The following is a 56,319-nucleotide window of genomic DNA, read 5'->3' as shown; positions in this document are numbered from 1 at the left end:
GAGGGTTGCCCAATCGTGAAATCATGGTCTCCCTATGCGCTGCTGGTCGTCGCGGCGATCGCGCTCGACCAGTGGATAAAACATTTGGTCGAGACCGGCCTTCCCTTTCAGGAAAAGCTCGATCTCCTGCCCTTCCTAGCGCTGTTTCGCACCTATAATACCGGCATCGCCTTCTCGATGTTCTCATCCTTCGGCGATACTGGGCTGGTGATCATCGCCGTTCTCGTCGTCGCCTTCGTGCTCTATCTGGCCACGCACACGCCAGCGGGCCATGTTATTGCCCGCACCGGCTTTGCCCTGATCATCGGTGGCGCGCTCGGCAATCTGATCGACCGCGCCGTCTACGGCCACGTCATCGACTACATCCTGTTCCACACTCCGGTCTGGTCCTTCGCCGTGTTCAATCTCGCCGATGCCTTCATTTCGGTCGGCGCCGCGCTGGTCGTGCTTGACGAAGTTTTGGGCTGGCGGCGCCAGCCCAAGCCCCAGGGTCCCGACGCCTGAGCGATTGACCCGGCGTGGCCGCCGCAGCAGAGTCCAAACGTCGATAGATCGAGGAGAGAAAAATGCCCGAAACCTTCAAAGCCATCCTCGTTTCGCGCGACGCCGAAAAGAAACAGTCGGTGGCGGTGACCGACCTCACCGAAGCCGATCTCATGGACGGTGACGTCACCGTCGCAGTCGAAGCGACGACGGTGAACTACAAGGATGGGCTCGCAATATCAGGCAAGGCGCCGGTCATTCGCCGCTGGCCCTTGGTGCCAGGCATCGATTTCGCCGGAACGGTCTTATCCTCTTCCCATCCCGACTGGCGCAAGGGAGACAAGGTCATCCTGAACGGCTGGGGCGTCGGCGAGACGCATTTTGGCGCCTATGCCGGGCGCGCCCGCGTCAACGGCGACTGGCTGGTGCCGCTCCCCGACGGCATCAGCGCGCATGACGCGATGGCGGTCGGCACCGCCGGCTATACCGCAATGCTGTGCGTCATGGCACTGGAGCGGCACGGCATCGTGCCCGATCGCGGGCCCGTGGTGGTGACGGGCGCGGCCGGCGGCGTCGGCTCGGTCGCGGTCTCCATCCTGTCCAGCCTGGGCTATCACGTCATTGCCTCGACAGGGCGCAATGCCGAAAGTCCGTATCTCATCGATCTTGGCGCCGCGGAGGTGATATCGCGCGACGAACTCAGCCAGCCGACCAAGCCGCTCGCCAAGGAGCGTTGGGCGGGCGGCATCGATTCCGTCGGCAGCCACACACTGGCCAATGTGCTCTCTATGACCTCCTATGGCGGTGCCGTCGCGGCCTGCGGCCTGGCCGGCGGCATGGACCTGCCGTCGAGCGTGGCACCTTTCATCCTGCGCGGCGTTTCGCTGCTCGGCATCGATTCGGTGATGGCGCCGAAACCGGTGCGGCTCGAGGCCTGGCGCCGCATCGGCGCCGACCTGGATCTGCGCAAGCTCGCCAGCCTGTCCACGACCATCGGCTTCGACGACATCATCGACGCCGCGCGCGACATCGTCGACGGCAAGATCCGCGGCCGCGTCGTCGTAGACATGCAGTGAGTTCGCCGGGGTAAAACAACCTATCCGCTAAAATTCGAACGATCCCCCGTAGGCTTCCATAATTTCTGTCCGGTAGGGTTTTCGCATGGTCGCGGAATCCGGCATCCAGGAAGCGGAGACTGGCGAAGACGTCGATGCGGTACCCGCGCCGGCGTCGGCGCGGCGGTTCGTCGCCGCACCGCCGCTGGCGCCTGAGCCGCAACAGGCCAGGAATCAGCCGCGATTGGCCGGCCGCGAAGGCTTGCCGCTGTTGACCTTCGTCGCCATCATCATGCTGGCGGGGCTGACGCACCTGACCGGCGCGCCGATCTTCATCAGCCTCGCTTTGCTGGCGACCGGCCTTGCCGGCTTCGGCCTGCACCTGCGCGCCAGAAGGAACGAATACCGCACCGCCGCGCTGCTTGATGAAACCACGGCTCGCAGCCGTGCCGAGATCGAGACGCTGGCCGATCGCATGTGGGAGATGCAGGAGAGCGAAGAGCGCTTTCGCGGCCTGATCGACGCGCTTGGCGATCTCGTCATTCATCGCGACCGCGACGGCTATATCGTCTATGCCAACAAGGTGTTCGCCGATCTCGTCGAGCTCGACCAGCGCGACCTCGCCGGCAAGACCCTGGCGGAACTTGGCATCGAAGTCGGTATCGTTCCCGACGCCGCCTTTTCCGACCATGAATGCCTGAGTTCCACCGACGTCGCCATCCGCACCCCTGGCGGTTCGCGCTGGTTCTCGTGGATCGAACTGTCGGTGCGCGACAAGGACAGCGGTTCTGTCTCGCATCGCGCCATCGCCCGCGACATCACCGCCCGCAAGCGTGCCGAATCCTCGCTGATCACCGCGCGCGAGCGGGCCGAATACGCAAGCCAGGCCAAATCGCGCTTCCTCGCCACTGTCAGCCATGAAATCCGCACGCCGATGAACGGCATCATGGGCATGGCCAGGCTGTTGGCCGATACCAGCCTGTCGCCGGAGCAGCAGACCTATGTCGGCGCCATTTCGACCTCGGCCAGCGCGCTGCTGGCCCTCATCGAGGACCTGCTCGACTATTCCAAGATCGAGGCGGGACGCTTCGATCCCGAACCGCAGCCAATGTCGGTGCGCGAGATCGCCGACAACGTTGTCGAGCTCCTCGCCGCGCGCGCCTTCTCCAAGGATATCGGCCTCGGCTGCCATGTCGAGCCCGACGTGCCGCAATTGATCACCGCAGATCCGGGCCGGGTCAGGCAGGTGCTGCTCAACCTGATCGGCAACGCCATCAAGTTCACCGACAGCGGCGGGGTGCTGGTGAGTATAGCGCGCGCCCGCACTGAAACCACCGACCGCATATGCTTCACCATCGCGGATACCGGGCCAGGCCTGCATGAAGACGACATGGAGCGCATTTTCGAGGAGTTCGAGCAGGCCGACGGTACCTCGACGCGCGCGCATGGCGGAGCCGGTCTCGGTCTTGCCATCTCCAAGCGCCTGGTGACCGCCATGGGCGGCACGATTTCCGTCTCCAGCCGGTTGGGTCAGGGTTCGGAATTCGTCTTCGATATCCCGGCCATCTCCGCGAGCGAGCCACCACCCGGCCGGGTGGACGCGCTTCAGGGCAGGCACGCGGTAATCCTGTCGAGAAATATCGTCGAGGCCGACGCCATCGCCCGCAGCATCCGCGCCAACGGCGGCGCGGTCGATATCGCCACCACCGTGGCGCAGGCGGCATCGTTCTCCGGCGATTGCGACGTGCTGCTGGTCGACGCGGCCATGGAAGAGGGCGACGGAAGACTGCTCAAGCGGCTGCGCCAAAGCGGTTTTTCCGATTGCGAAGCCATCACGCTGATCGCCCCGACCGATCGCGGCATGCTCGGCGAGTTCCGCGCCAGCGGCTACGCGACCTTCCTCGCCAGACCGGTGCGAGGCGGAACACTTTTGCGTGTGCTTCTGAGCAGTCATGCGCCGGCGCTTGCCCCGACACGGCCGGAAAAGCCCCACCCGCCGGCGCTTCGCGCCGCCAGTGATCGCCAGCGTGGCCTGTCGGTGCTGATCGCCGAGGACAATGACATCAACGCCATGCTCGCTCGCGCCACGCTGCTGAAGGCCGGTCATCGCGTCAAGGTTGTCGGCAACGGCAAGGCGGCGGTCGAGGCCGTTACCGGTGCCGGACACAAACACCGCTTCGACGTGGTGCTGATGGACCTGCACATGCCGGTGATGGATGGGATGGACGCCATCGCCGCCATCCGCCGCCATGAGGAGGAGACGGCCGTGCCGCCAGTGCCCATCATGGTGCTGTCGGCCGACAGCCAGGAAAAGACCCGCCATGCGGTGCTCGCCCACGGCGCCAGCGGCTTTGTCACCAAGCCGCTCGACCCCGATGCACTGGTCGACGCCATCGAGGGGCAGGTCGCCGCCTGAGACTTTTTTTCATCAATCTCCTGCCGAGCGGCGCCACCTTGCTTTTGCATAACGTAGCCGGTTGACCGTATTCGCCAGCCGACGAAGTATTGCCCGCGACGCCGTATCACGGTAGTGTCACAATCCTGTTGCACCTACACCGTATCCCCGTGCCAAGAGGGATGGCTCGAAGGAGAATCACTCGTGCATACAGTTATGCCGGAATGTGACACTCGGCCGAACGCCGGCGGCGCCTTGCTTGCCGGGCGCAATGTCGATTCCGTCACAAAGGGCGCAGCGCTCGGCCGTATCGGCAACCTCGAAGTGCGGCTGGCCCGCAACGAGGCCGAGATCGCGGCCGCGCAGGAAGTGCGCTACCGGGTATTCTACGACGAGCTTGGCGCCAGGAAGAACCTGTTTCAGGTGCAGGACCGCCGTGATGCCGACCGCTTCGATCCGCACTGCGATCACCTGCTCGTCTTCGATACCTCGCTTTCCGGCCCCGAACATCGCCGCATCGTCGGGACCTACCGGCTGCTGCGGCAAGAAATCGCTGCGGCCGCCGGCGGCTTCTATTCCGAAGGCGAGTTCGAGCTGACCAAGCTCATCGCCCGTCACCCCGGCCAGCGCTTTCTCGAGCTCGGCCGCTCCTGCGTCCTGCCGGAATACCGTTCGAAGCGCACCATCGAGGCATTGTGGCAAGGCATCTGGGCCTACATCAACCACTACGGCATTGGCGTGATGACCGGCTGTGCGTCTTTCCAGGGCACGGTGCCGGCGGCCCATGCCGAGGCGCTCACCTATCTGGCGCATCACTGCCGCACGAATTCGGCTTGGGACGTGCGCGCCGTCGCAGGCCGCTATTGTTCCATGGACCTGATGCCGATCGAGGCGGTCAATGCCAAGGCAGCGATCGCTGCGATGCCGCCCTTGGTCAAGGGCTATCTCAGGGTCGGCGCCCGCATCGGCGACGGCTGCGTCATCGATCGTGAATTCTCGACGGTCGATGTGTTCGTGGTGATGCCGGTCAAGGAGATCGGCGCCCGCTACGTCAATTATTACGGCGGGGAAGCGCAGCGTTTTGCTGCGTGAGCAGTAGTCAGTAGTCAGTAGTCAGTAGTGAAGACATCATAATTTACACCTACTGATTAACCCTAATCACTACTCACTACTCACTAGTCCCTAATCCCTTCTCTCACGAAATATCCTCCGGCCGCCTGCCGGGCCGGCTCTTGTAGGACGCAAACGACCAGCCGAATTTGAGCGCGCCGCCGCGCACGGCGAATGCCGCGGCGAAACCGGCCAAGCCTGACACGATCTGCGGCAGTCCGGCGACATCGCCCAATGTGAAGATCGACGCGCCAACCAGGGCGGCCGTAACATAGATTTCCGGCCTCAGCAGCACCGAAGGCTCCCCTGCCAGCACGTCGCGCAGGATGCCGCCGAATGTGGCGGTCAGCACGCCGGTGATGACGGAAACGACCGGCGAACCGGTGATGGCCAACCCTTTGGCCGCACCCATCACCGAAAAAGCGGCTAGCCCGACGGCGTCGAGCCAGAGCAGCCACTTCCAGCGGGATTCGACACGGTGTGCGCTGAAAAACACCAGCACCGCAACCGCCGCGCAGATCAGCACATAGCTGGAATTGGCGATCCAGAAAACCGGCAGGTTAAGGATGACGTCGCGAAGAGTGCCGCCGCCGATGCCGGTGACGCACGCCAGGAAAAGGAAGCCGATAACGTCGAGCTGCTTGCGCGACGCGGCAAGCGCACCTGTCGCCGCGAAGACCGCAACGCCGGCATAGTCGAGAAGCGCGATGGGGTTCAAGGGCGGGACCAGGGAGTAAGGCAGCAGGGGAGTAGGGGAGTATGTTTAGCACGAAGCCGTACTCTTGATACGCCCCTTAGTGCCTTAGTGCCTTAGTGCCTTATTCCCTATTCCCCTAACTACGCGTCCTTCTCCGCCTGCTCGTTGACGGGCCCCGGCTCGACCGGCGCTTCGCCGGCGGCGATTTTCGGGCCGCCCTTGGCAACGCCGACCATGGCCGGGCGCAGCACCCGCTCCCCGATCGAATAGCCCGGCTGCACGACCTGCACCACCGTGTTGGCCGGCACATCGGGATTGGGCACTTCGAACATGGCCTGGTGGAAATTGGGATCGAACTTCTCGCCTTCCGGCGCGAGCTTCTTGACGCCGTGCCGCTCCAGTGCGGACAGCATGGCACGCTCGGTGAGATCGACGCCGTCGATCAGCGCCTTGAAACCCGCATCGCCGGACGCCTTGGCCTCGGCGGGAATAGCGTCCAGCGCGCGGCGCAGATTGTCCGAAACCGACAGCATGTCGCGGGCGAAGTTCGCGACCGCATAGGTACGCGCGTCATGCACGTCGCGCGCGGTGCGGCGACGCAGGTTCTCCATCTCGGCCGCAACGCGAAGCGCCCTGTCCTTCAGCTCTTCATTCTCCTTCAGGAGCCGCACAACCGCTTCATAATCGCCATCGACGCCACCTTCCGTGCGCTCGGCATTGGCTTCGGTCGCCTCAATTTCGTCGGGCGCGCGTTCGTCTTTTGCCTGGTCGCTCATCGCCGTTTCCCATCATCTCGAATAGTGTGGATTTTGAGCCCGATATCGAGGTTTGGTGGGCAAAAATCAAGGGGTAAGCGAAGGCACGCGCCCAGCCGTTCAAACCGAATGGCGATCAGTGCGATGCTTCGATTTTAATTCAAACTTTACCATAGCTTCCACCTTTGCTTGCCCCGGCGGCGCGATCGGGGAACCATTTGCTGGCTGGAGGATTTTCGAACCGACACAGGATTTTTGAAATGACACCCCGCGACAAGGGCGAAAAGAAAGATCGGATCGCCGCCGAAATCCGGCGCCAGCTAGGCACGGCGGCGGTGAGACGCTTTCTGCATGCGCTGCCGGCCTTTCGCGCCGAGAAAGACATTCCCGACCGCTTCCGGGACCAGCTCGAACGTCTCGACGGCCTGGAAAACAGCATGGCTGGCGGCGCGCGCCATTGATGCATGTGACCGGATGCGATCCGGGTTGGCAGAGTTGCAGGGTTAGAACAGAACCTGAAGTCGCGGCCTGGATCGAGGATCCCGCGCCCCATCGCGACAATTACGCGCGGTAATTTCTCGTGATTAGCCTTGCGGGAGCCGGGCCCCTCCGCCTATGCTTCATGATGAACATGATTTCCCCTGAGACTGCCGCCAACAGTAAGCGCGCCTGGTTGAAGATCCTGGCGCGCTACAAGAAGCCGGACAGGCGGCGCAGCGCCGTCGAACTGGCGATCACCCTGATCCCTTTCGCAGCACTCTGGGCGCTGTCCTCGATCGCCTTTGCCTATGGCCATTGGTGGGGGCTGGTGCTGATCTTGCCGGCGGCGGGCTTCCTGGTGCGGATTTTCATGATCCAGCACGATTGCGGGCACGGATCTTTCTTCGCCAACCGCACCGCCGATGACTGGATAGGCCGCGTCCTGGGCGTGCTTACGCTGACGCCCTATGATTGCTGGCGGAGTGCTCATGCCACCCATCATGCCAGCGCGGGTAATCTCGACGAGCGCGGCGTTGGCGATATCAAGACGTTGACGGTCGCGGAGTACCGGCGGATGTCCTGGAGAGGTCGCCTCGCCTATCGTCTCTATCGCCATCCCTTGGTCATGTTCGGACTGGGGCCGATATGGCTCTTCATCTTCGAGCAAAGGCTGCCGGTCGGGATGATGCGCGGTGGCCTGAAGCCCTGGGTATCCTCGATGGCCACCAACCTCGCCATCGTTCTGGCAGCGTCGATCCTGATATGGTTCGTCGGTATTGGCGCTTTTCTGGTCGTCCACCTGCCGATCGTCATCCTTGCCGGATCCGCCGGCATCTGGCTGTTCTATGTCCAGCACCAGTTCGAGGAGACCGAATGGGCGAAGGACGATGAGTGGGAGTTCCAGCGTGCCGCCTTGCACGGATCCTCCTATTATGACCTGCCGCCGGTGCTGAACTGGTTCACCGGCAACATCGGTGTCCATCATGTCCATCACCTCTCCGCGAAGGTGCCAGGCTACCGCCTGCAGGAAGTGCTGCGCGATTATCCGGAACTGCGCGGCATAGGCCGCATCACCCTTCTTGAGAGCCTGCGCTGCGTCAAGCTGGCGCTGTGGGATGAAAACAGCGGCAAGCTGGTGTCGTTTCGCCAGGCACGGATGGAGGCGTAGCCATCTTCTGCCTGGCTCTGCTGTCCCCGATCCGCCGGCGGCACCTCCTGTCGTCGTGACGGGAGAGGACAGGCGGCCGCAAACCTGTCGCTGGAAGTGTCGTGACGTCAGCCGGCACGCAGCCGACGCCAGGAGTATTTTGGTCCCTTGGGCTTCGGCACGGCGGCAGGCTGGTAGTAGAGTCCCAATCCGCCGGTGCGGCCTTCGTCCAGCCGCTTCAAGAGCACGGGATTGGAGATTTCGAATTCATCGAAACCGAGCCGCAGCATATGCGGCAGTTGGTCGACCAGCACCTGGCCGGTGGCGCGCACGGCACCTTCGAAATGATGTCGGCTGCGCAGCAATTCGCCCTTTGAGAAGGAGCGGCCATCGCTGAACGACGGAAAAGCCAGCGCCACCAGCGACAGTTGGTCGAGCAGGCCAGCAATCCTTTCGAGCTGATCGCCGGGTTGCAGCACGACACCGATCCTTTCCTTGGCCGACCGGCGCACCTCCGGATCGAGATCGAGAAACGCCTGCAGCGGCAGGATGAAGCGGCCATTGCCGGACAGCGCTTCCGCGCCTTCGGCATGAGCCCACTCATCCTCCCGAAAACCCGTCGGGGTCCAGAGGCGGGTCTCCGGTATCGTCGGTTCAGTCATCGAAATTTCCTAAAATTCAAAGAGCTCAAGGGGGTGTGGAGATTCAAGCAGGCCCGAGTCGAAAACGGTAGCTTCCGAGAGCCGGAGCGGAGCGTACTTGTAGTACGTGAGCCCCCGAAGCCGCCGTTTGCAGGCCGGCCTCACCTGAATATCAGCATACCCTATAACGATGCGTCGGTCAGCGACTTCTCCAGTCCCGACAGGTGAATGCCGCACTCGGTCTTGGCATGGCCGGCCCAGCGGCCGCTGCGCGCGTCCTCGCCCGGCTGCACCGGCTGGGTGCACGGGAAGCAGCCGATCGACAGATAGCCATAGGCGACCAGCGGATTTTCCCGCAGTGCATGCGCGCGCATGTAGTCCGCCTGGTCCGACGTCGTCCAGTGCGCCAGCGGATTGATGCGGATACGTGGGCCGACCGCCTCGAACACCGGAAGTGCTGCGCGCGTCGAGGCCTGGAAGCGTTTGCGGCCGGTGAACCAGGCGCGGAAAGGCGCCACGCCCCGTGCCAGCGGCTCGACCTTGCGCACGTCGCAGCAGGCGTCGGTGTTGGTCTGGTGCAGATTGCCGGTCGGATCGATCCGCTCGAGTGCTGCCTCGTCGGGCTTGATCACCTGGATGTTGGTCAACCCGAAATCGGCGACCAGGGCGTCGCGATAGCCGAGCGTCTCCTCGAAATGCTTGCCAGTATCGAGAAAGATGACCGGCAGCGAGCGATCGACTTCGGAAATCATGTGCAGTAGCACGGCCGAATCGGCACCGAAGGAAGACACCGCGGCAATCTCATCGTGAAACAGGTCGCCTGCCGCGCGTTCGATGATGTCGAGCGGATTCAGGTGGCCGTAAAGCGCGTCAAACCCCGCCGCTTTGGCGGCGATGCCGTCATCGGCGTCGACGATAGGGTCAAGCGGCCTTGGCTTCGCCAGCATAGAGCGCCTCCTTGAACGGCGCGGGACCGACACGGCGGTAGGCGTCGATGAATTTCTCTTGTGAGTTGAGCCGAAGGCCGAGATAGGTCTCGACGATCTGCTCGATGGCGTCGGTGATCTCTTCCGACGAGAAGCCGCGGCCGATGATCTCGCCCACCGAAGTGTTCTCGTCGGCCGAACCGCCAAGCGTCACCTGGTACAGCTCGGTGCCTTTCTTTTCGACTCCGAGAATGCCGATGTGTCCGACATGGTGATGGCCGCAGGCATTGATGCAGCCGGAGATCTTCAGCTTCAACTCGCCGATCTCGCGCTGCCGCTCCAGCGAGGCGAAGCGACGGGAGATCTCCTGCGCGATCGGGATCGAACGCGCTGTGGCCAGCGCGCAATAGTCGAGGCCCGGGCACGAGATGATGTCCGATATCAGGTTCGAATTGGCGGTCGCCAGGCCGATATCGACCAGCGCGTCATAGACCGCCTTCAGGTCGGCGCGCGCCACATGCGGCAGGATCAGGTTCTGCTCGTGGCTGACGCGCAACTCGTTGTATCCATACTTCTCGGCGATATCGGCAATCGCTTCCATCTGGCTGTCGGTCGCATCGCCCGGCACTTCGCCGATACCCTTCAGCGAGATGGTCACCGCCGCATAGTCGGGGTGGCGATGCGTCACCACGTTCTGGTCGAGCCAATCCGAGAAGCCCTTGGAATCGAGGCGTGCCAGCTTTACAGCCTCGTCGCCGTCCGGCCGCGCGGTCAGCGCTGGTGGCGCGAAATAGGCGTCGATGGCGCGGATGTCTGCTTCCGGCAGCTTCAACTCGGCGTCCTTCAATTGCTGCCATTCCGCCTCGACCTGGCGCGTGATCTCCTCGACGCCGGTCTCGTGGACCAGGATTTTGATGCGCGCCTTGAACTTATTGTCGCGGCGGCCATGCAGGTTGTAAACGCGCAGGATCGCCGTGCAGTAGGACAAAAGGTCGGCTTCCGGCAGGAAATCGCGGATCTTCCTGGCGACCATCGGCGTGCGCCCCTGGCCGCCGCCGACATAGACGGCGAAGCCGAGCTCGCCGGCCGCGTTCTTCTTCAGGTGCAGGCCGATGTCGTGGGTCTGGATGGCGGCGCGGTCGCGCTCCGCGCCGGTTACCGCGATCTTGAACTTGCGCGGCAGGTAGGAAAACTCCGGATGAACAGATGACCACTGGCGCAGGATTTCCGCATAGGGACGCGGATCGGCGACCTCGTCGGCCGCCGCACCCGCGAAATGGTCCGCGGTGACGTTGCGGATACAATTGCCGCTGGTCTGGATGGCGTGCATCTCGACACTCGCCAGATCGGCCAGGATCGCAGGAATGTCGGACAGCGCCGGCCAGTGGAACTGGATGTTCTGGCGCGTGGTGAAATGGCCGTAGCCCTTGTCGTATTTGCGCGCGATGTGGCCGAGCATGCGCAACTGCTTGCCGTTCAGCGTGCCATAGGGCACCGCGATGCGCAGCATATAGGCGTGCAATTGCAGGTAGACGCCGTTCATCAGCCTGAGCGGCCGGAACTGGTCCTCGGTGATCTCGCCGGCGAGCCGGCGCTGGACCTGGTCGCTGAACTCGGCGACGCGGGCCTGGACAAAATCGTGATCGAACTCATCGTAGCGGTACATGCTTCGTCTTTCAGGGCGCGTCCGCCCGTGTTCACTTCCGGTCTGGGCTTACGCCGCCCGGGAGGCCTGCTTGCCAAGATCGTTGCGGATGGTCGGGCCCGCGGCGCGGATCTTCTCGCGCAACCGCACCGGCTCGACAACGCCGTTCACGATTTCGGCATCGATGAGGTTGACGTCGAGGACTTCGTTGTCGGCGTGGGCCTTGGCACCGATCGCTTCCAGGCGATCCTCGGCCGCCTTGTCATGGGCGAGGTCGGCATGGTCCGCCCTCTCGGCCCAGCCGCCGTCTGCGTACCAGACGGCGATGCCGTCGGCGAGCCGGTTGGCGGTCAGTATCTTCATTGCTGAACTCCCTCGGTGGCAGCTATGGGCGCACCTTCATGCCTGTGTGCCGCGAGCGGTTCGGACCGTTCGAAATTGGCGCCGGCGACCGCATCGCCGATGATGGTCATGACCGGACCTGAGAGATCGGCGCGCGCTTCCAACGACGGCAGGTCGGCAAGCGTGCCGTGGAAACGGCGGCGATTGCCGAGGCTGGCATTCTCGACCACGGCTACCGCCGTATCGGGCGAAAGCCCGGCCTCGATCAGCCGGCCGGCAACCTCTGCGGCCACCGAGCGGCCCATATAGACAGCAACGGTGGCACCCGAAATGGCAAGCTTGGCCCAATCGGGCAGCGAATTGCCTTTGAGATCATGACCGGTGGTGAACACCATCGAGGAGGAAACCCCGCGCAGCGTCAGCGGCAATTCGAAATCGGCGGCGGCGGCGAAAGCAGCGGTGACGCCCGGAACCACCTCATAGGCCACGCCCGCATCACGCAGCGCCGCCATCTCCTCGCCGGCCCGGCCGAACACCAGGGGATCGCCCGACTTCAGCCGCACCACACGCTTGCCTTCGCGGCCAAGCTCGACCAGCAGCGCGTTGATCTCGGCCTGGCTCTTGGTGTGACAGCCCTTGCGTTTGCCGACCGCCAGCCGCTCGGCGTCGCGTCGGCCCATGGCGACGACAGCCTCCGGCACCAGCGCGTCGTGGACGATGACATCGGCCTCCATCAGCAGGCGATGCGCACGCAGCGTCAAAAGGTCCTCGGCACCGGGGCCCGCGCCAACCAGGGCGATATGGCCTGAAGCGGATGCAGCCGAACGCAGAAGATCGGCGGCTGCGTCATGCGCCTGCGAAAGCTTGCCAGCTTCGACGGCGCGCGCCGGCGCACCGCCGAAGAACTCGCTCCAGAACCGGCGGCGCGAATTGCCCCTGGGCAGGCTTTCAGCGGCGGCCCGGAACGACGCGGCGAGAGCCGCCAGCCTGCCCAACGAAGGCGACAGCATGCGGTCGATGCGGGCACGCAGCATCTGCGCCAGCACCGGCCCAGCGCCTTCCGTGCCGATGGCGATCGCGACCGGTGCGCGATTGACCAGCGCCGGGGTGAAAAAATCGCAAAGCTCCGGCCGGTCCACCGCATTGACGGGGATGCCGAGCCGGCGCGCATCCTGGACAACGCGCCGGTCGAGCGCCTCATCGCCGCTGGCAGCGAACACCATCACCGAGCCTTCCAGCCGGCTCGCCTCATAGGCCGCGATGTGGGTGGCGCCACTCTGCGCGATGAAGCCGAGCATGTCCGGTGAGGCGCTCTCCGCGACGATGCGCAGCGTAGCGCTGGACTGCCCAAGCAATCGTGCCTTGGCCAACGCTTCGTCGCCGCCGCCGACGATCGTTACGGCTTCGTCCTCGACCCGTACGAAGACGGGGAAGGCATTGAGCTTGGGGGCGGGCTGCGGCATGGATACGAACGGAATCCTGATCTGGTCTTCACTTCTACGCGTGGGCGCGAAAAAGCTGAAGAAACCCACTCGCGCATCACCTTCCGGGATGCAATCGCTTTTTCTAAAGGGCCGCGGCCAAGAGAAAAATATTCCACCTTGTTGCGGAGACCGGCATCAAGCCGCTGTCGCGGGCATTGATTTCTCCTCTTTTTTGGGCCGAACGCGCTTTATGACAAAACCGTTTTTTCTAAATTCTACTAATTTAGTAGATTAAAGCTGCCTGGCGGTCGTGCGCGCGCCTCCACCTCGACGGAGCGCCCGCATGACCTGGCTTTTTGGCTGGAACATTACCGGATCGAGGCGCGTTCCTTCCGCATGCGCAATTCAAAATCATACCTGGCCGCGGCGTGAAGCCAAGCGTGGCGGCAGCGAAGGAAGGAGCCCGGCGTCATGAGCGCGATCAAGTTGAAGCACGGCATCTGGATCATGGTGGCCGACGGAGAAAAAGCGCTCTTCCTCAGAAATGCAGGTGACACCAAATTTCCTAACCTCGAAGTGTTGCAGGAAGTGAGGCAGGACAACCCGCCAACGCGCGAGCAAGGCAGCGACAGTCCCGGTCGCTACAATGACGGTCCCTCGGTTCACCGCAGCGCGGTCGAGGAGACGGATTGGCATCGGATCGGCAAGGAGCGCTTTGCCGACGAACTCGCCGAACGGCTCTACAAGCTGGCTCATCGAGGCTCTTTTGACGAAATCATCCTCATCGCGCCGCCGCTCGTGCTCGGCGCGATGCGCAAGATCCTGCACAAGGAAGTCAGCGACAAGGTCAGCGCGGAAATTCCCAAGACGCTGACCAACCACGCGGTATTCGAGATCGAGGCCCTGTTGCGGGCAGCTTGATCGTTGGCGATCGAGCGCCGCCGTTGCGGCGCATGATTTCGGCTGACCTCGAATTCCGGCTTGCTTGCCCACCGGCGAGGTATTTGTCGCTTCACCGGCAATTCCCGGTTTTGCGGGGTTGCGTGGCCGACACCCAATCCACCATATTGCAAACAGGCGGCGGCTTCGGGCGGCGCATATCCTGCATCGCTGGCTTGAAAGGCGCTCCATAGACAATGCCGCATGACACTCCCCTTATCGCCACCATCGTAGCCGGTCTGGGGCTCGCTTTCGTCTTCGGCGCTCTCGCCAACCGCTTCCGCATTCCGCCGCTGGTCGGCTATCTCGTGGCCGGCGTGCTGGTTGGGCCGAACACGCCCGGTTTCGTCGCTGACGCCGGCCTTGCCAATGAGCTCGCCGAAATCGGCGTCATCCTGTTGATGTTCGGCGTCGGCCTGCATTTTTCGCTGAAGGATCTCCTGTCGGTCCGCGCCATCGCCGTGCCCGGCGCCATCGTCCAGATCGGCTTTGCCACGGCACTCGGCGCGGGGCTTTCCTGGATGCTCGGCTGGTCGGCGGGAGCAGGACTGGTCTTCGGCCTGGCGCTGTCGGTGGCCTCGACCGTGGTGCTGCTGCGCGCCCTGCAGGAGCGCCGCCTGATCGAGACCGAGCGCGGCCGCATTGCCGTCGGCTGGCTGATCGTCGAGGACCTGGCCATGGTGCTGGCCCTGGTGCTTTTGCCGGCGCTTGCCGGCGTGCTTGGCGGCCAGGAGCAGGCGGATGCCCATGCGAGCGGCCTGCTGTCGCTGCCCGCGAGCTACGGCATCTGGGGTGTCGTCGGCATCACGCTGGCCAAGGTCGCCGCCTTCGTCATCGTCATGCTGGTGGTAGGCCGCCGCGTCATTCCCTGGATCCTGCACTATGTCGCCCATACCGGCTCGCGCGAGCTGTTTCGGCTTTCGGTGCTGGCGATAGCGCTTGGCGTCGCCTTCGGCGCGGCCAAGCTGTTCGGCGTCTCGCTGGCACTGGGCGCTTTCTTCGCCGGCATGATCATGAGCGAGTCCGAACTCAGCCACCGCGCCGCGGAGGAATCGCTGCCGTTGCGCGATGCCTTCTCGGTGCTGTTCTTCGTCTCGGTCGGTATGCTGTTCGACCCGTTCAGCCTGTTCAGCAACGGCTTGCCGATTCTGGCAACGCTCGCCATCATCGTCGTCGGCAAGTCGCTGGCGGCCTTCCTCATCGTCGTCGCCTTCGGTTATCCCCTGGCGACGGCGCTGATGATTTCGGCGAGCCTTGCCCAGATCGGCGAGTTCTCCTTCATCCTGGCCGAACTCGGCGTCGGGCTGAAACTGCTGCCCGAACAGGGGCGAGACCTCATCCTGGCGGGCGCCATCCTGTCGATCGTGCTCAACCCGGTGATGTTCCTGGTCATCGACTGGATGAAGCCATGGCTCGAGGCCCGCGCCGCCAGGACGGCGCCGCCTGTGGAGCCCAAACCGGTCGGCCCGGCGACGGAGCCCGGCCAGGTGGCTTCCGTCGCCTCGGCGGCGAAGCAGGAGGATGGGCCGCCGCCAAGAACGGCCCTCAGCGGCCACGCTATCCTGATTGGTTACGGCCGTGTCGGCAGTCTCGTCGGCGCTGCGTTGAAGGAAGCCGCCCTGCCCTTCCTGGTGGTCGAGGATGCCGACAAGACACTGGTGAAGCTCAGGGCCGAGGGCATCGAGACCGTGGCCGGCAACGCCGCCAATGCCGAAGTGTTTGCAGCCGCCAATCCCGAAGGCGCAAAACGGCTGATCCTGGCCATCCCCAATGCCTTCGAGGCCGGTCAGATCGTGCTGCGTGCGCGCGCCGCCAATCCCGCCATCAATGTCGTCGCCCGCGCCCATGCCGATGCCGAGGTCGAGCATCTCAAGGGGCTCGGCGCCGATACGGTGATCATGGGCGAACGCGAGATCGCGCGCGGCATCGTGGAAGAGGTGCTTGGTCACAAGCCGCGGGCGGCTGAACCGTCCGCCTACACGGAACTAGTCCGTGCTTAGCGAGAACGCGGCCGACCGTGGAGGGCGGGACCTCGAACAGGTGGGGCGGCCTTGGACGCGCCCGCTGACATCGGCCACTCCTGCCATTTCTTCGTATTGCGCTTAACCGAGTTCTTGGGCGAGTCCGATGAGCAACCCCTCAGGCCCACGGATGTAGCAGAGCCGATACACGTCTTTATACTGGACTACTTCGCCTACGAGCTGCGCGCCGCGCGTGCGGAGCCTCTCAAGCGTCTCGTCGATGTCATCCACGGTGAACATGACGCGCAGGTACCCTAGGGCGTTGACCGGGGCGTTCCGGTGATCTGCGACGACAGGCGGCATGAGGAAGCGGGAGAGCTCGAGCCGGCTATGGCCGTCCGGTGTGCGCATCATGGCAATCTCGACATGCTGATCGCCCAGTCCGGTGACACGTCCGGCCCATTCTCCTTCGATCGTGGCCCGTCCTTCGAGCTCGAGGCCGAGTTCGCGAAAGAAATCAACCGCCTCTCCGAGGTCTTCGACGACGATTCCTACGTTGTCCATCCGCTTGAGCGCCATGTTTCCATCTCCAAGGTGTCGTTCGAATCTACAAGGCGTCGCCTGGTCTAACAATGGATGCTCGAGGTGCTCCGCCTGCAGCCAGGTTGATCACGCCACGAAGGCAGAGCCGCCATTTTGCGCGACGCTGCCGAGGTATTTTGCCGGCGGCTTGCCAAGCGCCTTTTTGAACATGGTGATGAAGGCGGTGACGGAATCATAGCCGAGATCGCCGGAGACCTGCTGCACGCTCGCACCGGAGGCAAGTTCTCGAATTGCGACGATCAGATGCAACTGCTGGCGCCAGCGTCCGAAGCTTAAGCCAGTCTCCTTCACGACGAGACGGGCGAGACTGCTCTCGCTGAGCGCAACCCGGCTGGCCCATTCCGACAATGTGCTGCGGTCAGCGGGATCCTGCGCCAACGCTTCGGCGATCCGCCTCAATCGCGGCTCGGATGAGATCGGCAGATGCAGCCGCTGGACAGGCATGCGCGGCAGCTCAGCAAGCAGCATCCTGATCAAAAGCGCATCCCTCGCCTCATCATCCCCCACGCCATCGGACAGTTCGATGATCAGTTCGCGCAACAGCGGCGAGACCGAAAGGGTGCAGCACCGGTCCGGCAATTCGGCGGCTCCCGGCTCGATGTAGACGAAGAAGATCCGGGCGTTGGCGGTCGCGATATTGCTGTGCTCCATGTCGCCGGGAATCCACACCCCGCAATGCGGCGGCACCATCCACAGGCCGCTCGGGACGCGGCATGTGACGCCACCGCCGAGCGCGAAGACGAGTTGGCCTTTGCGATGCCGATGGGAGGGGACTTCGGCCCTGGTTTCGGTAACGTCGACGCGCACGGCGATTGCCGGTGCGAGGACGTCATCCACATTGAAATCGAGCCATGGGTAACGAAGAGGTTGTCTCATGATTGACGGCTTTTAGCGATTAAACGCCACGATAGCTAAATTCTTCAAGCTGGGAAGTCGATAGGTTCCAGCTTGCCCATGCACCCGGTTGATCAGGATGCCACCGCGCTTTGCATCCACAAACCAGCAGGAAGGTACGTCTCATGCTCGCCCTAGCCATATCTTCCGACAGCCCCGCCGGACTGACGCTTGCCGAGGTCGAGGACCCACGGCCTCTCGCAAACGAGGCGCTTGTCTCGGTCCACACAACCTCGTTGAATCGCGGCGAATTGCGCCTGCTCACCATACGCCCGGACGGCTGGATACCCGGCCAGGACATCGTCGGGATCGTCGAACGGCCAGCGGCCGACGGCTCCGGGCCAGCCGTGGGCGCCCGCGTCGCGGCCTTGGTCGACCAGGCCGGCTGGGCCGAACGCGTCGCGGTTTCGACCGACCGCCTCGCCGTCCTGCCGGATGAGGTCAGCTTCGTTTCCGCGGCCACGCTTCCGGTCGCGGGCACCACCGCGCTCAGGACTTTGCGCCATGGCGGCGACCTTGCCGGCCAACGGGTCCTGATCACCGGCGCAAGTGGAGCGGTCGGCCGTTTCCAGATCCAGATCGCGCGCGAACAGGGCGCGAGCGTGACCGCGGTCGCGGCCTCCCGGCATGGCGAGGATCTCCGCCGCCTGGGTGCCGGGCAAGTCGTCGAGTCGATCGAACTGGCCGTGGGGCCGTTTTCGCTGATTACCGAATCGGTCGGTGGCCAAAGCCTCGCCCACGCGATCGAACGCGTCGCTCCTGGCGGGACGATCGTCATGTTCGGCTCAAGCAGTGGCGAACTCACGCCAATTGGGTTCCGCCAGTTCGTTCCGGGTCACGAGGGGGCGAGGCTTCAGACTTTCGCCTACTACACGTCTGGCGCGGGCATTGGCTCGGACATCGCCTCGCTACTCGCTCTCGTTGCGGCCGGCCGGCTGGAAACCCGCGTCGCCCTGACCATGCCATGGACCGACATCGCCCAAGCCCTGGACGCTCTGCGACAGCGCAGCTTCAGCGGCAAGGCCGTTCTCACCATGACCGGATGAACGATCCCTAGCCTGAGATCAGTCCGCTCACACGTGCTGGCCGCCATTGATGTGGATTTCCGAACCGGTCACATAAGACGCCTGCCCGGAGCACAGGAAGAAGATGATGTCGGCGACCTCGGCCGTGGTACCCAGCCGCCTGAGCGGAATGGTCTCGACGATCTTGTCCGTGCCTGGCGACAGGATCGCGGTGTCGATTTCGCCCGGCGCAATGGCGTTGACGCGGATCCCGTGCGGCCCGAAATCATGCGCCATCTCGCGCGTCAGCGAGCCGAGCGCCGCCTTGGATGTCGCATAGGCGGTGCCGGCGAAGGGGTGCACCCGGGTGCCGGCGATCGAGGTGACGTTGACGATCGACCCTTTCGCCGATGCCAGTTCCTTGAACAGCCCGCGCGCCAGCATGATCGGCGCGAAGAAATTGACCTGGAACACGTCGCGCCAGACATGCATCGGCGTGTCGATGGAGTTCATGCGGCTGTTGCCGTCCTTGAGCTTTGGCGAAATGCCGGCGTTGTTGACCAGCGCGTGCAGCTGCCCGCCATGCGCCTCGAGCCGGTGGCGGATTTCGGAGACGGCGATGCCGACATCCTCCTGGTCGGCGAGATCGACCTTGATGTGGTCCTCGGGCCCGGCCGGCCACGGGCAATCCTCGGCAAACGCCTGGCGCGAGCAGGTGATGACGCGCCAGCCCTCGCGCGAGAAACGCTTGACCGTGGCATGGCCGATGCCACGGCTGGCGCCGGTCAGCACAATGGTCTTCCTGGTGTCGATCTCTGCCATGTCGGGAGGTGTAGCCGAACGGTGTGGCGCTGGCGAGAGGCGAGTTGCCGCTAGCCTCCGCCGAGAATGTCGAGGATCGACGTCTGCCGCTTCTTGAGCGGACCGCCGACACTGCCCGGCGGCACCGGATGTCCGACCGAGGCGGTGGTTCCGGAGTCGCCCGGCATATCGAAACCGTCGGCGTCGACCGTCTGGGCCGGGCGGGGCGCGCGAACCGGCGCTGGCTGCGCCGCGACGGCAGCGGGCGCCGACTGGCCGACAGGCGCTTGCGGCTTCGGAGCCGGCTGTGTCGCATCGGCCGACGGGATTTCGTCCGGCACGATCCTATCGGCCGGCGTCGATTTCCAGGTACCAGGCAGCGGCCGCACGGGCACGCCCTCATGCGCGGCGACCATGAACTCGTGCCAGGCCTGCGCCGGCAGCGCGCCGCCGGTGACCTTCTTCATCGGGCTGCCGTCGTCATTGCCGAACCATACGCCGGTGGTGAGATTGGCGGTGTAGCCGACGAACCAGGCGTCGCGCGAATTCTGGCTGGTGCCGGTCTTGCCGGCCGACGGCCAGGTGAAGGCCGCCTTCCTGGCCGTGCCGATCTCCACCGTCCCGGTCATCATCGAGTTCATCATGCCGACGATCTCGGGCTTCACCACGCGCGGCGCGCTGCCGCTGCCGGCGTCGTACAGCACCTTGCCCTCGGCTGATGTCACGCGGCGGATGAAATGGATGTCCGGCTTGTAGCCGCCATTGGCGAAAGGCACATAGGCCGAGGTCAGCTCCAGCGGCGTCACTTCCGACGTGCCTAGCGCGATCGAGGTGTTGGCCTGCAGATCGGACTGGATGCCCATGCGATGCGCCGCCTCGACCACTGCGTCCGGCCCCACTTCCATGGTCAGCTGGGCCGCCACCGAGTTCAGCGACTTCGCCAAGGCGGTTGCCAGCGTCACCTTCCCGAAATACTTGCCGCCGTAATTGTCGGGTGTCCATTTGCCGATCTTGATCGGCGCATCGTTGCGCACGCTGTCGGGCGTGCGGCCGGCCTCGAGGGCGGCCATGTAGACGAACGGCTTGAACGCCGAACCGGGCTGCCGGCGCGCTTCCGAGGCGCGGTCGAACTGGCTGGTCGAATAATCGTAGCCGCCGACCATGGCACGCACCGCGCCCGAATCGTCGATCGACACCAGCGCGCCCTGGGTGACGTTGAGCTTCTTGCCGCTTTCATCGATCAGCCGGCGGATCGATTGTTCCGCGAGCTTCTGCAGGTTCAGGTCGACGGTGGAATCGATGACGATGTCGCCGCGCACGTCGCCGATCAGATCGGGCAGCTCTTCCATGATGGTGTCGGCGACGTAGTTTTCCGAGCCTGTCCAGTAGGACGGCGCGCGCGTCGCCGGCGCGCTCATCGCCGTGGTCAGTTCCTTGGCGCTGATTTTGCCTTCGTCGCGCATAGCGGCGAGCACCAGCTGCGCGCGGTCCTCGGCGGCCTTGGGATCGCGCGCCGGCGACAGTCGCGACGGCGCCTTCAGGAGACCGGCAAGCAGCGCCGCCTCCGACAAGGTGACATCGCGCGCGCTCTTGCCGAAATAACGGCGCGAGGCCGCTTCGACGCCATAGGCGCCCGAGCCGAAATAGACCCGGTTGAGGTACATTTCGAGGATCTGGTCCTTGGTGTGCTTGTGCTCCAGCCACAGCGCCAGCAGCACCTCCTGCACCTTGCGCTCCAGCGTCCGGTCTGGCGTCAGGAACAGGTTCTTGGCCAGTTGCTGCGTCAGCGTCGAACCGCCTTGCGAGAAATGCCCGCCGGCGAGATTGGCGACCATGGCGCGCGACAGGCCGATCGGGTCGACGCCGAAATGCGAATAGAAGCGGCGGTCCTCGATGGCGATGACCGCCTCGGGGATGTAGGGCGACATTTCGTGCAGGCCGACCGCCTCGCCGCCGCTCATGCCGCGATTGGCGAGCAGTTGGCCGTCGGCGGAGACGATCTTGATATTGGGCGCGCGATCGGGGATCGACCAGGTCGTGGCCGCCGGCATCTTGGCACCGTAGTAGACGACGACGCCGGCCACGGCGATGCCGCCCCAGATGGCCAGCACGAAGCACCAGTAGACCAGCCGGCCGAGCACGCCGAACAGGCCGCGCCGGCTTCGGCCGCGCCTGGCACGCGACGACTTTGCCTTCGGCGATTTGCGTTTGGCGGAGGCTTTGCGGTTGCTGGGCACGACGCGGTCCTCCTCGCTCACCGAAAGACCTGTCTGGGATCTCGCTTGTGGCGGTCCCTCGAAACTGGGTTCGATCCGGCTGTCTCTGCGGTTCGCCATGCGCTGCGCTTGATATCCCGATGCCTATGGCGTTCGGGTTGCAGAGTAGATGCGGCGGTTTAAAGGCGGGTTAAGTCACCCGCTTCTGCGCAAAAGCCATATCAGGTGGCGAGAGCTCTCCCACCGCAGTGCCTGTCACATCTCACGCCTACATTCGGCGGACTTGTCGAACCACGACCCTCGGCATAGTTTTTTTCAGAGAGGCCCCCTGTACTACCCCTACGAAATAACTTCCGGCGCCAAAACATGTACAGGCGCTGTGTATTCCTTCGCGGTAGCCCTCAGGCGATCTGAATAATCATAGATCTCGTCAAGCGTGTCGATCTTCACTTTATTCTCTTTTTCACCATCAAAGAGTCCCAAATATTTTATGGAGCGATTGAACCACAACCGCGCGAGTGGTTTACGATTGTTATTATCGATCAAGATGCCGCAATAGCTTTTCTGATCCCTCATCACTACACGGGCAGGCTTCAAGGTGTCTCGCACGATCGCTCTTATGATCATGAATCCCTCGCGCTCCTCCTCCGTTGTAACGACCTCCTCGGCCTCTTCTCCCTCGACGCCGATCTCGGAAACCTCCGTTTCCGCTAACGCCGTTGACAATCTTGACTGAACAGACTCCCTCACAATTTCACGAAACGCGGCCTTCACCATAGGTGTGAACTGTTCTTTCACCTGGCTCGTAAAGCGACCTTGGTAGAGTCCTCCCGTCACCATCCGAACAAAGTCCTCGGGAGGGTTCTCCATGACGTTCGCGATCTCTTTCTTGATTGCAGACGTGTATTTCAGCCTATGTGCCGACTGAAGAATCCCGTCGATATTGAATTCAGCTTTGGCGAATTTTTTCAGCTCGGTAACGAGTTGCCCCTGCATGTCGGACAAGTCGAAGGTGAGAAACGGTCGATCATCGAGGCGATTGGGCGCAACCAAATCGGTATGGAAATGGAACGTTCGACCGTTTGTGAGAATTGCAAATTTTGCGTTCGTCACTGAAAAGTAGCGATAGAGCTGAGCTAGATGGACCTTTTCAAGCGTCATAGATATAGGTTTGCATTCAATAAGTATCCGGATCTCTCCGTCTAACTTGATTGCATAGTCGACTTTTTCCCCTTTTTTCCCAACAGCATCTGCGCAAAATTCAGGGATTACCTCGTCCGGATTGAAAACATCATAATCGAGGGCAGATAAGAATGGCAGGATAATCGCCGTTTTGAGTGCTTCCTCCGTGAGCATTGCGCTCGAATGGGTTCTGATCCGGTCCGCCAGTACACGCAGTTTTTCTTCAACGCTCATTGTCCCCTCCCAAGTATTCAAGGAGGATCACGCAAAAATAATAAAGACGCAAGATGGCAGACGATCGAACTTCAGGCTGGCAGTCGCCACGGGCTCAGATTTTGCCATGCATTTTTTGAAGCCGAGGCCAGGAACAACTAGGGTGTTCCGGTGGCGCCCCCCGTGGCAGCATGGCGAGGAACCGTTCAGTTCTGCTGGATCGAGATGCCCTTGTCGTCGATCTTGAGCTCCACGCCTTTCGGCTTGGTCTGTTCGCGGTAGACGTAGACGCCGAGCGCGATGACCACGACGACGAGCGCGCCAATGACGAGATAAAGCGTATTCTGTTTCATGGCGCGCTCCTCGGTGCCCGGCCTCAGGCTCGCTTCAGGACCCTGACCAGGATCAGCAGGATGATGGCGCCGATCGTGGCGTGGATGATCGAGGCGAGGATGCCGCCGCCGATGGACAAGCCGATCCGCGGGAACAGCCAGCCCGCGATGAACGCGCCGATGATGCCGACGATGATGTTGCCGATCAGGCCGAAGCCGAAACCGGAGACGATGAGACCGGCGAGCCAGCCGGCGATGGCACCGATGATGATGAAGACGAGCAGGCTTTCGACGCCCATGGCGATTTCCCTCCGAGCAAGAGGCGAGCGCGGAGCGGAAAGCCCCGAATCGGCCTCGATATCAACGGCTTCAGGCTATGCGAAAGCGGCCGGCCTCGCCAGCGGCCTGCTCATTGGTCGCCGTCGTCGCTCGCGGCGGGCCGCCAGCTCGTCGGCTCGACCTTCTTCTGCGTATCGCTGTCGATGTAGACCCACCAGCCGCCGTCCCGGTATTGCGCGATGGATTCGTTGAGCACGCCGTCGCCGTCCTTCCAGGTCACGGTGACCTTGGAACCGTCGGTGGGCGCGGTCGATATGGGCTTCCTATCCGCCATGTCATCCCTCTTTTCGAGCCGACGGAACACGACGGCCGGCTCTGGTCCCGGACGGAACATCGGCGGCAGCGCCGCGAGGCCGTCAGCTATGAGCGAAAATATCCTCTTCGTCCCAGCCCATGAGGTCAAGCTTGGCGCGTGTCGGCAGGAAGCGGAAACAGGCGTCGGCCTCTTTCGTGCGATCCTCGCGCGCCAGCCGCGCCGCCAGCACGTCGCGCAGCCGGTGCAGATAGAGCACGTCGGATGCGGCGTATTCGAGTTGTTCGGGCGACAGCGTTTCGGCCGCCCAGTCCGACGATTGCTGCGCCTTGGACAGGCCGACGCCCAGAAGCTCGAAGCAGATGTCTTTGAGACCATGCCGGTCGGTGTAGGTGCGGGTCAGCCGCGAGGCGATCTTGGTGCAGAATACCGGCTCGGGCATCACACCGAACGCATGGTAGAGCACGGCAAGGTCGAAGCGCCCATAGTGGAACAGCTTGGTCACGCTGTGGTTTCCCAAGAGCTTGACGAGGTTCGGCGCTTCCTTTTGGCCCGGCGCGATCTGGATGACGTCGGCGCTGCCGTCGCCGGGTGAAATCTGCACCACGCACAACCGGTCGCGATGCGGGTTCAGGCCCAGCGTTTCCGTATCGATGGCAACCGCCCCGACATTGTAGCGGGACAGGTCGGGCAGATCGTTTTTGTGGAAACGGATATCGCTCATCGTCTTCTCCGGGGTCGCGCTTTCGGCATCGCGCATCCATCGAGCGGACGCGCGCGCTCCAGCACGTTGCGCTGGCAACCCGTCCTTGCCGTGATCGGCGGAAAAATCAACATAAACTTGATTTTCCCGCCTTTCGTGAGTTCCCGGCTCAGCGCGTCAGCGCGTCCAGAATGCGCGCCCAGGAGCGCTGGCCCTTGTGGAAGGAACTCAACTCATACTTTTCATTGGGCGAGTGGATGCGGTCGTCGTCGAGGCCGAAACCGACCAGCAGCGATTCCATGCCGAGATAGGTCTGGAAATCGCCGACTACGGGGATCGAGCCGCCGCTGCCGATCGTCACCGCCGGCTTCGGCCATTCGTCCGACAGCGCCGTCTTGGCCTTGGCCAGGAACGGCGAGTCGTAGGAAAGCTGGATTGCCGGCGAGCCGCCATGCGGGTGGAACTCCACCGAACAGTCGGCCGGAATGCGCTCCTTGACGAATTGCTGGAAGGCGGCGCGGATCTTCTTGGGATCCTGCTTGTGGACGAGGCGGAAAGATACTTTCGCCGAGGCCTGCGCCGCGATCACCGTCTTGAAGCCCTTGCCGGTATAGCCGCCGGTGATGCCGTTGAACTCGGCCGTCGGCCGTGCCCAGGTGAGTTCCAGCAGCGAGCGGCCCTTTTCGCCCGACGGGATCGACAGGCCGACGGGGCCAAGGAACGTCTCGGCCGTTTCGCCCAGCGTTTCCCATGATTTCAGGATCTGCGAGGGCGTTTCCTCGACGCCGTCATAGAAGCCCGGGATGGTGATATGGCCGTCCTTGTCGTGAATGTCGGCCAGCACCTTTGCCAGGATGCGGATCGGGTTGGCAGCGGCGCCGCCATAGAGACCCGAATGCAGGTCGCGGTCGGCGGCCTTCACGATGATCTCCTCGCCAACCAGCCCGCGCAGCCCCACGCAGATCGACGGCGTGTCGCGGTCCCACATGCTGGTATCGCAGACCAGCGCGAAATCGGCCTTGAGTTCATCGGCATTGGCCTCGAGGAAGGGCTTCAGCGACGGCGAGCCCGACTCCTCCTCTCCCTCGAACAGGATGGTAATGCGGCACGGCAGATTGCCATGCACCTGCTTCCAGGCCCGGCAAGCCTCGACGAAGGTCATCAACTGACCCTTGTCGTCGGCCGAGCCGCGCCCGGTGATCACCTTGTGGCCGGGCTCGATCTCCTTGACCGCCGGCGCGAACGGGTCGTTTTCCCAAAGCTCGATCGGATCGACCGGCTGTACGTCATAGTGGCCATAGAACAGCACATGCGGTGAACCGGCCGGCCCATCATGATGCGCAACCACCATCGGGTGGCCGGGCGTGTCGCGCACGCTGGCGTCGAAGCCGATCACCTTGAGTTCTTCCACCAGCCATTCAGCCGCCTTGCGGCAATCGGCGGCATAGGCCGGATCGGTGGAGATTGACCTGATCCGGAGCAGACCGAAGAGGCGCTCCAGGCTGTGGTCGAGATTCTTGTCGAGACGGTCGAGAACGGAGGAAATTGACATTGGCGAGCCTTTCGATTCAGTGCCGGAACCGTAAAGGCAGAGCGGGCAAACGAAAAGCCCGGGACCATTGGACCACGGGCTCAAGCGCGTATTCGAAACAAAAAAGACCGCCGTGGTGGAGGGGGAACCACGGCGGCCCTTCTACTCGAAACGATGCGGCAGCCCGGAGAGGGGGGATAGGCTGCCGCAGGTGTCCGGGATAGGCGGGGGACGGGCCTTGCTCCGGACGTCGGCGAAAATTGCCGATGCCATTTATCTGTGTCCTCGAACGTGGCGATTCAAGGGCACGAATATTACACTTTTGTAACATGGCCGTGAGCGGCCGTTGGACGGACGGAGCTAGGCAGTCCCGCGGGCGAAAATAATGCCGATTTCACCTCTTTCCAACCAACCTGTCGCCTGCCTGTCAGGGTGTTGCTGGAAGCGGTGCCTTTGGCATGGACCAAGCCGCCGCGCCGCGCTATCCCTGCCCGCATGAAAAAAGGCGATCATCTCTTTCTTGTCGACGGCTCCGGCTACATCTTCCGTGCCTATCACGCGCTGCCGCCGCTGACCCGCAAGTCCGACGGCCTGCCGGTCGGCGCCGTGTCCGGCTTCTGCAACATGTTGTGGAAGCTGATGCAGGATGCGCGCAACACCGATGTCGGCATCGTGCCGACGCATTTCGCGGTCATTTTCGACTATTCGTCGAAAACCTTCCGCAACGACCTCTATCCCGAATACAAGGCCAACCGTTCGGCGCCGCCGGAAGACCTGATCCCGCAATTCGGCCTCATCCGTCAGGCGACCAGGGCGTTCAACCTGCCCTGCCTTGAGATGGAAGGGTTCGAGGCCGACGACCTCATCGCCACCTATTGCCGTCTGGCCTGCGAGGCCGGCGGCGACACCACCATCATCTCCTCCGACAAGGACCTGATGCAGTTGGTCGGCCCGACGGTGAGCATGTACGATCCGATGAAGGATCGCCAGATCGGCATTCCCGAGGTCATCGAGAAATGGGGCGTGCCGCCGGAGAAGATGATCGACCTGCAGGCATTGACCGGCGATTCCGTCGACAATGTTCCCGGCGTGCCGGGCATCGGACCGAAGACTGCGGCGCAATTGCTCGAACAGTTCGGTGACCTAGACGGACTGCTTGAGCGCGCCGGCGAGATCAAGCAGGAGAAACGACGCGAATCCATCATCGCCAATGCCGACAAGGCGCGCATCTCGCGCCAGCTGGTGACGTTGAAGAACGATGTGCCGGTGGCCGAGGGGCTGGACGAATTCGTCCTGCACGCGCCGGACGGGCCGAAGCTGATCGGCTTCCTCAAGACCATGGAATTCTCTTCGCTGACCCGCCGCGTGGCGGAAACCACGGGAACCGAGGCAAGCGACGTCCAGGCGATCGCTGTGACGGTCGAACGCGCCGACTCCGCGCATGGGCCGGATGTCGGCGCCGGCGCGCCGGTCGCGCCCAGCGCCGAGGCGAAGCAGGACGGCGAGACGGCCCTAGCCGCAGCCGGCGGCACGAAGGAGGGCAACACCCCTTCGCTTCTGTCGGCGCTTCGCCTGGAGGCCGCCACCGCCCGCAAGATCGACATTTCGGCCTATCAATGCATCCGCGATGTCGCCAGCCTGAAGGCCTGGGTCGCCGAGGCGCTGGAGACCGGCATCGTCGCCTTCGATGCCCGCGCGACGTCGCCCGATCCGATGCAGGCCGAACTGATCGGCTTGTCGCTGGCGACGGCGCCAGGTCGCGCCGCCTATGTGCCGTTCGCCCACAGGAGCGGAAATGGCGACCTGCTCGGCGGTGGTCCGATCGACAACCAGATCCCGCTGCGCGAGGCGCTGGCCGTGCTGAAACCGCTGCTCGAGGACAAGTCTGTCCTCAAGATCGCGCAGAACCTGAAATACGATCTCGTCATCATGAGCCGCTACGGTATCGACGTAGGCCCCTTCGACGATACCATGCTGATCTCCTACGTGCTCGATGCCGGCACCTCGCATGGCCACGGCATGGACGCGCTTGCCGAGAAATGGCTGGGCCATAGTCCGCTTCAGCTCAAGGACGTGACCGGCTCCGGGAAAAATTCCGTCGGCTTCGACCAGGTCGACGTCGACAAGGCGACCGCCCACGCGGCCGAGGACGCCGATGTGACGCTCAGGCTCTGGCTGGTGCTGAAGCCGCGGCTCGCCGCCAAGGGCCTGGTGTCGGTCTATGAACGGCTGGAACGGCCGCTGGTGCCGGTGCTGGCGCGCATGGAACAGCGCGGCATCTCGGTCGACCGGCAGATCCTGTCGCGGCTGTCGGGCGAACTGGCGCAGGGCGCAGCCCGGCTCGAGGAAGAAATCTACCAGCTCGTCGGCGAGCGCATCAACATCGGCTCGCCCAAGCAGCTCGGCGACATCCTGTTCGGCCGCATGGGTCTGCCCGGCGGCTCCAAGACCAAGACCGGCCAATGGTCGACCTCGGCGCAGCTTCTGGAAGACCTCGCCGCCGAAGGCCACGAACTGCCGCGCAAGATCGTCGACTGGCGCCAGCTGACCAAGCTGAAATCGACCTACACCGATGCGCTGCCCGGCTTCGTCAACCCGGACACCAAGCGCGTCCACACCTCTTACGCGCTCGCCGCGACGACGACGGGGCGGCTGTCATCCTCCGACCCGAACCTGCAGAATATCCCGGTGCGCACCGCCGAGGGGCGCAGGATCAGAACGGCCTTCATCGCCGACAAGGGCAACCGCCTGGTTTCGGCCGACTACAGCCAGATCGAATTGCGCGTGCTCGCCCATGTCGCCGAGATCCCGCAATTGCGGCAGGCCTTCGCCGACGGCGCCGACATCCACGCCATCACGGCCTCGGAAATGTTCAACGTGCCCGTGGAGGGCATGCCTTCGGAAGTGCGCCGCCGCGCCAAGGCGATCAATTTCGGCATCATCTACGGCATCTCGGCTTTCGGCCTTGCCAACCAGCTGTCGATCCCGCGCGAGGAGGCCAGCAACTACATCAAAAAATATTTCGAGCGCTTCCCCGGCATCCGCGACTATATCGAAGAGACCAAGGCCTATGCCCGCGAGCACGGTTTCGTCGAAACCATCTTCGGCCGCCGCATCCACTACCCCGAGATCCGGTCTTCCAATCCCTCGATCCGCGCCTTCAACGAGCGCGCCTCGATCAACGCGCGCCTGCAAGGCACCGCCGCCGACATCATCCGCCGCGCCATGGTGCGCATGGACGAGGCGCTGGAGAAGGCCAGGCTTTCGGCCCGCATGCTCTTGCAGGTGCATGACGAGCTGATCTTCGAGACGATCGAGGCGGAAGTGGAGGCGACGATCCCCGTCGTGCGCCATGTCATGGAGAACGCGGCCATGCCGGCGGTGTCGATGTCGGTGCCGCTGCATGTGGACGCTCGAGCGGCGAACAATTGGGACGAGGCGCACTAGCGCCAGGCCGGCATCACCTGAATATCGATACACCTTAGACTAGGCAGCTTGCGCCCGGCACTTGGCACATGTCCCGCGGAACTCGATCACCGCCTTCTTGGCGGCAAAGCCGGTGGAGCGCACCCATTCGTCCAGCCGGTGGCCGACATCATGGTCGGACATTTCGCTCACCTGGCCACATGTGTCGCAGATGGCGAAAGCGGTCATGGAATGGCTGTGATCGTGCGGTTCGACGCAGGCGACGAAGGAATTGAGGCTTTCCAGCCGATGCACGAAGCCGGACTTCACCAGCGTGTCGAGCGCGCGGTAGACCTGCAGCGGCGCGCGGAAACCCCGCTCGCGCAGCTGGTCAAGCAAGGTGTAGGCGCTGAGCGGCCCGCTGGCGGCCTCGAGTTTCTCGAGCACGCACAGCTGGTTCTTCGTCAGCACATCCCTTGCCGCCATGATCCTGTTTCCGACCTGCCTTGTGTCACATACAGGCCGTTTCCATATGCAAACGGCCCGTCCCATTCAGATAGCGACGAACCGCTGTCTTTGCTACTCCTCTGTTGAAACGCGCTGGCGCGGCATTCCGCAAACGATACCGGCGGGAGGGCTCCCACCGTTGTCGTTTGCCGGCTCCGATGCCTACTTCCTCGGCGGGCCATTGCGCTCGGCCGAGGCTGCCCACAGATTGATGTCGGACTCGCGCGCATAATTGTCGATCTCGGCAAGCTCGGCGTCGCTGAAGTCGGGCGCCTCCAGCGCGCCGACACAGTCCTCCACCTGCTCCGGCCGGCTGGCGCCGATCAGCGCCGATGTCACCTTGCCCTTGCGCAGCACCCACGCCAGCGCCATCTGCGCCAACGTCTGGCCGCGGCGGCCCGCGATCGCGTTCAATGCCTGTATGTTGGCGATGGTCTTGTCGTTGATGAAGGCCGGCCGCAGCGACTTGCCCTGGGAGGCACGGCTGCCCTCGGGGATGCCGCCGAGATATTTGTCGGTCAGCATGCCCTGTGCCAGCGGCGAGAACACGATGGAGCCGACGCCCAGCCCATCGAGCGTATCGAGCAGGCCATCGTCCTCGACCCAGCGGTTCAGCATCGAATAACTCGGCTGATGGATTACGCAAGGCGTGCCGAGCCGCTTCAGTATATCGGCCGCCTCGCGCGTGCGCTGCGAATTGTAGGATGAGATGCCGACATAGAGTGCCTTGCCCGCGCGCACCGCATGGTCGAGCGCGCCCATCGTTTCCTCCAGCGGCGTATCCGGATCGAAGCGGTGCGAATAGAAGATGTCGACATAGTCGAGCCCCATCCGCTTCAGGCTCTGGTCGAGGCTGGCCAGCAAATATTTGCGTCCGCCCCATTGGCCGTAGGGCCCCGCCCACATCTCGTAGCCGGCCTTGGTCGAGATGATGAGTTCGTCGCGGTAGGCGGCAAAGTCGGTGCGCAGTATCTCACCGAACGCAATTTCGGCCGAGCCGGGCGGCGGCCCGTAATTGTTGGCGAGGTCGAAATGCGTGATGCCGAGGTCGAAGGCCTTGCGCACGATCGCCTGCTTGGTCGTGTGCGGCGTGTCGTTGCCGAAATTGTGCCACAGCCCCAGCGAGATCGCCGGCAGCTTCAGGCCGGACCGCCCGCAGCGGTTATAGACCATTTTTTCGTAGCGGTTTTCGGCGGCGAGATAGGGCATGGGGAAAATCCTCGAAGCTGGATGGACTGGGCACTGTCATCGCGAACGCGACGCGCAGGCCCTGCGCACCAACCCTTACCCTCTCCCCGCGAAAACGGGGAGAGGGTTCATCAAAATTATCGATAATCCGCGATCTAGCTCTTCTTCGCCATCAGCGCCTTGGCTTCCTTGATGCCGAGCGCGGCTGGACGTTCGCAGGTGGTCTGCATGGCGACGAATTTGCCGGTTTCGCCCGAGCGCAGGATTCCCGTCATGACGTCGACGGCGTGCAGCGCCAGCTCCATCGAGCAGCGGTGCGGCCTGCCCTCGGAGATCGCAATCGCCATGTCGGCGAGGCCGGCGGTGCGATAATTGGCCATCATGCCCTGCGAATGCATCTCATTGGGCACGCCGAACGGATGCTGCCATTTCGGCAGCTTCTTGACCGGCTTGGCCGCTTCGGTGAAGCGCACGTCGCCGCCGAAGAAGTTCGGATCCGGCACGAATACGCTCCCCATCTCGCCATAGAGCTCCATCGGCGCATGGCCGTGGCTCCAGACGTCCCAGCTGGTGTTGAGTGTGATCACGGCTCCGTTCTCGAACTCCAGCAGGCCGTGGATGGTGGTCGGCGTGTTGACCGGGATCCTTTCGCCCGCGCGCGGCTTCGAACTGATCGTGCGTTCCTTGGCCGGGGTTGTGGCGAAGGCCGCCACCTGCTTCACCGGTCCGATCAGCTGGATCAGATTGGTGATGTAATACGGCCCGATGTCGAGCACGGGGCCGGCACCCGGCTGGAAGAAGAAGTCCGGATTGGGGTGCCAGTGCTCCATGCCGTGCCCCATGACATGGCAAGTGCCGCTGGTGATCCTGCCGAGCTTGCCGGTATCGATCAGGTTGCGCACCAGCTGATGCGCGCCGCCGAAGAAGGTGTCGGGTGCCGAGCCGATGCGAAGTCCCTTCTTCTCCGCCCGCTTCTTCAAGTCGAGCCCCTCCTTGACCGAAAGCACGAACGGCTTTTCCGAATAGACATGCTTGCCCGCGTCGAGCACCTGTTTCGACACTTCATAGTGCACGGCCGGAATGGTCAGGTTGACGATGATCTCGATGTCGTCGGCCTTGAGCAGGTCCTCGACCGTCTCGGCGCGCAGCTTGAACTCCTTCGCCCGCGCTTTCGCGGCGCCCATGTTGATATCGGCGCAAGCCCGCATCCTGATGCCGCGAAACAGCGGCGCCAGCGAGAAATATGCCTTCGAGATGTTGCCGCAGCCGATGACGCCGACGCCAAGTTTGTTTGCCATGATGCTTGTTCCTAATAGGCCTTTACGGTTGCGATCGAACGGCGGGCGAAGCGCTCGATGTCATTGGGATTGTCCTGTTCCATGACGAAATATTTGGCCGCGCTCTTGGCCCGCAGCGCCTTGATCAGGCCGGCCCAGTCGATCGTGCCGTGGCCGACATCCGACCAGCCGTCCTCGTCCAGCCCCTCGCCCGGCCTTGCCATGTCCTTGACGTGAACGGCAACGATGCGCTTGCCGTGCCTTTCGATCCAGGGCAGCGGATCGGCGCCGCCGCGCACCACCCAGGCGACATCCATCTCCCAGCCGATGTCGGGCGCGGAAGCCAGGATGTGATCCTGCGGCAGCGAGCCGTCGGCGAGTTTCTTGAACTCGAAATCATGATTGTGCCAGGCAAAGCCGTAGCCGCCCTTCTTCGCCGTCTCGCCGACCTTGGCCAGGCGCTCGCCGAAGCCGCGCCAGCCGGCAGCGTCCGAAGGCCTGGACTCAGGCATGAGAAAGGGGCAGATCAAAAGCTTGATGCCGAGCGCTTCAGCTATCCTGCGCACGCCGTCGAAATCCTTCTCCAGCGCATCGATGGAGAAATGCCCGGTCGGCATGGCAAGGCCGTTTTTGTCGAGTTGAGCGCGGAAGGCCTTGGGATCGTCATAGACGCCGCCGAAGCCTTCGACCTCTGTGTAGCCGAACTTGCCGAGCATCTCGAGCACGCCTTCCCAGGGCTGGAAATTGCGCGCGCTGTAAAGTTGGAATGACCAGTTCATCGTCTTTGTCCGTTCTGCTTGGGGGATGGTTATCGGGCTTTAGATGCGGCTGCCGGTTTGGGCATCGAAGAGCGAGGCGCGCATCGGGTCGAAGCCCACCGTCACCGCCTCATCGTTTTTGGGCGTCCGTTCCGAGGTGACCCGGACGCTGAAATTCTGCTTTGCAAGCTTCAGCCACACCAGCGTGTCGGACCCCATCGGTTCGACCACCTCGACATTGGCCGCCGTCGAGAATGGCCAGCCCGTGCCGCTGTTCAGGCTGACATGCTCGGGCCTGATGCCGAACACGGCAGGGCCGGCTTCCGGTTGCTTGTCGAAATGATAGGTGCCGAGTGGAACCTTGAGATTGTCGGCCACGAAAAACCAGTTGCCAGCGTCTTTCTCGAGCCTGCCGTCGATGAAGTTCATCGCCGGCGAGCCGAGGAAGCCGGCGACGAAGCGGTTGACCGGTTTGTTATAGATGGTCTGCGGCGCGTCGAGTTGTTGGATGACGCCGCCGCGCATGACCGCGATACGGTCGGCCAGCGTCATCGCCTCGATCTGGTCATGCGTGACGTAGATCATGGTGTTCTGCAATTTGCGGTGCAAAAGCTTGATCTCGACGCGCAGTTCGGAGCGCAGCTTGGCGTCCAGGTTCGACAGTGGCTCGTCGAACAGGAACACGTCGACGTCGCGCACCAGCGCGCGCCCGATCGCCACGCGTTGACGCTGGCCGCCGGAGAGCGCCGCGGGCTTGCGCTGCAACAGCGGCTCGATCTGCAGGATCTCGGCGGCGCGCGCTATGCGCTTCGCGATCTCGTCCTTGGGCACGCCAGCGACGCGCAGCCCGAAGGACAAGTTCTTCTCCACCGTCATCTGCGGATAGAGTGCGTAGGACTGGAACACCATGCCGATGCCGCGGTCCTTGGGCTCTTCCCAGGTGACGTTCTTGCCCTTGATGAAGATGCGGCCGTCCGAAATGTCGAGCAGTCCGGCGATGCAGTTGAGCAAGGTCGACTTGCCGCAACCCGAGGGTCCGAGCAGCACTATGAACTCGCCCTCGGCGACGTCGAGGTTGAGCGTCTGCAGCACCGAGACCAAGCCGAAGTTCAGCGACAGGTCCTGGATCGAAACGCTGGTGCCGTTTGCCGCCATCGACATCACCCTTTCACCGCGCCGGCGGCAATGCCGCGCACGAACAATTTGCCGGAAATGAAGTAGACGACCAGCGGCACCAGCCCGGTCAGGATGGTGGCGGCCATGTTGACATTGTATTCCTTCACCCCCTGCACCGAGTTGACGATGTTGTTGAGCTGCACCGTCATCGGATAGGTGTCGGGGCGCGTATAGACGACGCCGAACAGGAAGTCGTTCCAGATGCCGGTCACCTGCAGGATGACGGCGACGACGAAGATCGGCAGCGACATCGGCAACATGATGCGCAGATAAATGCCCCAGAAGCCGGCGCCATCGACGCGCGCAGCCCTGAACAGTTCCTCCGGCATGGAGGTGAAATAGTTGCGGAACAAGAGCGTCAGGATCGGCATGCCGAAAATGGAATGCACGATCACCAGGCCGCTCAGGCTGCCATAGAGGCCGATCTCGCGCAGGATGATGACGATCGGATAGATCATCACCTGATAGGGGATGAAGGCCCCGACGATCAGGATGACGAAGAACGTGTCGGCGCCCTTGAAGCGCCAATTGGCCAGCGCGTAGCCGTTCACCGAGGCGATTGCGATCGACAGGATCACCGAGGGGACGGTGATGCGCACCGAGTTCCAGAAGCCGCGAGAGAGACCGTCGCAGTTGAGACCGGTGCAGGCCTGCGACCATGCCTTGACCCACGGCTCGAACGTGATCTCGACCGGCGGCGAGAAGATGTTGCCGAGACGAATTTCCGGCATGCCCTTGAGCGAGGTGACAACCATCACGTAGAGCGGCAGCAGGTAATAGAGCGCCACCACGATGAGCGTGCCGTACAGGAAGATGTTGCGGCGCGACAACATGTGCCGGGGCTTCGGTCCGCTCGGCCCCGAGGCATCGGCGCGAATGGCGGCGGGGGACGCGGCCAGGGAGACGGCATGATCAGACACGCTTGCGGCCCCCGAATTCGAGATAGGCCCACGGCACGATGACGATCATCACCGACAAGAGCATCATGGTCGAGGCGGCAAAACCCTGGCCGAGGTTCTGGGCGAAGAACATGTAGTCGTAGACATATTTGGCTGGCACTTCAGAGGAAATGCCGGGACCGCCGCTGGTCTGCGCGACGACGAGGTCGTAGACCTTGACGATGCCCGACGCGATGATCACCAGCGTGGTTATGAAGACCGGTCGCATCATCGGGATGATGATGAAGAGATAGGTCTTCCAGGTGGGGATGCCGTCCACCCGCGCGGCCTTCCAGATGTCCTCGTCGATGCCGCGCAGGCCGGCCAGCATCAGGCACATGATCAGCCCGGTGCCTTGCCACAGCGCGGCGATCAATATGCCGTAGATGACGATGCTCGAATTGTAGAGCGGATCGAAATTGAAGCTTGTCCAGCCGAGGTCGCGAACCACTCCCTGAATGCCGAAATCGGGATTGAGCAGCCATTGCCAGACGAGGCCGGTGACGATGAAGGAAAGCGCGAAGGGATAGAGAAAGATGGTGCGGAACGTGTCCTCGAAACGGATCTTCTGGTCGAGCAGGGCGGCGAGCAGGAAGCCGATTACCAGCGAGAAGACGAGCGACAGCACGCCGTAGATCAAGAGATTCTCGATCGAGACGAGCCAGCGCGGCGTCGCCCACAGCCGGTAGTACTGGTCGAGCCCGACGAAATGCAGCCGCGGCAGAAGCTTCGAATTGGTGAAGGAATAAAGCACCGTCCAGGCTGTGCCGCCGACGAACACCACCAGCGCGGTGAGGATCATCGGGATCGAGGCGACCTTCGCGTTGAGGTTGCGGAAGAGTTGGCTCGGGCGTTCGCTCTTGCTCATCGGTGCAGCCATGCTGGATCGGGTAAGGGCGGCAAGGTCAGCACGCCTCGCTCCCGGCCCTGCGGTGGCCGGGTCGGGAGCGAGACGGCTCGTCGGCGGTCAATCGGCCGAGGCGATGATGTCGGCGAAGCGCTTTTGCGCTTCTTCGAGCGTCATGTCGGGCTTGGCGAAGAACTCCGAGAACAGGTCCTCCTTCTGCTTCTGGCTGTCCTGCGAGAGCAGTTGGTCCGTCCAGGGAATGACGGCGCCCTTGGCCAGGATGTCGAGCCCCTTCTTCATGCAATCGTTGGCAGCGTTGAGGTCGACGTCGCCGCGCACCGGCAGCGAGCCTTTCTTGAGATTGAAGGCGACCTGGGTCTTGGGATCGAGCAAGGTCTCGGCCAGCACTTCCTGCGCCTTGGACTTGTCGGCGTCCTTGAGCAGCGGGAAGTAGAAGGCGTCGCCGCCGGTGGCGATGACCTCGTTCAGGCCAAGCCCGGGAAGGCAGGTATAATCCTTGCCGGCTGTCTTGCCGGCGACCTGGAATTCGCCTTGCGCCCAGTCGCCCATGATCTGGCCGCCGGCCTTGCCGGTGATGACCATGTTGGTCGCCTGGTTCCAGTCCTGCACATTGGTGTTCTTGGCCATCTTGCGCGCATCGTCGGCGGCCTTGAAGACCTTGGCGACTTCAGGACCGGCGGCGAACGTCGCATCCTTGTCCTTGTAGACCTTGAGGAAGGTGTCGGTGCCGCCCACCGCGGCGAGCAGCACGTCGAATGCGCCCGACGCCTGCCAGGCCTGCCCGCCAACCGCGAGCGGGACGATGCCGGCCTTTTCCAGCGCCGGGGCGGCGGCGACATATTCGTTCCAGTTCTTCGGCACCGGCACGCCCGCCTTCTCGAAGGCCGCGTTCGACAGCCACAGCCACTGCCAGGAGTGAATATTGACCGGCACGCAATAGATCTTGCCGTCGATGGTGCAACCGTCGAGCAGGCTCTTCGGCCGCACGACCTCGGTCCACTTGCCCTTGGTGGCGACATCGGTGAGGTCGCGCATCAGGCCTGCCTGCACCAGCTCTTCCGCCTGCCGGCCGTGATTGAACTGGGTGGCGCCCATCGGGTCGCCGCCGGTGATGCGGCTGATCATGATCGGCCGCGCCGTGCCGCCGGACCCGGCGATGGCGCCGTCGACCCAGTGGTTGCCGGTTGCGTCGAAGGCCTTGGCGAGTTCGGCGACCGCCGCGGCCTCGCCGCCGGATGTCCACCAATGGGTGACTTCCAGATCGGTTGCGGCCGCCGGCCCGGCAAAATTCAACGCCACCGTCGCCGCAAGCGCGGCGGTCAGGAATTTGTATCGCATTTCGGTTTCCTCCCAGAATCTGAAACGTTACAGATTTTCGATACGGCAATTGCAAGATATGCGCAACCCTTCCCTTGAAAGTCAGTTCGATATTTTTCGAGGCGCGAACAAAATCCTTTCGGGATGGAGCCCGTTGTGCAGCGCAATGCGCAAAATCCCACATGGCAAGACAGAAAGCTCGCAAGAAGCTTGCTCCCAATGCCTTTCCTGCTGATTCCCAACGCTTTTCGGCGGCGAGCCCATGCGGACTTTCGACCTCGGCCACAGCCTGGTCGAACACCGGTCGTGACAATCTGTAACGTTTCAGTATAGGCTTGTTCAGCTAAGGAGACGCGCCATGGGAGCGACGGCGGCGATTGCCGGCCTGGCCGGCGGCTGCTAAGCGCCTGACGGGGCGGGACGAATGGACAGACGGCGCACGGACAGCGATGACGAGACGTCGGCCAGGGAGCGGCCGACGCTGAAGACGCTTGCCTTCATGACCGGGCTCGGCGTCACCACCGTGTCGCGGGCGCTGAAGGACGCGCCGGAGATCGGCGCCGAGACCAGGCGCCGCGTCCAGCTCGTGGCCAAGCAGATCGGTTACCGGCCGAACCGCGCCGGCGTGCGCCTGCGAACCGGCAAGACCAACGTCATCAGCCTCGTGCTCAACACCGAGCACGAGATCATGAGCTTTGTCTCGGACATCATCTACGGCGTCACCGAAGTCATCGCCGATACGCCCTACCATCTGATCGTCACGCCCTACTCGCGCTCGCAGGATCCGCTGGATCCGGTGCGTTATCTGGTGGAGACTGGCTCCGCCGATGGCGTCATCATTTCGCGCACGCAGCCCAACGATCCAAGGGCCCGCTACATGCTGGAGCGCGGCATACCTTTTGCAACGCACGGCCGCACCGATATGGGGCTCGTGCACCCCTATCATGATTTCGACAATTACGCCTTCGCGGCCGAGGCGGTGCGCCATCTGGCCGGCTTAGGCCGGCGTCGGCTGGCTCTGGTGACGCCGCCGGTCGGCCTGACCTATCACGGCCACACCGTGAACGGCTTTGCCGACGCGCTGAGCGAAGTCGGCGCCTCGGAGGTGCCGTTCAACACCGTTTCGATCGACCACTCGATCGAGCAGATCAGGATGAGGACCGCGCAGCTGATGCGGCGCGACATCAGGCCGGACGGCATCGTCAGCAGCGCCGCGGCCGCCACGCTTGCCATTGTTGCCGGCATCGAGGACGCCGGGTTGAAACTCGGCCGCGACATCGACGTGGTGTCGAAGCAGTCGTCGGAACTGCTGCATCTGTTCCGCCGGGAACTGCTGATCGTCAACGAGAACTTCCGGCTGGCCGGCTCCGAGCTCGCCCGCGCCGTGCTCGGCTGGATCGGCGGCGCGGCGCCCGGCTCGCTGCAGTCACTCAGCGCGCCGGGCGAAGTTGTGGCCTATCGCGGCTGATTGAAGCCCCGCCGCCAGAGCAATTCCCGCGTAGCTTTCCTAAGGCATTGCCCAAAAAACAAAGAGATAGAGCGGTACGCCGTTCCGCGAAACGCTGAACCGCTAGCCGGCGGCGCCGCTCCCCCAGGGTCCATGGAAGGCGCCCTTGTCATCGATACGCTCGAAGCCATGCGCACCGAAGAAATCACGCTGTGCCTGGATCAGGTTCGAGGTCCCGCGGCCCTGGCGATAGCTGTCGAAATAGGCAAGGGCCGAAGACAGCGCCGGCACCGGCGATCCGGCTTCGGAAGCCCTGGCCACGACGCGCCGCAGTGACGGATGCGCCTCCTGCATCATGGTGATGAAGGCCGGCGCCATCAGGAGATTGGTCGAAGCGCCGCCGCGGCCGAAGGCTTCGGCCATGGTGTCGAGCATCTGCGATCGGATGATGCAGCCGGCACGCCAGATCTTGGCGATGGTCGGCATCGGCAGGTTCCAGTTGAACGCCTTCGAAGCGCCGCTCATCACGGCGAAGCCTTGCGCGTAGGCTGATATCTTGCCGGCGAACAGCGCCAGTTCCAGATCCTTGAGCAGGTCTGCCTTGTCGCCCGAAATCCTGGTGACGCCGATGTTGCCATAGGCTTTTTCCGCCGCAAGCCGCTCGTCCTTGATCGATGACAGGACGCGTGCCGCCACCGCCGCCTCGATGGCGGTCGCCGGAATGCCGAGTTGCTGTGCCTCGATAACCGACCATTTGCCGGTGCCCTTCTGGCCGGCGCGGTCGAGGATGATGTCGACCACCGGCTTGCCGGTCTTGGGATCATCTGACGCCAGCACCTTGGCGGTGATCTCGATCAGGTAGGAGTTGAGCCGGCCCTTGTTCCAGCCGGCGAATACGGCGCCGATCTCCTTCGGCGCCATGCCCAGGCCATCGCGCAGGATGCCGTAGATCTCGCCGATCATCTGCATGTCGGCATATTCGATGCCGTTGTGGATGGTCTTGACGAAATGGCCGGCGCCGTCGGCGCCGAGCCAGGCCGCGCATGGCTCGTCCTTGAACTTGGCGGAGATTGCCGTCAGCACCTTCTCGACGCGCTTCCAGGACTCTTCGGTGCCGCCGACCATGATCGACGGCCCGTGGCGCGCACCCTCCTCGCCGCCGGACACGCCCATGCCGATGAAGGTGAGGCCGGAGCCCGCCAGCTCGGAAAAGCGCCGCATCGTGTCGCGGAAATTGGCGTTGCCGGCATCGATGACGATGTCGTTATGGGACAGCACGCCGCGCAATGCGGCGATCTGTTCATCGACCGGCTTGCCGGCCAGCACCATGATGATGATCGGACGCGGCGGCCGGATCGCGGCGGCAAGTTCTTCCAGGCTGTAGCAGGGGACAACCATATCCCTGAGCGCGCCGGCATTCTCGACAAAGGCATCCGTACGCGCCTTGGTGCGATTGAAAACGGCGATGCGGTGCCCGTGCTCGGCGATGTTGAGCGCCAGGTTGGAGCCCATCGTGCCAAGGCCGATCAGGCCGATTTCGGCTTGTTCCATGTTTCTTCCCTGCTTTCGGATCTTGTTTGTTCGAGCCCGCGATTGCCGGGGTTTCGCCAAGATGCATCCTGCCAGGGATGATTGACGGGCCTTCAGGCTCGCGTCAACCGCCTCGCCGAATTGTGTTGGAGAGCCATCACGGCCTGATGTCCACAGGCGCCTCGATCTTCACCATCTCGAAGTCGGAGACCAGTATGTCGATGCGCGCCATCCACCGGCCAGGAACCGGGATGACGAGATCGTCGACACGCCAGCTGCCGTCATCGGACTTTGTCGCCGCCCGCTTCAGCGGCTCGATGCCGGAGTCCGGCTTCGACAGCACCAGCATCACCTCCTTGGCGTCGAGCGGCCCGAAATCACCGGTCATGATGATCATCGAGGCGGCGACCGGCCCGGCATGGCCGGGCGTGATGCTGAGGTCGGCCATCGCCTTCAGCGCGTGGATATGAACCGACACCGGCTGCGCCGCGGCAATCGCCAGCGCCCGCGGCGGCGGCGTGATGCGCCAGCCGGCGGCAACACCGAAGATGGCGAGCACGATCAGTATTTCGACGCCGATCGAACGGGTGAGCCTGCGCCGCACTTCCGTCGCCCCCGCCTCGGCCATTGCCGTCAATCTCCAGCGGTTGACGGCGGCGAGCGTGAACAGGAAGACCAGCAGCGCAAGCTTGACCAGCAGCAGCCGGCCATAGGCGGTGTTGACCAGCGCTGCGGGTGTTTGCACCTGGATAACAGCCAGCACCACGCCGGCGGCGGCGAGCAAGGCCACCACCGGCATGATAGCGGCGGAGAACCGGCGAAGGAACGTGACGGCTTCGGCATCCTGCCGTTTCAGCGCGAGTCCGAGCGGCGCCAGCGCACCGGCCCAGAAGGCAATGCCGGCGCCGTGCAGGAACACCATCGGCCGCGTCAGCCATTGTGGCTCGGCGGCACTTGCGTGGCCGCTGGCGGCGAGCGCGAGGCCCGTTCCGGCCAGGCCGGCGAGCGCGAGGGGCCTGGCGGCCGCGCGCGGTCCGGCCAGCGACAAAAGGCCGAGCCCGAGCGCGATCAACGCGATCAACACCGTCCAGCCGAAGCTGGTGCCGAGACCGGCGGTCCAGATGGCCGGCTGCGCCATATGCGAGAGCGGCGCGCCGAGCGCATCCAGCCCTTGAAAGCCAAGCGACATGGGTGCCGCGACCAGCCCACACAGGATTGCGGCGGCAACGAAGCGCTGTCCGGCACGGCTACCCCGCGCCAGCCAAGCGAGGGCGAAGGCGCCGCCGACGCCGAGGAACAGGCCGATATAGAGGCAGACCTTGCCGATCCAGATCGCCGAGCGCAATTGCCAGTCGACGGCTTCGGAGACAGTCGGCGGCTGGCTCGCCGCGCCGATGGAAAACAGCAGAGAGCCGCCGACCGGATGACCGTCGGCGGAGATGACCCGCCAGCTCAGCACATGCGTGCCCGATCCAAGTGCCTGCGGATCGTCGATGACGACGGTCTGGTCGCTGAGGCGGAAGGACGTCAGCGGAACGGGCGTGCCGTCGGGCTTCACCAGCGTCAGCACCAGCGGCGAGACCGGTTCGCTGAAAGTCAGCGCGAATTGCGCGGGGGCCTGCGACAGCACGGCGTCGTCGGCCGGATCGGTCTTGATCAGCGCGGCGTGGGCGAAAGCCTGATTTGTCGCCGCCATGGCAATCAGCAGCACGGCCACGACCAGCAGCCCAGCAGAAACCCGGCCGATGAGCTTGCCGGCCGCGCGAACCGTCCTGAAAGGGAATATCACCGTCATGTCATTGCCATGAAATGCGGCGCGCTCCTGACATGGAGCGCGCCGCGAGAGTTTACTTTTTCGGCGTGAGCTTGATGCCGGGCGCGGGGTTCTCCAGGGCGTCTTCGTCCTGCCCGGCCGCCGGGATTTCGATCCAGTGGTCGGCGGCGCCATCGCACTCCTGCACCACCGGGAAATAGAGTTTCTGACCCGCCGGGAGGTCTGCCGTCAGCATCGCACGGAAGACGAACTCGTCGTAGAATTCGTCCGGCAGATTGCCGCCGCTCCAATCGACCTCCTTGACGCCGTCGGCCACCGCCTGGCCGTAGAGCTGGTAGGATTTCTCGTACTTGCCCTTCTTGGTCTGCAGCGTCCAGCCGGGCTTCGGCATCGGCTTCACCGCGATCACCCCTTCCGGGATCTGCACGCGCACGGCGGTCGTCGCCTTGCCGTCACAGCCATGCGGCACCCGCAGGATGGCCTTGTAGGTCGAACCGACCGCCCCTTCCTGTGTTTCGAGCGTGACATGCGCAAAGGCGGCACTGGTCCCCAGCGCCAGAAGCGCGCCGGCCGACAAAAGATACTTGTTCATGATGGTCCCTCTGAATTCAATAGTTGTGGATGGCGCGGTCAATTGGCGTGGTCGTCCATGCCACCGCCCATGCCTTCGACAGCGAACTCGACGTTGACGGCGCCAGCCTTTTCGAAGGTCAGCGTGGCGGCGAATTCTTCGCCCTGCTTGGGTTGCCGCTTCAGGCCGATGAACATCAGGTGATAGCCGCCGGGCGCCAGCGCCACCTTGCCGCCGGCCGGGATTTCCAGGCCGCCCGTCACCGGCCGCATGGTCATGACGCCGTCCTTGACGCCCATTTCATGCAGCTCTGCTTTTTCGGAGACGTCGGAGGAAATCGACAGCAGCCGGTCGGGTGCATTGCCCTTGTTGGTGATGGTGAAATAGCCGCCGGCCACCTTGGCGCCTGTGGGTGTCGCGCGCGACCAGGGATGCTCGATCTCGAGATCGCCGGCCTTGAATTCATGCGCGCAGACGGCCTGGGCACCGAAGAACAAGAGCACAAACGCCAGCACGGCAAGGCCGACACGTTCATTGAAACGGCGCAGGAATTTGGTGCGGCCGCCCGAAGGAGGCGCCGCGATATGAAAAGCTTGGGACATGGTTTGCTCCATGAATAGGGGATCGCGCCGTTGGCCGGTCGCGAACGATTCGTTCTTTGGATGAAAGCACCGGCGGAAGGTTCCGCCGAGCGTACAGCAGGCTCAGGCCGAAAGCGGCGGCGCGCGCGGGTTCGACGGGGACCGCTGGCGCGCGAAATTGAGATGCGTGGCCGCCGGAAAGATGAAAACGACGGCTTCGAACGAAAGCGAGGCCAGCGCAAGCCCGGCATCGGGTGGCGGCGCAAAGACCGCTGAAACCATGCTGCAGCCCAGCATGCAGCATGCCGGCAGATGCGACGGATGCGGGCCGCCATCGGGAAGCTGGGCAGTGCCCTCGTGGGTGCAGATGACGTTGCCGAAGGCGTCGATTTGCGAGGCGGCCGGTCCGGTGGCGAAGGCGAATGCGCTCAGCGTCGACTGAAGCAGCAGCAGGTAGGCCGCGATAAGCGCGACCGGAATGCTCCACCGTCTCCCCTTTTTGGTCAAATGACTTGCCTGTTCAAACCATCTGCATCTTCAAGCGATCACCGGAAGATGTCTACCACGGCAGCAAGAGACGGAAAATCGGCAAATCGGTGCTGCGGCAACGCGGCGCGATCAGGGCCTCTGTGGGTGCCGGCTCTCGGGGATCGAGGTCAGCAGCGTCTGGCGCGCCGACTTCAAATGCTTGCGGCAGGCGGCATCGACCTTGCCCAGGTCGCGTGATTTTAGCGCCGCGATATAGGCCAGATGCTCGCCGATCGCGATTTCGTTGCGCTCGCGCTCCTGCGCCTTGTTCCACTGGTAGTGGTAATGGAAGATCATGGCGATGACATCATAGAAATCGACGATGAAGCGGTTGTGCGAGGCGCGGTGAATCAGCCGATGGAAGCGCTCGTCGAGCTCGGAGAATTCGTTGAAGCGCGTGGCGATGTCACGGGCGAGGCCGCGGTGTTCCTCTTCGAGATTGTCGAGATCAGCCCACACCGCGCTGTCCTGCGGCAGTGCGGTGAATGCCGATGCCGAGCGCAGCTCGAACATCTCGCGGATTTCCGTCAACTCCAGCGCGAAGGCGCGGGTGAAACCCTTCAGCACCCAATGGCTATTGCGGCGCTTCTCGATCAGGCCGAAGCGGGAGAAGCGGATCAGGAACTCGCGCACGCTGGTGGTGCCGACGCCGATCTCGCGCGCCAGTTCGAGCTCGTTGATCTGCATGCCGGCCTCGGCGCCGCCGGCGAGCAGCCTGCGCATGAACGACCGCTCGATGATCTCGGCCAGTGTGTCGGTCTCTTCCTCGGGAAAGAAATCATCGGGGCGCGTTTCACGCAGCACCGTCTTGGCGCGCTTGTTCCAGGCGATCAGTCCGGTTTCTTCCATGCGCGCAAGGATGCTGCGCACCGTGGTGCGGCTGACGCCGAGCAGCGTACCCAGTTCCGGTTCCGAAGGCAGGCTGCGCGTCTCGTCGAGCAGCCTGAGGCACCTGTTATAGGCATCCTTGTAGACGTTGTTGCTCTTCGACATGCCCTGACCCATCGCTGGCCGGCGCTTGCGGCGGCCGGCTTGAAGCGCAATATGACGTTCCTATCACCTTCGAAAGCGGAATCGCTTTGCCGAGGGCTCGCTTACCGGTTGCAGCGCCGCTACTCATCCAGCCGCACAGGAACTGCCGGAAAAAACAATTGACGCAAAACTGTTTTTTCACGATAAAAGACATTAACTCTTAACAAGCGCGTGTCAATCCGCGCCTCCCAGGATCACCCCAGGAAACGCCCGTGAACGCCTCCAACTCAATTCTTCTGTCCCCAGCCGACAATGTCGCGGTCGCCAACGGCCGCATCGAGACCGGCACCGCGCTGCCCGGCGGCGCGCTTGCCGCCGCCGTCATCGAGCCCGGCCACAAGGTGGCGATCAAGCCGATTCCCGCCGGGTCCGCCGTGGTCAAATATGCCCAGGCAATCGGCCGCGCCACGCAGGACATCGCGCCCGGCGAGCATGTCCATTCGCACAATCTGGTGTTCGAGGCCGGCCGCCTGCCGGTGGTGCCGCCAAGCGAGGCCGAGCATGCGACCGAGGCCGACCGCGCCCGCACCTTCATGGGTTATCGCCGCGCCGACGGCCGCGCCGGCACGCGCAACTTCATCGGCATCATCGCCAGCGTCAACTGTTCGGCCACCGTCTGCCACGCCATCGCCGACGCAGCCAACCGCACGCTGCTGCCAAAATATCCCGGCATCGACGGCTTCGTCCCGATCGTCCACGGCCAGGGCTGCGGCATGAGCGCCACCGGCGACGGGATGATGGTGCTGCACCGCACATTGGCCGGCTATGCCCGCCATCCCAATTTCGGCGGTGTGCTGATGGTCGGGCTCGGCTGCGAGGTCAACCAGCTCACGCTGTACGGCCAGAAGGGTGCGGCCGCCGGTAAACGCCATTTCAACATCCAGGATGCCGGCGGGTCGCGCAAATCGGTCGAAAAGGCGATGGGCGTGCTGGCCGAGATCGCCGAGGAAGTCGGCCAGCTCAAGCGCGAACCCATCCCGGTCAGCGAGATCGTCGTCGGCCTGCAATGCGGCGGCTCCGATGGCATGTCAGGCATCACAGCCAATCCGGCGCTGGGCGCTGCCGTAGACATCCTGGCCGGCGTCGGCGGCATCGGTATTCTCTCCGAGACGACGGAAATCTACGGCGCCGAACATCTGCTCGCCTATCGCGCCGCGACGACCGAGATCGCCAAGAAGCTCGACGGCTACGTCAAGTGGTGGGAGGACCACGTCGCCAAGCACGGCGCCTCGATCGACAACAACCCCTCGCCCGGCAACAAGCGCGGCGGCCTCACCACCATCCTGGAGAAATCGCTGGGCGCGGTAGCCAAGGGCGGCCAGACGCCGCTCAACGGCGTCTTCGGCTATGCCGAAAAGGTCACCGGCAGCGGGCTGGTGTTCATGGACACGCCCGGCTACGACCCGGTGTCCGCCACCGGCCAGGTGGCGGGCGGCGCCAACATCATCGTCTTCACCACCGGCCGCGGCTCCTGCTTTGGCTGCCGGCCGACGCCGTCGATCAAGGTCGCCACCAACTCGACCATGTATCATCAGATGGAAGAGGACATGGACGTCAATTGCGGCGTCATCGCCTCCGGCGAGAAGACCATCGCCGGCATGGGCCGCGAGATCTTCGAACTGATCGTCGAGACGGCCTCCGGCCGCAAGACCAAGAGCGAGGATTTCGGCTACGGCGACAACGAGTTCGTGCCCTGGCATCTCGGCGCGACGCTCTAACTCTTTGAAGTCGCGCAGTCCGGAAAGTGGCCGCGAACTTTCCTGGAATGCTGCGGCTTGAGGTCTTGGAATCTGCCGCGCCGGATAATGGCGGGCAACGGGGAGGTTGTGCATGGAAAAACGCCGCATCGGCCAGACGGCGCTCGAGGTCACCGAAGTAAGCTTCGGCGGTGCCGCGATCGGCGGGCTCTACCGCGCCTGTTCGCGCGAGGCGGCGATGGAAACGTTGCAAGGCGCGTGGGAGGCGGGCCTGCGCTATTTCGACACCGCGCCCTTCTATGGTTTCGGCCTGTCGGAGCGGCGTTTCGGCGACTTCCTGCGCTATAAGCCGCGCGATTCCTATGTGCTGTCGACCAAGGTCGGGCGCCTGTTCCGGCCCGTTCCGGAGGATCAGGTTCCCGATCACTCCTATGTCGATCCGCTGCCCTTCGCGCTCGACTACGACTATTCCTATGACGGCATCATGCGCTCGGTCGACTTCAGCTATGCGCGGCTTGGTCTAAACAGGATAGACATCCTGTTTGTGCACGACATCGGCGTGTACACGCATGGCGTCGAGAAGACCAAAATGCACTTTCGCCAGTTGATGGACGGTGGGCTCAAGGCGCTCGAAGAACTGAAAAACTCCGGCGTCATTTCCGCCTACGGGCTCGGCGTCAACGAAGTCCGGATATGTCTCGACGTGATGCGTCGCGCGCCGCTCGATTGTATCCTGCTCGCCAGCCGCTATTCCTTGCTCGATCGCAGCGCCGAAGCCGAACTTTTGCCGCTCTGCCGCGCCCGACAGACTTCGCTGGTCATCGGCGGTGTGTTCAACTCCGGCATATTGGCGACCGGACCGGTGCAGGGCGCCCATTTCGACTACAAGCCCGCCAGCGGTGACGTGCTCGACCGCGTCGGCGCGATGGAGCGGATCGCCGCCGAAGGTGGTTACCCGCTCGCCGCCGCCGCGTTCCAGTTCCCCCTCCATGAATCCTCGGTCGCCACCGTGCTGACCGGCACCGCCAAGCTGGCGAACCTGACCCGCAATCTCGAACTGCTTGATGTCGACGTGCCTCAGGCGGACTACGCCAGATACCGCCCCTACACCGTAGTGCAGGAATTGGCATGAAGTGCCCCGTCCGCCCGGGCGAAGGCGTGCGACCGCGGGGCTTCACGATCCCACGAACCGAAGAAGGAACGGGCATTCTATATTGACTAATTTATGGAATTAATATTCCATACGTTAGTCACGCGAAACGGAAGCGTCGGGCAGCGTGGGGAGAGCAAGGCGCCAGTGCGGTCATGACCGCCGTGCCCCGAGGATGGCATAAACACCGCTTGCATCGACCGGATCGATGCACTATCAAAATGCTGCAACTGTTTTTTATTGATAAAGTTCTGTTTGGCTACGCCTATCCGAACCGAGCTTCCGTATCGTTCACCGGGCGACCTAGGGAGGAATTCCATGAAATTCGTGACCAGCATTCTCAATCGCCGCGCAGTCATGGCGCTGGCGGCCGCGTCGATGCTTGCCGGCGTCATGCACTCGGCGCCGGTTTCGGCGGCGGACGTGACCATTCCGATCATCGTCAAGGACACCACGTCCTTCTACTGGCAGATCGTTCTGGCCGGGGCCCGCAAGGCCGGCAAGGATCTCGGCGTCAACGTGCCGGAGCTCGGCGCCCAGGCAGAAACTGACGTCAACGGCCAGATCTCGATCCTCGAAAACGCCGTTGCCAGCAATCCGGCGGCGATCGTCATCTCGCCGACCGAGTTCAAGGCGCTCGGCAAGCCGATCGACGAAGCCGCCGCCAAGGTCAAGGTTATCGGCATCGATTCCGGCGCCGACTCCAAGGCCTTCACCTCCTTCCTGACCACCGACAACGTCCAGGGCGGCCGCGTTGCCGCTGACGGGCTCGCAGCGGCCATCGGCGAAGCCAATGGCGGCAAGATCGAGGGCGACGTTGCCCTGATCACCAACACGCCTGGTGCCGGCTCGCTCGAACAGCGCAAGCAGGGCTTCATCGAACAGCTCAAGGCGAAGTATCCAGGCCTGAAGCTGGTCGCCGACAAATATGCCGACGGCCAGGCCACCACCGGCCTCAATATCGCCACCGACCTGATCACGGCCAATCCGAACCTCAAGGGAATTTTCGCTTCCAACCTGATCATGGCGCAGGGCGTCGGGCAGGCTGTCGCCGAAAACAGCCTCGGCGGCAAGCTGGCGCTGGTCGGCTTCGACAGCGACGAGAAGCTGATCAAGTTCCTCAACGACGGCGTCATTTCCGCCCTCGTCGTCCAGGATCCCTACCGGATGGGCTATGACGGCATCAAGACCGCACTTGCCGCCTCCAAGGGCGAAAAGGTCGAGACCAATGTCGACACCGGCGCCAACCTGGTCACCAAGGCCAACATGAAGGATCCCAAGATCGACGCGCTGCTCAACCCGAAGCTCAACTGAGCATCGGCACGCGCAACTGTTTCCGGGGCCTCTGCGCCCCGGAAACAACAGGGAGGATTGCCATGACGCCGACCGCGCAGGAACTGCATCCGGCCCCCGTGCTGGAGCCCGGTAGGACCATCCTCGAGCTGCAGGGTCTGGAAAAGCGCTATCCCGGCACGCATGCGCTGAAGCCTGTGACCCTGGCCTTCAAGGCGGGAGAGATCCACGCCATCGTCGGCGAGAACGGTGCCGGCAAGTCGACCCTGATCAAACTTCTGACCGGCGTCATCCCGCGCACCTCCGGAGAGGTTGTGTGGGAAGGCAAGCCGGCTGCCCTGGCGACGCCGCACGAAGCCATGGCGCTCGGCATCAACGCCGTGCACCAGGAAGTCGTGCTCTGCCGCCACCTGACCGTCGCCGCCAACATGTTCCTCGGCGAGGAGAACTCGCGCTTCGGCATCCTCCAGCAACGAGCCATGGTCAGGGAAGCGCAGAAGATCATCGACGGTCTCGGCTTCGACCTGCCGGCGCATGTCGTGCTCGGCGATCTCACCATCGGCCAGCAGCAGCTGATCGCCGCCGCCCGCGCCACCGTGCGCGGCACCAAATTCCTGATTTTCGACGAGCCCACCGCGTACCTCACCCGCAAGGAGGCCGACCAGCTGTTCACGCTGATCCGCCGCCTGAAGGGTGAAGGCGTCACCATCATCTACATCAGCCATCGCATGGAGGAGGTGTTCGAGCTCGCCGACCGCGTCTCGGTGCTGCGTGACGGCACGCTGGTCGGCACCCGCAACATCGCCGAGACCAATGAGCCGGAGCTGGTCAAGCTGATGATCAACCGCTCGATCGAGCAGATCTATCACAAGGAGCATTTCACGCCGGGCGCCGTCATCGCCGAGGCGCGGAACCTGTCCGGCAAGGGTTTCGAGAATGTCTCTCTGTCGGTGCGCGCGGGCGAGATCGTCGGGCTCTACGGCCTGATCGGAGCCGGCCGCAGCGAATTCGTCACCACCCTCTACGGCCGCCACCGCAAATCGGCCGGCCAAGTGTTGTGGGAAGGCAAGGAGGTGCAGGTCAACTCCGAGCACGACGCCATCAAGCTCGGCATGGCGCTGGCACCGGAAAGCCGCCGCGACCAGGGCCTGTGCCTCAACCTGCCGGTCGCATTGAACCTCAATTTGCCGATCTACAAGCGCATATCGAAAAATCTGCTGATCTCGTCTGCGCAGGAGAAGGCCGAGGCGGACCGGCAGATCGCCGACCTCAGGATCAAGACGCCGACGCGCGGCGCGCTGGCCTCCAGCCTGTCCGGCGGCAACCAGCAGAAGATCGTCATCGGCAAGTGGCTGGCGCACGGCGCCAAACTGTTCATCTTCGACGAGCCGACGGTGGGCGTCGATGTCGGCACCAAGGCCGAGATCTACCGGCTGTTCAGTGTGCTGTTGTCCAAGGGCGCGGGCATCATCCTGATCTCGTCCTATCTGCCTGAGGTCTACGAACTGGCTGACACGCTGCATGTGTTCAGGCGCGGCAAGCTGGTGGCCACGCATGGTTTCCGCACCGCCGATCACGAGGACATTCTGAGCCAGGCCCTGGCCGAGAAACAAGAAAAGACGGGAGGACAGACATGAGCACCGAGGCGATCCCTGCCGAAAAGCCGAAGCGCAACTACAATGCCCTGTTCGGGCTGACGCTGCTTGGCCTGCTGCTTCTGATGTGGGTCATCCTGGCGGTCGCCACGCCGTCCTTCGCTTCGGCGCTCAATATCACCAACCTGCTGCGCCAGGGTTCTCTGATCGCCATCCTGGCCGTCGGCCAGACCTTCGTCATCATCACCGGCGGCATCGACCTTTCCGTCGGCGCCATCGTCGGCTTCGCCACCGTCATCGTCGCGCTGCTGATCAATGCCGGCTGGCCGGTCTGGATCGCGGTTCTGGCGACGCTGCTGGTGGGGGTCGCCATCGGCCTGTTCCACGGTTTCGGCATCGTCAGGATGGGCCTGCCGCCCTTCATCATCACGCTGGCGACCATGACCTCGCTGCGCGGCATCGGTCTCCTGATGACCAATGGCAATTCGATATCGATCAACAGCGACGCGTTCCAGGCGTTTTCGCGCGGCTCGCTGCTGGGGATCCCCTATCTGTTCTGGATGGTAATCGTGGTTGCCCTGCCCTCCTACGTCTTCCTGCACCACACGCGATGGGGACGCTATCTCTTCTCCGTCGGCTCGAACGCGGAAGCCGCGCGCCTCTCCGGCGTCAACGTGCCGCGCACGATCTACATGGCCTATGTGCTGTCCGGCCTGTGCGCGGCTTTCGTCGGCGTGCTGCTCGCGTCCCGCATCGGCATCGGCAATCCGACGCAGGGCGACACCTACGAGCTGCAAGCCATCGCCTCGTCGGTGATCGGCGGCACGTCGTTGTTCGGCGCTATCGGTTCGGTGCACGGGCCGCTGATCGGCTCGTTCATCCTCTCCACCATCAACAACGGCGCCAACCTGCTCAACGTCAACACGTTCTGGCAGCGCGTCATCACCGGCATGTTGATCATCGTCATCGTCTACTTCGACGGCCTGCGCCGCCGAGGTGGCAAGTAAAATCGATCGCCGGCCGGGTCGAAAATCGGCCGACGATTCCATGAACCGACTGGATTGAAGCATGAAAGCCGTTGTCTGCCGTTCGCCCGGCGACCTTGTCGTGGAAGACCGTCCCGCGGCTGGCTCGCCGCCTCCCGGCTGGGCGCTGGTGGCGGTCAGCCATGTCGGCATCTGCGGCACCGACTACCACATCTTCGAGGGCAAGCATCCCTTCCTCGCCTACCCCCGCATCATGGGCCATGAAGTGTCGGGGACCATCGTCGAGGCGGGCGAAGGCGTTGGTCTTGCCACGGGCGAGCCGGTCATCATCAATCCCTATCTGGCGTGCGGCAAATGCATCGCCTGCCGGCACGGTAAACCCAATTGCTGTGTCCGGATCGAAGTTCTCGGCGTGCATCGCGACGGCGCCATGTGCGAACAGATCCTTATCCCGGAACAAAACCTCTATCCAGCCAACGGCCTGTCGTTGGCCGATGCCGCGGCCGTCGAATTCCTGGCCATCGGCGCCCATGCGGTGCGGCGCTCGCGTGCCGATCCCGGCGCACGGACGCTCGTCATCGGCGCCGGACCGATCGGGCTCGGCACCGCCATCTTCGCCCGCATCGCCGGGCTCGACGTGACGCTGCTCGACATGAGCAGCGAAAGGCTCGGCTTCGCCGCCAATGAACTCGGCTTCAAGACCCTCGACGGGTCGCGCGGCGCGGCATCCGATCTGGTCAGCGAAGCGACATCAGGCGAAGGCTTCGACGTGGTCTTCGACGCCACCGGCAACACCGGCTCGGTGCAGTCGGCCTTCGCTCATGTCGCGCATGGCGGGACATTGGTGCTGGTCAGCGTCGTCAAGGACGACATCGCCTTTTCCGACCCCGAATTCCACAAGCGCGAGATGACGCTTGTCGGCAGCCGCAATGCCTTGCGGGCCGATTTCGACCACGTCGCCGCTTCGATCCGCGATGGCGCGGTGCCGCTGGCCAAGCTCGTCACCCACCGCACCACGCTTGCCGACACGCCGCGTGACCTCGCCCGCTGGGCGCATGAGAAATCCGGGCTGATCAAGGCCGTGATCGAGGTAGGGGCATAACATGGCAGGCCGTGAACCCGGCCCGAATTGACCACACCCCCGCGCAGGTCGACCCCCAAACGCCAAGCCGCTGACAAGTGCGCGCGACCGGGCTGGTCTGATTCCAGCGTTAGGCCGACACGCCTACAGCGCCGACAGTTTCAGCTCCACCCGCTCCGCCGGGAAGCGCGCCTCGGCGAATTGGATCGGCCGGCCGTCCGGCGTCATGTTGACGGCCACCGTGACCAGCACGATGCCGCCCGGCTGCAGATCGAGGTCGGCAAGGTCGGAAGCATCGGCGTGACGCGCCGACAGCACCGTCGATTGCCTGAGATAATCGTCTATGCCGAAACGCTTGAGCGATGCGGTGATCGACCCGGTCTCGGCCATGGCCACATCGATGCCGGCGAAGCGCCTGGCGTCGAACCAGCCGGAAGCGCGCGACACCGGCTTCCCATCGGCCTCGCCGCGCGTCTCCAGGCGAATCACATCCGATCCCCTGGCAAGGCCCAGGGCTTCGGCGACGCGCCGGCTGGCCGGCTCGACCGATGAGGACAGGAGCACGATATGCCGCTCCGACGCCTGGCCCTGCAAGCCGGTTGAAAATCGCGTGCGCGCGCCGATCGGATAGGACAGCCGCTTGCGCGACAGCACGAAAGTGCCGCGCCCCTGCTCGGCCCGCAGTACCCCGTCTTGCACGAGCGCCGCGATGGCGCTGCGCACCGTGTGACGGTTGACGCCATAGCGCTCGGCCAGCGCCACCTCCGGCGGCAGCGCGGCATTCTCGGCGAAATCGCCGGCAGCGATCGATTGCAGGATTCGGTCGGCGATCTGGCGCCACAACGAGACGCCGCTGCGCCGCTCGATACCGTCAGCCACGTGTTTTCCGTTCACGGTTTCGCCCCTGGCCGGCCCCTGTCACGCACCCGTCATGGACTCGCGTTAGGTAACGGGTATAATTCGTATGGTTGTCTATATCAATAGACAAATTAGAAGCAAGGATGTTGCTCATGCGAGGACAGGAAGCGCGCGACCAGGCCGAACGCAAGGCGGCCATGGCAACCCTGGCGCAGTCCAGCGGCGACGACATCGTTCGCCTCTGGAACGAATCCGGCCTGCCTGCCGAGGCCGAACTGCTGCGCGGTCCCGAGACCGGCCTGGTTACCATGCGCGGCCGCATCGGCGGCGGCGGCGCGCCGTTCAATGTCGGCGAGGCCACCGTGACCCGCGCCACAGTGCGCCTGCCGTCCGGACAGGTCGGCCATTGCTATGCGCTCGGCCGCGACAAGCAGAAGGCGAAGCTGGCGGCCATCGCAGACGCGCTGTGGCAGGACCCCGCTCATCGACAGACGGTCGAAACGGGCCTTCTCGGGCCGCTGCGGGCTGCCTTGACCACGGCACGAGAAAAGCGCCGCGCCGAAACGGCGGCAACGAAGGTGGATTTCTTCACCATGGTTCGCGGAGAAGATTGATGGATATCGCAGCGCAATCGATCGAGGGCGGGTTCGCCGATCCGGTGTTCAACGCCCAGACGGTGTTTCGCGCCGTCATGGACGCAATGGCGCGGCCGGGCAGCGTGCACCCCTTGCCGGCCCTGGCCCGCCCGCCGGCGCCGCTTTCGGCGACATCGGGCGCGGTTGCGCTGGCATTGTGCGACAATGACACGCCGCTCTGGCTCGACCCGGCCCTGCATGCCTCGGCAGCGGTCATGTCCTGGCTCGGCTTTCACAGCGGTGCGCCGCTGGCCAACACCCCGGCCGACGCGCATTTCGCCTTTGTGGCCTCGCCGGCCGAGATGATGGCGCTCGACGGTTTCTCGCAAGGCACGCAGGACTATCCCGACCGCTCGACCACATTGATCCTGCAGGTCGGCGATCTCACGTCAGGCACGCCGCTGCTGCTCGAAGGTCCTGGCATCGAGAAGACGGCGACGATCGCGCCGGCCCGCATGCCGCGTCATTTCATCGAGCAGTGGAAGCAGAACATCAACCGCTTTCCGCGCGGCGTCGACATCATCCTGGCGGCACATGACAGCCTCGCCTGCCTGCCGCGTACGACACGCATCAAGACGACGGAGGCCTAGCATGTATGTCGCGGTAAAAGGCGGCGAAGCTGCAATCGCCAACGCCCACAGCCTGCTCGCCGACCGTCGGCGCGGTGACCGCTCGGTACCGGCACTGCGCCTCGACCAGATCGTCGAACAGCTGGCGCTCGGCGTCGACCGGGTGATGAGCGAAGGCTCGCTTTACGATCGCGAACTCGCCGCACTCGCTATCGTGCAGGCGCGCGGCGACATGATCGAGGCGATCTTCCTGGTGCGGGCCTACCGCACCACGCTGCCGCGCTTTGGCTATACAAATGCCATCGACACCGCCACCATGCTGGTCGAACGCCGCGTTTCGGCGACCTACAAGGACCTGCCCGGCGGCCAGTTGCTTGGGCCCACCTTCGACTACACGCACCGGCTGCTCGATCCCGAGCTTGCCGCCGGCGCCGATGTCGCCGCGCCCTTGCGGCGCGAGACGGAAGCGCAGGCAATGCCGCGCGTCTCGGCGATCCTCGCTCGCGATGGGCTGATCGAGCCGGACGGAGACATGCCGCAGGACCATGTCCCCGGCGACATCACCCGCGAGCCGCTGGAGTTCCCGATGGCTCGCGACATCCGCCTGCAGGCGCTGTCGCGCGGCGACGAGGGCTTCCTGCTGGCGCTCGGCTATTCCACGCAGCGCGGCTATGCCCGCAACCATCCCTTCGTCGGCGAGATCCGCATCGGCGAGGTCGAGCTGGAGCTCGACGTGCCCGAACTGCCTTTCGCGGTGCCGCTCGGTACCGCGCGCGTTACCGAATGCCAGATGGTCAATCAGTTCAAGGGCTCGGCCAAGGCGCCACCGCAATTCACACGCGGCTACGGGCTGGTCTTCGGCCAGAGCGAGCGCAAGGCGATGGCCATGGCACTCTGCGACCGCGCTCTTCGTGCAAGCGAACTCGGCGAGGACATTGTCGCCGCCGCCCAGGACGAGGAATTCGTCATCTCGCACTCCGACAACGTCCAGGCGACCGGCTTCGTCGAACATCTGAAGCTGCCGCATTATGTCGACTTCCAGGCCGAACTCGACCTCGTGCGCCGCATGCGCGCCGAGTACGACGCCCGCGAAAATCCCGGCAAGATTGAAGAGAAGAAAGAGGCCGCGGAATGAGCGCGCAACCGACCGACATCGCCAGCTACAACTTCGCTTATCTCGACGAACAGACCAAGCGGATGATCCGCCGCGCGATCCTCAAGGGCATCGCCATTCCCGGCTATCAGGTGCCGTTCGCCTCGCGCGAAATGCCGATGCCCTATGGCTGGGGCACCGGCGGCGTCCAGGTTACCGCTTCGATCATCGGCCCCGACGATGTGCTGAAGGTCATCGACCAGGGCGCCGACGACACCACCAATGCGGTCTCGATCCGCGCCTTTTTCAAGAAGGTCGCCAATGTGGCGGTTACGACCGATACCGCCAGCGCCAGCATCATCCAGACCCGCCACCGCATTCCCGAATATCCACT

General features: G+C 63.7%; 54 protein-coding genes (2 of these 54 only partly in view). 22 read left to right on the top strand and 32 right to left on the bottom strand.

Annotated features, from left to right (window positions below; all coding sequences use genetic code 11):
• From FJ940_RS17200 to FJ940_RS17180, 5 genes are all read left to right on the top strand, one after another.
• On the top strand, positions 1 to 2 hold a 2-nt sliver of the coding sequence (locus FJ940_RS17200) for an RNA methyltransferase (protein ID WP_140657286.1). Its footprint begins 859 nt before the window's first position; a 2-nt sliver of its 861-nt coding sequence is all that appears in the window; its start codon lies beyond the left edge, outside the window; only part of the stop codon is in view: it crosses the left edge, with 2 bases visible at positions 1 to 2.
• A gap of 13 nt (positions 3 to 15) precedes the next feature.
• Positions 16 to 504, top strand: a complete 489-nt coding sequence (gene lspA / locus FJ940_RS17195) for a signal peptidase II (protein WP_140522527.1) — start codon at positions 16 to 18, stop codon at positions 502 to 504.
• A gap of 62 nt (positions 505 to 566) precedes the next feature.
• The gene (locus tag FJ940_RS17190; protein WP_140513760.1) at positions 567 to 1,559 is read left to right on the top strand and encodes an MDR family oxidoreductase; all 993 of its coding nucleotides are present in this window, start codon (positions 567 to 569) and stop codon (positions 1,557 to 1,559) included.
• Between the two features lie 85 nt (positions 1,560 to 1,644).
• A complete protein-coding gene (locus tag FJ940_RS17185) occupies positions 1,645 to 3,954 on the top strand; it encodes a PAS domain-containing hybrid sensor histidine kinase/response regulator (RefSeq protein ID WP_140657284.1) in 2,310 nt (769 codons plus the stop codon).
• A 183-nt stretch (positions 3,955 to 4,137) separates the two neighbouring features.
• On the top strand, positions 4,138 to 5,025 hold the full coding sequence (locus FJ940_RS17180; protein WP_140500229.1) for a GNAT family N-acetyltransferase: 888 nt from the start codon (positions 4,138 to 4,140) through the stop codon (positions 5,023 to 5,025).
• A 103-nt stretch (positions 5,026 to 5,128) separates the two neighbouring features.
• On the opposite strand, the gene FJ940_RS17175 is transcribed toward FJ940_RS17180, so the two are convergent.
• The gene (locus FJ940_RS17175) at positions 5,129 to 5,761 is read right to left on the bottom strand and encodes a trimeric intracellular cation channel family protein (RefSeq protein ID WP_140500230.1); all 633 of its coding nucleotides are present in this window, start codon (positions 5,759 to 5,761) and stop codon (positions 5,129 to 5,131) included.
• 119 nt (positions 5,762 to 5,880) lie between these two features.
• Positions 5,881 to 6,516 carry a nucleotide exchange factor GrpE gene (gene grpE / locus FJ940_RS17170; RefSeq protein ID WP_140500232.1) on the bottom strand — a complete coding sequence of 212 codons (636 nt, stop codon included), beginning with the start codon at positions 6,514 to 6,516 and terminating at the stop codon, positions 5,881 to 5,883.
• 239 nt (positions 6,517 to 6,755) lie between these two features.
• On the opposite strand from grpE, the gene FJ940_RS17165 reads away from it, so the two are divergent.
• Together FJ940_RS17165 and FJ940_RS17160 are read left to right on the top strand one after the other, a co-directional pair.
• Positions 6,756 to 6,956: a hypothetical protein gene (locus FJ940_RS17165; RefSeq protein WP_140500234.1), complete on the top strand. Its 201-nt coding sequence runs from the start codon at positions 6,756 to 6,758 to the stop codon at positions 6,954 to 6,956.
• Between the two features lie 164 nt (positions 6,957 to 7,120).
• A complete protein-coding gene (locus tag FJ940_RS17160; RefSeq protein ID WP_140657424.1) occupies positions 7,121 to 8,143 on the top strand; it encodes a fatty acid desaturase in 1,023 nt (340 codons plus the stop codon).
• A 107-nt stretch (positions 8,144 to 8,250) separates the two neighbouring features.
• On the opposite strand, the gene FJ940_RS17155 is transcribed toward FJ940_RS17160, so the two are convergent.
• From FJ940_RS17155 to cysG, 5 genes are all read right to left on the bottom strand, one after another.
• A complete protein-coding gene (locus tag FJ940_RS17155) occupies positions 8,251 to 8,784 on the bottom strand; it encodes a DUF934 domain-containing protein (protein WP_140500236.1) in 534 nt (177 codons plus the stop codon).
• A gap of 161 nt (positions 8,785 to 8,945) precedes the next feature.
• Complete coding sequence (locus FJ940_RS17150) at positions 8,946 to 9,710, bottom strand: phosphoadenylyl-sulfate reductase (protein WP_140500238.1); 765 nt, start codon at positions 9,708 to 9,710, stop codon at positions 8,946 to 8,948.
• Positions 9,685 to 11,355 carry a nitrite/sulfite reductase gene (locus tag FJ940_RS17145; protein WP_140513763.1) on the bottom strand — a complete coding sequence of 557 codons (1,671 nt, stop codon included), beginning with the start codon at positions 11,353 to 11,355 and terminating at the stop codon, positions 9,685 to 9,687. Before FJ940_RS17145 ends, FJ940_RS17150 begins: the two co-directional genes overlap by 26 nt.
• A 48-nt stretch (positions 11,356 to 11,403) precedes the next feature.
• Positions 11,404 to 11,697: a DUF2849 domain-containing protein gene (locus FJ940_RS17140; RefSeq protein ID WP_140500242.1), complete on the bottom strand. Its 294-nt coding sequence runs from the start codon at positions 11,695 to 11,697 to the stop codon at positions 11,404 to 11,406.
• Positions 11,694 to 13,139 carry a siroheme synthase CysG gene (gene cysG, locus FJ940_RS17135; RefSeq protein WP_140513764.1) on the bottom strand — a complete coding sequence of 482 codons (1,446 nt, stop codon included), beginning with the start codon at positions 13,137 to 13,139 and terminating at the stop codon, positions 11,694 to 11,696. Before cysG ends, FJ940_RS17140 begins: the two co-directional genes overlap by 4 nt.
• Positions 13,140 to 13,571: 432 nt before the next feature.
• Between cysG and FJ940_RS17130 the strand changes: the two genes are divergently transcribed.
• Positions 13,572 to 14,021, top strand: coding sequence for a host attachment family protein (locus FJ940_RS17130; protein ID WP_140584593.1), 450 nt, complete (start codon positions 13,572 to 13,574; stop codon positions 14,019 to 14,021).
• 215 nt (positions 14,022 to 14,236) lie between these two features.
• Positions 14,237 to 16,039: a cation:proton antiporter gene (locus tag FJ940_RS17125; RefSeq protein WP_140584594.1), complete on the top strand. Its 1,803-nt coding sequence runs from the start codon at positions 14,237 to 14,239 to the stop codon at positions 16,037 to 16,039.
• Between the two features lie 102 nt (positions 16,040 to 16,141).
• Here FJ940_RS17125 and FJ940_RS17120 read toward each other — a convergent pair whose 3' ends face one another.
• Positions 16,142 to 16,579, bottom strand: a complete 438-nt coding sequence (locus FJ940_RS17120; protein WP_140657282.1) for a VOC family protein — start codon at positions 16,577 to 16,579, stop codon at positions 16,142 to 16,144.
• Between the two features lie 90 nt (positions 16,580 to 16,669).
• A complete protein-coding gene (locus FJ940_RS17115) occupies positions 16,670 to 17,479 on the bottom strand; it encodes a helix-turn-helix transcriptional regulator (protein ID WP_140558379.1) in 810 nt (269 codons plus the stop codon).
• Positions 17,480 to 17,622: 143 nt separating this feature from the next.
• Here FJ940_RS17115 and FJ940_RS17110 point away from each other — a divergent pair, with 143 nt between their 5' ends.
• Positions 17,623 to 18,543 (top strand): zinc-binding dehydrogenase, encoded by a 921-nt coding sequence (locus tag FJ940_RS17110; RefSeq protein ID WP_140566069.1) that lies wholly within the window; start codon positions 17,623 to 17,625, stop codon positions 18,541 to 18,543.
• A gap of 27 nt (positions 18,544 to 18,570) precedes the next feature.
• On the opposite strand, the gene FJ940_RS17105 is transcribed toward FJ940_RS17110, so the two are convergent.
• The 8 genes from FJ940_RS17105 to FJ940_RS17070 form a co-directional block, all read right to left on the bottom strand.
• Entirely contained in the window at positions 18,571 to 19,323 is a 753-nt protein-coding gene (locus FJ940_RS17105; protein WP_140500256.1) for an SDR family oxidoreductase, read from the bottom strand.
• A gap of 50 nt (positions 19,324 to 19,373) precedes the next feature.
• Positions 19,374 to 21,638, bottom strand: a complete 2,265-nt coding sequence (locus FJ940_RS17100) for a transglycosylase domain-containing protein (RefSeq protein WP_140657280.1) — start codon at positions 21,636 to 21,638, stop codon at positions 19,374 to 19,376.
• A 219-nt stretch (positions 21,639 to 21,857) separates the two neighbouring features.
• On the bottom strand, positions 21,858 to 22,934 hold the full coding sequence (locus tag FJ940_RS17095; RefSeq protein ID WP_140558373.1) for a type I restriction enzyme HsdR N-terminal domain-containing protein: 1,077 nt from the start codon (positions 22,932 to 22,934) through the stop codon (positions 21,858 to 21,860).
• A gap of 185 nt (positions 22,935 to 23,119) precedes the next feature.
• Positions 23,120 to 23,266, bottom strand: a complete 147-nt coding sequence (locus FJ940_RS17090) for a hypothetical protein (RefSeq protein ID WP_140500260.1) — start codon at positions 23,264 to 23,266, stop codon at positions 23,120 to 23,122.
• A 23-nt stretch (positions 23,267 to 23,289) separates the two neighbouring features.
• The gene (locus FJ940_RS17085; RefSeq protein ID WP_140500262.1) at positions 23,290 to 23,544 is read right to left on the bottom strand and encodes a GlsB/YeaQ/YmgE family stress response membrane protein; all 255 of its coding nucleotides are present in this window, start codon (positions 23,542 to 23,544) and stop codon (positions 23,290 to 23,292) included.
• 110 nt (positions 23,545 to 23,654) lie between these two features.
• A complete protein-coding gene (locus tag FJ940_RS17080; RefSeq protein ID WP_140657278.1) occupies positions 23,655 to 23,858 on the bottom strand; it encodes a hypothetical protein in 204 nt (67 codons plus the stop codon).
• Between the two features lie 82 nt (positions 23,859 to 23,940).
• On the bottom strand, positions 23,941 to 24,561 hold the full coding sequence (locus FJ940_RS17075) for a ribonuclease D (RefSeq protein WP_140500266.1): 621 nt from the start codon (positions 24,559 to 24,561) through the stop codon (positions 23,941 to 23,943).
• 148 nt (positions 24,562 to 24,709) lie between these two features.
• Entirely contained in the window at positions 24,710 to 26,092 is a 1,383-nt protein-coding gene (locus FJ940_RS17070; protein ID WP_140657276.1) for a M20/M25/M40 family metallo-hydrolase, read from the bottom strand.
• Positions 26,093 to 26,566: 474 nt separating this feature from the next.
• On the opposite strand from FJ940_RS17070, the gene polA reads away from it, so the two are divergent.
• On the top strand, positions 26,567 to 29,518 hold the full coding sequence (gene polA, locus FJ940_RS17065) for a DNA polymerase I (protein WP_181169822.1): 2,952 nt from the start codon (positions 26,567 to 26,569) through the stop codon (positions 29,516 to 29,518).
• A 39-nt stretch (positions 29,519 to 29,557) separates the two neighbouring features.
• Here polA and FJ940_RS17060 read toward each other — a convergent pair whose 3' ends face one another.
• The 8 genes from FJ940_RS17060 to FJ940_RS17025 form a co-directional block, all read right to left on the bottom strand.
• A complete protein-coding gene (locus FJ940_RS17060; protein WP_140500273.1) occupies positions 29,558 to 29,962 on the bottom strand; it encodes a Fur family transcriptional regulator in 405 nt (134 codons plus the stop codon).
• A 183-nt stretch (positions 29,963 to 30,145) separates the two neighbouring features.
• A complete protein-coding gene (gene mgrA, locus FJ940_RS17055; RefSeq protein ID WP_140657272.1) occupies positions 30,146 to 31,192 on the bottom strand; it encodes an L-glyceraldehyde 3-phosphate reductase in 1,047 nt (348 codons plus the stop codon).
• Between the two features lie 134 nt (positions 31,193 to 31,326).
• On the bottom strand, positions 31,327 to 32,469 hold the full coding sequence (locus FJ940_RS17050) for a Gfo/Idh/MocA family oxidoreductase (protein WP_140657270.1): 1,143 nt from the start codon (positions 32,467 to 32,469) through the stop codon (positions 31,327 to 31,329).
• Positions 32,470 to 32,480: 11 nt separating this feature from the next.
• Positions 32,481 to 33,227 carry a sugar phosphate isomerase/epimerase gene (locus tag FJ940_RS17045; protein ID WP_140657268.1) on the bottom strand — a complete coding sequence of 249 codons (747 nt, stop codon included), beginning with the start codon at positions 33,225 to 33,227 and terminating at the stop codon, positions 32,481 to 32,483.
• Between the two features lie 39 nt (positions 33,228 to 33,266).
• Positions 33,267 to 34,367, bottom strand: a complete 1,101-nt coding sequence (gene ugpC / locus FJ940_RS17040; protein WP_181165360.1) for a sn-glycerol-3-phosphate ABC transporter ATP-binding protein UgpC — start codon at positions 34,365 to 34,367, stop codon at positions 33,267 to 33,269.
• Positions 34,367 to 35,302, bottom strand: a complete 936-nt coding sequence (locus tag FJ940_RS17035) for a carbohydrate ABC transporter permease (protein WP_140657266.1) — start codon at positions 35,300 to 35,302, stop codon at positions 34,367 to 34,369. The genes ugpC and FJ940_RS17035 overlap by 1 nt, the downstream gene beginning before the upstream one ends.
• Entirely contained in the window at positions 35,295 to 36,188 is an 894-nt protein-coding gene (locus FJ940_RS17030; protein WP_140500283.1) for a sugar ABC transporter permease, read from the bottom strand. Before FJ940_RS17030 ends, FJ940_RS17035 begins: the two co-directional genes overlap by 8 nt.
• A gap of 99 nt (positions 36,189 to 36,287) precedes the next feature.
• Positions 36,288 to 37,526, bottom strand: coding sequence for an ABC transporter substrate-binding protein (locus FJ940_RS17025; RefSeq protein ID WP_140558365.1), 1,239 nt, complete (start codon positions 37,524 to 37,526; stop codon positions 36,288 to 36,290).
• Between the two features lie 403 nt (positions 37,527 to 37,929).
• Here FJ940_RS17025 and FJ940_RS17020 point away from each other — a divergent pair, with 403 nt between their 5' ends.
• Entirely contained in the window at positions 37,930 to 38,973 is a 1,044-nt protein-coding gene (locus FJ940_RS17020) for a LacI family transcriptional regulator (RefSeq protein WP_140500287.1), read from the top strand.
• 102 nt (positions 38,974 to 39,075) lie between these two features.
• On the opposite strand, the gene gndA is transcribed toward FJ940_RS17020, so the two are convergent.
• From gndA to FJ940_RS16990, 6 genes are all read right to left on the bottom strand, one after another.
• The gene (gene gndA, locus FJ940_RS17015; protein ID WP_281405881.1) at positions 39,076 to 40,524 is read right to left on the bottom strand and encodes an NADP-dependent phosphogluconate dehydrogenase; all 1,449 of its coding nucleotides are present in this window, start codon (positions 40,522 to 40,524) and stop codon (positions 39,076 to 39,078) included.
• A gap of 115 nt (positions 40,525 to 40,639) precedes the next feature.
• The gene (locus tag FJ940_RS17010; protein ID WP_140657262.1) at positions 40,640 to 42,277 is read right to left on the bottom strand and encodes a copper resistance CopC/CopD family protein; all 1,638 of its coding nucleotides are present in this window, start codon (positions 42,275 to 42,277) and stop codon (positions 40,640 to 40,642) included.
• Positions 42,278 to 42,329: 52 nt separating this feature from the next.
• The gene (locus FJ940_RS17005) at positions 42,330 to 42,848 is read right to left on the bottom strand and encodes a YcnI family protein (protein WP_140657260.1); all 519 of its coding nucleotides are present in this window, start codon (positions 42,846 to 42,848) and stop codon (positions 42,330 to 42,332) included.
• Between the two features lie 38 nt (positions 42,849 to 42,886).
• Complete coding sequence (locus FJ940_RS17000) at positions 42,887 to 43,429, bottom strand: copper chaperone PCu(A)C (protein ID WP_140522558.1); 543 nt, start codon at positions 43,427 to 43,429, stop codon at positions 42,887 to 42,889.
• Positions 43,430 to 43,531: 102 nt separating this feature from the next.
• Positions 43,532 to 43,888 (bottom strand): DUF2946 family protein, encoded by a 357-nt coding sequence (locus tag FJ940_RS16995; RefSeq protein ID WP_140657422.1) that lies wholly within the window; start codon positions 43,886 to 43,888, stop codon positions 43,532 to 43,534.
• A gap of 138 nt (positions 43,889 to 44,026) precedes the next feature.
• The gene (locus FJ940_RS16990) at positions 44,027 to 44,929 is read right to left on the bottom strand and encodes a GntR family transcriptional regulator (RefSeq protein WP_140500297.1); all 903 of its coding nucleotides are present in this window, start codon (positions 44,927 to 44,929) and stop codon (positions 44,027 to 44,029) included.
• A 251-nt stretch (positions 44,930 to 45,180) separates the two neighbouring features.
• Here FJ940_RS16990 and FJ940_RS16985 point away from each other — a divergent pair, with 251 nt between their 5' ends.
• The 6 genes from FJ940_RS16985 to FJ940_RS16960 all read left to right on the top strand — a co-directional run bounded on the left by FJ940_RS16985 (position 45,181) and on the right by FJ940_RS16960 (position 52,791).
• A complete protein-coding gene (locus tag FJ940_RS16985; RefSeq protein ID WP_140657258.1) occupies positions 45,181 to 46,686 on the top strand; it encodes an altronate dehydratase family protein in 1,506 nt (501 codons plus the stop codon).
• A gap of 112 nt (positions 46,687 to 46,798) precedes the next feature.
• A complete protein-coding gene (locus FJ940_RS16980; RefSeq protein WP_140657256.1) occupies positions 46,799 to 47,797 on the top strand; it encodes an aldo/keto reductase in 999 nt (332 codons plus the stop codon).
• A gap of 336 nt (positions 47,798 to 48,133) precedes the next feature.
• Positions 48,134 to 49,129, top strand: a complete 996-nt coding sequence (locus FJ940_RS16975; RefSeq protein WP_140513786.1) for an ABC transporter substrate-binding protein — start codon at positions 48,134 to 48,136, stop codon at positions 49,127 to 49,129.
• 62 nt (positions 49,130 to 49,191) lie between these two features.
• Entirely contained in the window at positions 49,192 to 50,745 is a 1,554-nt protein-coding gene (locus FJ940_RS16970; RefSeq protein WP_140657254.1) for a sugar ABC transporter ATP-binding protein, read from the top strand.
• Positions 50,742 to 51,710, top strand: a complete 969-nt coding sequence (locus FJ940_RS16965) for an ABC transporter permease (RefSeq protein ID WP_140500307.1) — start codon at positions 50,742 to 50,744, stop codon at positions 51,708 to 51,710. The genes FJ940_RS16970 and FJ940_RS16965 overlap by 4 nt, the downstream gene beginning before the upstream one ends.
• A 61-nt stretch (positions 51,711 to 51,771) precedes the next feature.
• On the top strand, positions 51,772 to 52,791 hold the full coding sequence (locus FJ940_RS16960; protein ID WP_140522564.1) for a zinc-binding alcohol dehydrogenase family protein: 1,020 nt from the start codon (positions 51,772 to 51,774) through the stop codon (positions 52,789 to 52,791).
• A gap of 123 nt (positions 52,792 to 52,914) precedes the next feature.
• On the opposite strand, the gene phnF is transcribed toward FJ940_RS16960, so the two are convergent.
• Positions 52,915 to 53,664, bottom strand: coding sequence for a phosphonate metabolism transcriptional regulator PhnF (gene phnF, locus FJ940_RS16955; RefSeq protein WP_140657252.1), 750 nt, complete (start codon positions 53,662 to 53,664; stop codon positions 52,915 to 52,917).
• 116 nt (positions 53,665 to 53,780) lie between these two features.
• On the opposite strand from phnF, the gene phnG reads away from it, so the two are divergent.
• The 4 genes in view from phnG to FJ940_RS16935 are tightly spaced (at most 1 nt apart) and all read left to right on the top strand, a layout consistent with a single transcriptional unit that may run on beyond the window.
• A complete protein-coding gene (gene phnG, locus FJ940_RS16950; protein ID WP_140657250.1) occupies positions 53,781 to 54,242 on the top strand; it encodes a phosphonate C-P lyase system protein PhnG in 462 nt (153 codons plus the stop codon).
• Positions 54,242 to 54,853, top strand: coding sequence for a phosphonate C-P lyase system protein PhnH (gene phnH, locus FJ940_RS16945; RefSeq protein WP_140584118.1), 612 nt, complete (start codon positions 54,242 to 54,244; stop codon positions 54,851 to 54,853). Before phnG ends, phnH begins: the two co-directional genes overlap by 1 nt.
• 1 nt (position 54,854) lies before the next feature.
• A complete protein-coding gene (locus FJ940_RS16940) occupies positions 54,855 to 55,967 on the top strand; it encodes a carbon-phosphorus lyase complex subunit PhnI (protein WP_140584116.1) in 1,113 nt (370 codons plus the stop codon).
• Positions 55,964 to 56,319, top strand: partial view of an alpha-D-ribose 1-methylphosphonate 5-phosphate C-P-lyase PhnJ gene (locus tag FJ940_RS16935; RefSeq protein ID WP_246671040.1) — the 5' portion only. 610 nt of this gene lie beyond the right edge of the window; the window shows 356 of its 966 coding nt (coding positions 1-356); its start codon is at positions 55,964 to 55,966; its stop codon lies beyond the right edge, outside the window. The genes FJ940_RS16940 and FJ940_RS16935 overlap by 4 nt, the downstream gene beginning before the upstream one ends.

Source organism: Mesorhizobium sp. B2-3-7 (assembly GCF_006442695.1).
In the GTDB taxonomy this organism is placed as follows: Bacteria; Pseudomonadota; Alphaproteobacteria; order Rhizobiales; family Rhizobiaceae; genus Mesorhizobium.
This window is presented reverse-complemented; position numbering and strand designations above follow the sequence as displayed.

What these genes read in the sequence shown, in the direction of transcription:
- FJ940_RS17190 (WP_140513760.1), top strand. Translation starts at nt 567, where the DNA reads ATGCCCGAAACCTTCAAAGCCATCCTCGTTTCGCGCGACGCCGAAAAG.
- FJ940_RS17185 (WP_140657284.1), top strand. Translation starts at nt 1,645, where the DNA reads ATGGTCGCGGAATCCGGCATCCAGGAAGCGGAGACTGGCGAAGACGTC.
- grpE (WP_140500232.1), bottom strand. Translation starts at nt 6,516, where the DNA reads ATGAGCGACCAGGCAAAAGACGAACGCGCGCCCGACGAAATTGAGGCG.
- FJ940_RS17165 (WP_140500234.1), top strand. Translation starts at nt 6,756, where the DNA reads ATGACACCCCGCGACAAGGGCGAAAAGAAAGATCGGATCGCCGCCGAA.
- FJ940_RS17160 (WP_140657424.1), top strand. Translation starts at nt 7,121, where the DNA reads ATGAACATGATTTCCCCTGAGACTGCCGCCAACAGTAAGCGCGCCTGG.
- FJ940_RS17155 (WP_140500236.1), bottom strand. Translation starts at nt 8,784, where the DNA reads ATGACTGAACCGACGATACCGGAGACCCGCCTCTGGACCCCGACGGGT.
- FJ940_RS17150 (WP_140500238.1), bottom strand. Translation starts at nt 9,710, where the DNA reads ATGCTGGCGAAGCCAAGGCCGCTTGACCCTATCGTCGACGCCGATGAC.
- FJ940_RS17145 (WP_140513763.1), bottom strand. Translation starts at nt 11,355, where the DNA reads ATGTACCGCTACGATGAGTTCGATCACGATTTTGTCCAGGCCCGCGTC.
- FJ940_RS17140 (WP_140500242.1), bottom strand. Translation starts at nt 11,697, where the DNA reads ATGAAGATACTGACCGCCAACCGGCTCGCCGACGGCATCGCCGTCTGG.
- cysG (WP_140513764.1), bottom strand. Translation starts at nt 13,139, where the DNA reads ATGCCGCAGCCCGCCCCCAAGCTCAATGCCTTCCCCGTCTTCGTACGG.
- FJ940_RS17130 (WP_140584593.1), top strand. Translation starts at nt 13,572, where the DNA reads ATGAGCGCGATCAAGTTGAAGCACGGCATCTGGATCATGGTGGCCGAC.
- FJ940_RS17125 (WP_140584594.1), top strand. Translation starts at nt 14,237, where the DNA reads ATGCCGCATGACACTCCCCTTATCGCCACCATCGTAGCCGGTCTGGGG.
- FJ940_RS17120 (WP_140657282.1), bottom strand. Translation starts at nt 16,579, where the DNA reads ATGGCGCTCAAGCGGATGGACAACGTAGGAATCGTCGTCGAAGACCTC.
- FJ940_RS17115 (WP_140558379.1), bottom strand. Translation starts at nt 17,479, where the DNA reads ATGAGACAACCTCTTCGTTACCCATGGCTCGATTTCAATGTGGATGAC.
- FJ940_RS17110 (WP_140566069.1), top strand. Translation starts at nt 17,623, where the DNA reads ATGCTCGCCCTAGCCATATCTTCCGACAGCCCCGCCGGACTGACGCTT.
- FJ940_RS17105 (WP_140500256.1), bottom strand. Translation starts at nt 19,323, where the DNA reads ATGGCAGAGATCGACACCAGGAAGACCATTGTGCTGACCGGCGCCAGC.
- FJ940_RS17100 (WP_140657280.1), bottom strand. Translation starts at nt 21,638, where the DNA reads ATGGCGAACCGCAGAGACAGCCGGATCGAACCCAGTTTCGAGGGACCG.
- FJ940_RS17095 (WP_140558373.1), bottom strand. Translation starts at nt 22,934, where the DNA reads ATGAGCGTTGAAGAAAAACTGCGTGTACTGGCGGACCGGATCAGAACC.
- FJ940_RS17090 (WP_140500260.1), bottom strand. Translation starts at nt 23,266, where the DNA reads ATGAAACAGAATACGCTTTATCTCGTCATTGGCGCGCTCGTCGTCGTG.
- FJ940_RS17085 (WP_140500262.1), bottom strand. Translation starts at nt 23,544, where the DNA reads ATGGGCGTCGAAAGCCTGCTCGTCTTCATCATCATCGGTGCCATCGCC.
- FJ940_RS17080 (WP_140657278.1), bottom strand. Translation starts at nt 23,858, where the DNA reads ATGGCGGATAGGAAGCCCATATCGACCGCGCCCACCGACGGTTCCAAG.
- FJ940_RS17075 (WP_140500266.1), bottom strand. Translation starts at nt 24,561, where the DNA reads ATGAGCGATATCCGTTTCCACAAAAACGATCTGCCCGACCTGTCCCGC.
- FJ940_RS17070 (WP_140657276.1), bottom strand. Translation starts at nt 26,092, where the DNA reads ATGTCAATTTCCTCCGTTCTCGACCGTCTCGACAAGAATCTCGACCAC.
- polA (WP_181169822.1), top strand. Translation starts at nt 26,567, where the DNA reads ATGAAAAAAGGCGATCATCTCTTTCTTGTCGACGGCTCCGGCTACATC.
- FJ940_RS17060 (WP_140500273.1), bottom strand. Translation starts at nt 29,962, where the DNA reads ATGGCGGCAAGGGATGTGCTGACGAAGAACCAGCTGTGCGTGCTCGAG.
- mgrA (WP_140657272.1), bottom strand. Translation starts at nt 31,192, where the DNA reads ATGCCCTATCTCGCCGCCGAAAACCGCTACGAAAAAATGGTCTATAAC.
- FJ940_RS17050 (WP_140657270.1), bottom strand. Translation starts at nt 32,469, where the DNA reads ATGGCAAACAAACTTGGCGTCGGCGTCATCGGCTGCGGCAACATCTCG.
- FJ940_RS17045 (WP_140657268.1), bottom strand. Translation starts at nt 33,227, where the DNA reads ATGAACTGGTCATTCCAACTTTACAGCGCGCGCAATTTCCAGCCCTGG.
- ugpC (WP_181165360.1), bottom strand. Translation starts at nt 34,367, where the DNA reads ATGTCGATGGCGGCAAACGGCACCAGCGTTTCGATCCAGGACCTGTCG.
- FJ940_RS17030 (WP_140500283.1), bottom strand. Translation starts at nt 36,188, where the DNA reads ATGAGCAAGAGCGAACGCCCGAGCCAACTCTTCCGCAACCTCAACGCG.
- FJ940_RS17025 (WP_140558365.1), bottom strand. Translation starts at nt 37,526, where the DNA reads ATGCGATACAAATTCCTGACCGCCGCGCTTGCGGCGACGGTGGCGTTG.
- FJ940_RS17020 (WP_140500287.1), top strand. Translation starts at nt 37,930, where the DNA reads ATGGACAGACGGCGCACGGACAGCGATGACGAGACGTCGGCCAGGGAG.
- FJ940_RS17010 (WP_140657262.1), bottom strand. Translation starts at nt 42,277, where the DNA reads ATGACGGTGATATTCCCTTTCAGGACGGTTCGCGCGGCCGGCAAGCTC.
- FJ940_RS17005 (WP_140657260.1), bottom strand. Translation starts at nt 42,848, where the DNA reads ATGAACAAGTATCTTTTGTCGGCCGGCGCGCTTCTGGCGCTGGGGACC.
- FJ940_RS17000 (WP_140522558.1), bottom strand. Translation starts at nt 43,429, where the DNA reads ATGTCCCAAGCTTTTCATATCGCGGCGCCTCCTTCGGGCGGCCGCACC.
- FJ940_RS16990 (WP_140500297.1), bottom strand. Translation starts at nt 44,929, where the DNA reads ATGTCGAAGAGCAACAACGTCTACAAGGATGCCTATAACAGGTGCCTC.
- FJ940_RS16980 (WP_140657256.1), top strand. Translation starts at nt 46,799, where the DNA reads ATGGAAAAACGCCGCATCGGCCAGACGGCGCTCGAGGTCACCGAAGTA.
- FJ940_RS16975 (WP_140513786.1), top strand. Translation starts at nt 48,134, where the DNA reads ATGAAATTCGTGACCAGCATTCTCAATCGCCGCGCAGTCATGGCGCTG.
- FJ940_RS16970 (WP_140657254.1), top strand. Translation starts at nt 49,192, where the DNA reads ATGACGCCGACCGCGCAGGAACTGCATCCGGCCCCCGTGCTGGAGCCC.
- FJ940_RS16965 (WP_140500307.1), top strand. Translation starts at nt 50,742, where the DNA reads ATGAGCACCGAGGCGATCCCTGCCGAAAAGCCGAAGCGCAACTACAAT.
- FJ940_RS16960 (WP_140522564.1), top strand. Translation starts at nt 51,772, where the DNA reads ATGAAAGCCGTTGTCTGCCGTTCGCCCGGCGACCTTGTCGTGGAAGAC.
- phnG (WP_140657250.1), top strand. Translation starts at nt 53,781, where the DNA reads ATGCGAGGACAGGAAGCGCGCGACCAGGCCGAACGCAAGGCGGCCATG.
- phnH (WP_140584118.1), top strand. Translation starts at nt 54,242, where the DNA reads ATGGATATCGCAGCGCAATCGATCGAGGGCGGGTTCGCCGATCCGGTG.
- FJ940_RS16940 (WP_140584116.1), top strand. Translation starts at nt 54,855, where the DNA reads ATGTATGTCGCGGTAAAAGGCGGCGAAGCTGCAATCGCCAACGCCCAC.